Genomic DNA, 57671 nt, shown 5'->3' with positions numbered 1-57671 from the left:
ACAGTTAAAATTGAACGATTAATAAAAGCAAGGCTACCATCTGCATTAAAAATTCCGCTCCCTGATGCTCCAGGTCCGTTTGTTGCAAAAAAATTAGCGGCAACTAAACGAGGGTCATTAGCATCTCGGCGAAAATTTATACCTTTAAAAACATTTTTTGAAAATAAATTATCTGCCCAAAACATTCCTATTTTTGTTGTATAGTCAAAATCACCATCATCTCAAACCCGGTCTGAAATTTTCAAAGGTGGAAATTTTGAAATTTTTTGTCAATATTTTTTAAATTCAGTAAAATCTTTGACAAAATTTTGGAATTTACCATTTTGAAGCCAGTAAGTTGAATTTATAAAATTTTGTTGGTGTTCTTCAAAAAATTTTATAAGTTTATCAACATCGCTTATAAATTTTGAGTAATTAAAATAAAAAACTGCAATGTCAAAGCCGTAATTGTCTCATTCGGCCAGTTCAAAATAATTTTGATACAAATTTTCCATATATTCATTAATTTTTGCATTACTTTGGCGATTAAACGGGAAGTTAGGCAGCCCTTTTTTTATTTTTTCTTCTTGCTCAAAAAGTCGAAATAAAATGCGATTATCTAGTTCTTTTATCTTAAAGTCATCATGATATTGTAAAAACTTGATTAGTTTTGGATTTAGTTCGTTTTGGCCAACTTTTTTATTCATTAATTTTCAAAAAGGGATTTTGCTATTTCCTGGTGTGTGAATAACGTGAGCATTAGTTAGAAAAGCAGCTTTTTCGGAATTTGCATTTAATAAAACGGCTGTTCCGGTTGCAAAACGCATGTTTCTTGTAAAAATATTGGAAAATCTTTTTTGCTCAAGACTATCAGAATTAAACCCAAATCAAGGTAAATTATAATAATTTCCTAAAGCGGGTCGGTTAAAATAAGCAAAATGATTTTGTTTAGCATTAATATTACCAACTAAATTTGGATTCATTTTATCAAGCAAATAAACTTTTAAATTATTATTTTTCTGCCCAAGAAAGGTGTTTTGGTTTTCTTTTTTAACAACATTTTGCCAATTTCTAAGCAAATAGCGGCTATAATTTGAAACTTGATTGCTTGGTGCTTTAAAATCATCTTCTTTAAGATCTGACAATAAATCTATGCGGAAATTTCGGAATGATTTCCTATTTACTTGAACAAAATCAAAAACAGGTTGATTTTGTTCATCTGATTCAAAATCATTTTCGTCTTCAATTTTAACTTCCGTGTCAGTTGTTTTTTCAGAACCCGGTTTTAATGAATCAATTTTTTCTGGCTGTTTTTGGTCATCTTCATTAGTTTCAACTTTGGGTGGATTAGTTTGAATTTTTGGTAAATTATCTTCAACTTTTGGCGGATTAGTTTCAATTTTGGGTAAATTATCTTCAACTTTTGGCGGAGTAGTTTCAACTTTGGGCGGATTAGTTTGAATTTCGGGTGGTTCAGTTTCAACTTTGGGCGGAGTAGTTTCAACTTCTGGCGAATTCTTTCCAACTTTGGGCGGATTATTTTTTACGAACTGAATTTGCGAAGTGCAACTTATAACTGCAAAAGGACTTAGAAAACCTAAATAAAACAGATATTTTGATAAGTTTTTCATAATATATCTCTCTATTAGTTATAAATCAGCAATTTTTTAGATGTTAAATTGAAAAAATTGCTTTGATTTTCTAAATTATACAATATAATTTTTAAATATTTAAAATTTTATCAACTTACAATTAATCAAAAAAAGGAATCTCATGAAAATTCAAAGCGCCCGAAAACTTGGTTTTTTTGCAGCCTTATCAATGCTTGTTGGCTCAGTTGTCGGAATCGGAATTTTTTTCAAAAATGCTAGCATCGCTGCAACCACTAATAATAATGGTTATGCTTGACTTTTTGCTTGAATTGTTGGAGGAATAATTTCGCTTTTTGCAGCAATTAGTTTTTCTGAAATTAGCTTTTTAAAACAAACCAAACTGAATGGGCTAGCAAACTGGTCTTACCAAATTGGTGGCAAAAAAAGTGGTTATTTTGTCTTATTTAGTTACGGATTTTATTATTTAGGAATGCTAAGCCTAATTTTAGGAATATTTTCTTCTGAAATTACAATTTGGTTTTTTGAGACAGCTAGTGGCTCTAGTTTTTCATTTCCGTTTTGGGCGCACATATTATTAGGTGCTTTTTTTACTATTTTATTTGTAACAACAAATTACGTTTCTGTTAAATTTTCCGGATATGTTGCACTTGTTTCAACAGTTTTAAAATTTGTTCCATTAATTATTGCCGTCTTTGCTGGGATTTTTTTTCCAACAACTCATAATGCCGGTGGTTCTAGTGCTTTTGTAGTAACTGAAAAAAATAGTTTTGATTTTTCAAAATTAGTGCTTGCACTTCCAGCTGTTTTGTTTGCTTATGATTCATTTCTTTCAGTTGGTTCAATTCATAATAAAGTTCAAAAAGCAAGTAAAAGAGTCCCTTTGATTATTACAGTGGGGATGATTTTAATTGCTAGCGTTTATACTCTTATTGGTTTATCATCAGCACTGCATAATAAAGGAACAATTTCAGGTCTAATTAGTGACGTTTTCCCGGCTAATGCAGCCCGTGGTATTACTATTTTTGTGGCTATTTTCCTTTTGATTTCAACATACGGTGTAGCTAATTCTTTAAATGCTGCATTTGTAAATCAAGTTAGAGACCTTGTAAAATTAAATGCAATTGTTGGCGCTCATAGTCTAAAAAAGAAATATTCTAATGAAAAAGTTACAATTTTTTATCTTATTATTACATTAGTGTTTTGGGCGCTGGTTATTTATATCCCTTCGCTAGCTATTAAACTTCCAAAAAAAGATGGAACAGGAATTGGGTATGGTAGTGATGTTATTGTTGATTCGATGTCCAATTTCCCTTCACTAATTTTCTTTGGTGTATATATGGCAATTATTGTCGCCTATTCACGCAAAAAAATAAAGTATCCTAATTCAATTGAGCGTAAAATTAACCCAAAATTATATTGAATTTCGGCAATAATTTCTTCAAGTTTAATTCTAATTGCCGTTGCTGCCTTTATTTATTCACAAATTTATGCCGTTGCAACACAAGCTCATTCTTCTTCTGGTGCTGGAGTTTTTGCTGATAATGGTTTAATGCTTACAAATATTGGTAGTTTTCTAATTTTTATTACACAAATATTAATATTTGTTTCTTTCCCTTATATTAATTACTTCTTAATTTCTAAAGTTGATAAATTTGATTTGTTTGATAATTTTGACTCAGCTAAAATTGAAAAAGCTGAATAAAAATCAAATCTATTAAGAAATTTATTTAACCTGTTTTTCATTTTTATTTATTTAAAAATAGTAATTTTGTTAGTTAAATTTATGTTTGCTTACAAAAAACACCTCACAAGTTTCCCAGTTTGATGAGATAATCTTAAAAAAGTTCCTGGTTTATAGTTTGGACACTTTTTTAACTTTTTTGATCAGCTCAGAAAAAATAACTATCAAAGCAAACACTGAATTTTAAATCTAACACTCATGAATGCAAAATCTACTTATTAATAAAATAAGGAAAACTAAAAAAGCAAAGTTATAAAATATTTAAACTGCTTTTTTAGTTTAAAACACTGACAAAAATCAAAAAAATACAACTACTATTTAAACTCAATGCAAATAGAAAACTCATTTTATTTAAATTGAGCCTAAAAAAACATATGAAGTTTTGAAAGAACAATAACTAAAAGCCTTAAATTTGAAGATTTCTAAACGGTTAAATTTAAGGCATTCCATCATATTTAAAAATATAATGGATAATTCGCATTTTCTGATTTTTTTATGGCAAAAACATAACTAATTCCCCCTTAATTCTAATATCTGGATTTATTAATTTATTCTTAAGTGAAATTTATTATAACATAATTTTATTTTATACCAAACATTTTTTTCTTTTTTTGTAAAAGGTCAATTTTAAATTAATAAAAATTAAAATTTTGCGTCAAAAAACCCGGATTTACCGGTATTTTTGCATATTTGCATTCAATAAAAAGTGAATTTTTCCATCAAACTGGGAAACTCAGGAAAATATGCCTGAATTTAGTGCGGTTTATTTTTAGCGATTAATTAACATAATAACTTATTCTTTTAAAAAACAATTTTTTAGGTATTTTTTCCTAAAAAATTTTTAATATATAGTATAATTATAATAATAAAGAATTAATATTGTATATAAAAAAAGGAAAAAACATGAAGAATAAGTTAAAGTTTTTTAAGTTTATCGCTAATATTGTCACTTTTTCTTGATTAAACCTAAGTATTTTTGGGTCGCTTCGGCATTTTCGAAATAGAAAAAGCTATTTAGATTTATTAAAGTAAAAAATCACTAATTTTGATAATTTAGTGCAAATTTTTAGCCAAAAACCAACAAAATTAGCTTGTTACCAATCCAAATATTAAAAAAACCAAACACATCTAAATAGAACAAGTACTAATTTAACCCTAATTTAGAAGATATTAAAATTAATCCAGATACTTTCTAATTTTAAATAACTTTTTACTTGAATTTCTTAACAAAGAAAGTGAACTACATTCTGAAAAGGTGTACTAAAACTAAAATTTGAAGGCTATGTTGCTGAATTTAGAGGACCCCAAAACCAAATTTGTGTTAAAAATCTTCTTTTTTATAAATTACTATATTAATAATAAAAAATATTAACCATTGAAAAGGTGAGTGTTTCTTATGAAAAACCAAGTAAATTTTTTAGCATTTAAGGCAAAAAAACAGTTAGGAAAACTAAAATATTTAGAAATTAATATTAAATCTTTTTGTTCAACTTATAATATGTTCAATCACGATGATTTTCGGCGTGATAATTGCACCGACAACGACCGAGCAATACCAAATTTTTTATGAGTTTACCTTACAGATAATTGTTCTATTAGCGCTAACCCAATCGAAACAGTTATTGGCATAAATTATAAACAAAATGATTATGTTTATAATTTAAAGTTAGAAGATATACTAAAAACTACTTTTTTTTCTAAAGAACTCAAAAGTTTTCATTTTTACAACCAAATCAAACCCATAATCGATGAATGAGAAGATAGTATGCCTTGGCCATTTGCTGGAGGAGAGGATAATGATTCCACAAAGCAAGGCTATTTTTTTGATGGTTTGTATGACACTAAAGGTCGAAGAATGGTTGTTGTTGCATTTGAAAATTTTGGTGATAAGAAAAAATGTGAATTTTCAATTTCGTATCCTAGCCTTTTTGGGGCAATTTTTAAATCAAAAAATAAACTAAAAGAAATTGAAAATTTAATTATCAAAGAAATTCAGGAAAGTGTTCCTTATGCAAAGCCAAAAAATTTAGCAAATTATGGCGAAAAAATCTTTGATTTTTTATCAAATATATATGAATATAATTCAGAGTTTCTAGATATAAATAAAGCATATTTAGGACAAAATGTAGAAAATATCTACAATTTGCTATTAAAAGAGAATTATAATTTTAGTGAAAAAACCCAAATTCAACCAATTCAAAATGTATTTACTTTTGAAAGTTATGAAAATTTGCTTAAAAAATTTGAAAAATATGGGATTAAAAAACTCGATTTAAACATTGAAAATCGTGATAAATTTATTCTTAGTTGGTTTGATAAATTTGGACCGGAATATCGAAAGTATTGTAGCGAACTTTTTGGTAAAAAAGGCGAAAATTATTATGATAATTTGAATAGGTGGACAAATAAAATTGAATTTATCTATTTATTGCAAATTTTATTCGGACCTAGATATGATGTAGATACTGAGTATTTTCATAGTGAACCTGATTTTTTCATTTTACCAAGTTGAGCTAAGCTAAAATTGGAAAATTTCCAAATTTTCTACTTTGGCGGGGAAGAATATGGACTTTTTGATGAAATAATTGAACAATTTGACTCAAAAAAGCCAGTTTTTTGATTTCAGCCATATTATCGCTCAGCTTATAGAACAAGTGTTGGGTGAATTTCACCAATTTCCTTAAAAAATTTTATCTTATTGTATGTTGACGGTCAAAAAATTTATTGCTGAATTGGCCACTCAAATTTATATGATGATATTTATCAAGGTAAATACGAAATTTTAAAATATTATTTTAAACAAAAATTAGTCAAACTTGAACAAGATATTTTTCTGCGCGATAGTCAAGATCCACCGTTCTTTGTTTATTTTACAAAAAATCACGATTATCTAACTAAAAATGTGATGGGGTCTTCAATCGAAGAACTAATTTTATTTCGTGATGCAGTGAAAAAATATGAACAAGAAACGCTTGATGACTACCTATCTTTTCGACAATTTGTAAAAAATTCAAGTTTTTATAATGAGCAGGAAAAAGCATTAATTTTAGAACGACACTTTGATTTTTCTTGAGATTATGGTAGTAAAAATTGTTACTATGATGAAATAGAAAAAATAGATTTTCGTGGCTATAAAAGTAAAAAATATCTTGAGATGGAAGGAAAATCGTAGATATTTTTGTTAATTAATAAATTTTATGATAAAGATTTAAGTTTATTTTTAAAATTCTAACTTGCATTTTTTAAATTCTTATCTATTTAAAAGTAGGAATTTTGTTAGATGAATTTATGTTTATTTGCAAAAATGTGGGGTGGCTGTTGTTGATTTTAGAGAATTTCAAAACGAAATTTGTGTTGAAAAATCTTCTTTTTTATAAACTACAATATTAATAATAAAAAAATGTTAAATATCCAAAAGGTGAGTGTTTCTTATGAAAAACCAAGTAAATTTAGTATCTAAGGCAAAAAAACAATTAATTAAACTAAAATATATAGAAATTAATATTAAAAGTCGTTGTTCAATTCGAAACATGATTGTGAATGATGTTAATTTATCGCTTGATTGCAAATATGATGATGATGATTTTGCATTTCCAACTTTTCTAGCCAATTACCTTCACTACGGCTTCAATCCTAATCATATTGAAAGAATTATTAGTTTAAATTATAAACAAGAAGATTATGTTTATAATTTAAAACTAGAAGATATCCCAAAAAGTGTGTTTTTTTCCAAAAAACTCAATAAATTTCATTTTTATAATGATATTAGGTGTTTAATTGGCGGTTGAGCAAACAATGAATATTGTGATAAAAATGGAAAAGAAAATCTTGATCTTATCTCTGAACTTTATTCTTCATATTATTTATACGATGGTAAAGGTTTTGAAGAGGTTGTTGTTGTCTTTGAAAACTTTGATGATATTGAAAAATGCGAATTTTCAATCTCTTATCCGGTTATCTTTTCAAAAATATTTAAATCAAAAACCGAATTAAGAGAAATTGAAGCTTTAATTATTAAGGAAATTCAGGAAAGTGTTCCTTATGCAAAACCAAAAAATTTAGCAAATTACCACGAAAAAATCTTTGATTTTTTATCAAATAAATATGAATATAGCGCAAAGTTTGTAGATATAAATAAAGCATATTTAGGACAAAATGTAGAAAATACCTACAATTTGTTATTAAAAGAGAATTATAATTTTGACGAAGAAATGCAAATCGAACCAATTCAAAATGTATTTACTTTTGAAACTTATGAAAATTTGCTTAAAAAATTTGAAAAATACGGGGTTAAAAAGCTTAATTTAAACATTGAAAATCGCGATAAATTCATTCTTAGTTGATTTGATAAATTTGGCCCAGAATATCGAAAGTATTGTATCGAACTTTTTGGTAAAGTCGGCCAAACTTATTATGATCATGCGAATAATTGGACAAATAAAATCGAATTAATTTATTTGTTGCAAATTTTATTTGGTCCTAAATATTGAGTTGAAGATTGAGATTTTTATTATCCTACTGAACCTGATTTTTTTATTCTGCCAAGCTGAGCAAAATTAAAACTTGAAAATTTCGAAATTTTTTACCTTGGCGGACAAGAATATGGTCTTTTTGATGAAATAATTGAACAATTTGACTCAAAAAAGCCAGTTTTTTGATTTCAACCATATTACAACTCCGCCTATGGGGGCGGCGATGCATGAATTTTGCCAATTGCATTGAAAAATTTTATTTTATTGTATGTTGATGGTGAAAAAATTTATTACTGATTTGGCCATTCAAATTTATATGATGATATTTATGGAGGTAAATACGAAATTTTAAAATATTATTTCAAACAAAAATTAGTCAAACTTGAACAAGATATTTTTCTTCGTGATGGCAAGGATCCAGCCTTCTTTGTTTCTAGATCGCCAAGGCAAATCGATTTAGATAAAAACGTGATGGAATCATCTATGGAAGAATTAATTTTATATCGGGATGCGTTGAATAAATATCTAAAAGAAATAGACCATGAATTTCGGTTTTTTAGACGCTTTCTAGAAAATACTAATTTATATAGCCAACAAGAAAAGGAATTAATTTTACAACAACACCTTATCTATTCTTCAGATAACGATGATAAAACTAAATATTATAATGAAATTGCAAGAGTAGATTTTCGCGGTTATAAAAGCAAAAAATTTATTGAGATAGAAGGGGAATCGTAGATCTTTTTGTTAATTAATAAATTTAATGATAAAAGATTTAAGTTTATTTTTAAAATTCATAACTTGTTTTTCATTTTTGTCTATTTAAAAATAGCAATTTTGATAGTGAATTTATGTTTGGTTGCAAAAATGTTACGAGTTTGATATCAAAGAAAATCTAATCGACAATTGCTAACCATACATAAAAATATATTTTCCCAGTTATCATGTAAGGAGAGTAAGAATGATAGGGAAAAAACAAAAGGGCATAGAGAAGTAATTTATACCAAGAGAAGAAATGTTAAATGTTGAAAAGGTGCATTTTTTATATGGAGAAGCAATTAGATTTAGTAACCAAGTCAAAAAAACAATTAATTAAACTAAAATATATAGAAATTAATATTAATAGTCGCTGTTCAATTCCAAACATGATTGAGGACGATGTTGATTTATCGTTTGATTGTAAATATGATAATTTTCCATTTCCAATTTTTTTATACAATTACCTTAACAACGGCTTCAATCCTAATCCAATTGAAAGAATTATTAGTTTAAATTATAAACAAGAAGATTATGTTTATAATTTAAAACTAGAAGATATCCCAAAAAGTGCGTTTTTTTCCAAAAAACTCAATAATTTTCATTTTTATAATGATATTAGGTGTTTAATTGGCGGTTGAGCAAACATTGAATATTGTGATAAAAACGGGAAAGAAAATCACGGTCTTATCTCTGAGCTTTATTCTTCATGCGATTCATACGATGGTAAAGGTTTTGAAGAGGTTGTTGTTGTCTTTGAAAACTTTGATGATATTGGAAAATGCGAATTTTCAATCTCTTATCCGGTTATTTTTTGAAAAATATTTAAATCAAAAACTGAATTAAGAGAAATTGAAGCTTTAATTATTAAGGAAATTCTGGAAAGTGTTCCTTATGCAAAGCCAAAAAATTTAGCAAATTACCATGAAAAAATCTTTGATTTTTTATCAAATAGATATGAATATAGCGCAAAGTTTGTAGATATAAATAAAGCATATTTAGGACAAAATATAGAAAATATCTACAATTTGTTATTAAAAGAGAATTATAATTTTGACGAAGAAACCCAAATCGAACCAATTCAAAATGTATTTACTTTTGAAACTTATGAAAATTTGCTTAAAAAATTTGAAAAATACGGGGTTAAAAAGCTTAATTTAAACATTGAAAATCGCGATAAATTTATTCTTAGTTGATTTGATAAATTTGGTCCAGAATATCGAAAATATTGCATCGAACTTTTTGCTAAAGTCGGCCAAACTTATTATGATCATGCGAATAATTGGACAAATAAAATCGAATTAATCTACTTGTTGCAAATTTTATTTGGTCCAAAATATTGAATTGAAGATCTAGATTTTTATTATCCTGATGAACCTGATTTTCTTATTCTGCCAAGCTGAGCAAAATTAAAACCTGAAAATTTCGAAATTTTTTACCTTGGTGGACAAGAATATGGCCTTTTTGATGAAATAATTTCCCAATTTGACTCAAAAAAGCCAGTTTTTTGATTTCAACCATATTACAAGTCCGCCTATGGGGATGGTGATGCATGAATTTTGCCAATTGCATTGAAAAATTTCATTTTATTGTATGTTGATGGTCAAAAAATTTATTACTGATTTGGACATTCAAATTTATATGATGATATTTATCAAGGTAAATACGAAATTTTAAAATATTATTTCAAACAAAAATTGGTCAAACTTGAACAAGATATTTTTCTTCGTGACGGCATGGATCCGGCCTTCTTCGTTTCTAGATCGCCAAGGCAAATTGATTTAGATAAAAATGTGATTGAATCATCTATGGAAGAATTAATTTTATATCGGGATGCGTTGAATAAATATCTAAAAGAAATAGACCATGAATTTGGGTTTTTTAGACGCTTTCTAGAAAATACTAATTTATATAGCCGGCAAGAAAAAGAATTAATTTTACAACAACACCTTCTCTTTTCTTGAGATAATGATGATAGAACTGAATATTATAATGAAATTGCAAGAGTAGATTTTCGCGGTTATAAAAGTAAAAAATATCTTGAGATAGAAGGAGAATCCTAGATTTTTTGTTAATTAATAAATTTAAAGACAAATAATTTAAGTTTATTTTTAAAATTCTTAACTTGTTTTTTACATTCTTATTTATTTGAAATATATGTTCTTGAAATATATTTTTTTTACCAGACTAATAAGAAATTCAAATAACTAGTTATTTTCTAGTAATTTATTGATCTTTTTTTTAGTAAAATAAAAAAAATTTTGTAAAATTAAATCTAGTTGATCAAAACTGACCTTTGAAAGGAAAAAATGACATACCAAAATTATCTTGAATTACGACTAAAACAACAAAATGAAACTAAAAGTCTACGTTCAGTTTTAATTATTGACGGACATGATGAACGGGCAATTCAAGCCGCTCAGCAATTAAAAGCTAAAAATTTAGTTAGACCAATTTTACTTGTTGACGAATTGTATGAGAATCTTGAAATCGACCAATATTTAGTTGACGAAGAAGAAAAACAAACTTTTATACAGCAATTTTTAAAAATCCGTAAAAACAAAGAAACATTAGAATCAGCTGTTGCCCAATTTGATTCTAATGCATTTTACGGGACAATGCTCCTTCGAAACAAAAAAGTTGACGCTGTAATAGGCGGACTTAATTATCCAACTGCAGAAATTCTTCGAGCTGCATTCAAAATTATCGGACCAAAACCAGATATTAAAACAATTTCTTCCGTAATGATAATGCATCGAGGTGATGAAAAATACTTATTTAGTGATATTTCGGTAAATATTTTACCAAACGAAACTCAGTTAGCCGATATTGCTAAAAACGCACTTGACTTTGCAATTCAACTTGGATTTGACCCTAAACCGGCCTTTTTATCATTTTCAACAAAAGGATCAGCCAAATCACCTCAATCTGATGCCGTATCAAGAGCTGTAAAAATGTTCAATGCGACCTCACCAATTGAAGCTTATGGTGAAATTCAACTAGATGCAGCTCTTGACTATAAAGTACGTCGCCAAAAATACGGTGAAAATGTTGCTACAAATGCTAATGTTTTAATTTTTCCAAATCTTGATGCCGGAAATATTGGCTACAAAATCGCTCAAAGACTTGGTGGCTTTGGGGCAATAGGACCAATAATCACCGGAATTGCCGCTCCTATTAATGATTTATCACGTGGAGCAACGGTTGAAGATGTTTTTTACACCGCACTAATTAGCGCACTTCAAGTTGAAAAGGACAAATAATGAAGAGTAAAATTTTAGTTATAAACGCTGGTTCATCCTCAATTAAATGACAAATTTTTGAAAAAGATACATTAGATTTGCTCGGAGTTGGTCTAATCGAAAGAATTGGACTTCAAGAAGGCAAAATCAAAATGACATTTGACGAAAAAAGCTACAACTTGAGCAAAGATTTTCCAACTCATTCTGACGCATTAGAGAGTCAAATTCAACTTTGAAAAGAGAATAATTTAGTCCAAAACCTAGAAGAATTTGAACTTGTTGGATTTCGAATTGTTCACGGGGGCGCAAGTTTTAATGCTCCAGCTCGCCTTGATGATTCAGCAATAGCAAAAATTGAAGAAGCAGCAAAATTTGCACCTTTGCACAATCCAGGGGCGCTTGCAACTATTAGTGCTATTAAAAAATTACTTCCTTGAGCAAAATTATCAGCAAGTTTTGACACCGCTTTTCACGCAAGTATCCCTAAAGTTAATTACACATATCCAATTAATACCCAAATAGCAAACAAGTACGGAATAAGAAAATACGGATTTCACGGCATTTCTCACAAATATATAACAACACAAGTTGAAAAAATCTATAATTCTGATTCAGTTAATTTTGTAAACATGCACATTGGGAATGGGATTTCTTTGTGTGCTGTTAAAGATTCGGCTTCAGTTGATACTTCAATGGGAATGACACCACTTGCAGGTGTTGCCATGGGAACACGAAGTGGCGATGTAGACCCCTCAATTTTAACCTACCTAGGCACAACAGCTCATTTTTCCTTCACTGATTTAGACACACTTTTAAACAAACAATCAGGACTTTTAGGACTTTCAAACGTTTCTTCTGACCTTCGGGATGTGATTTCCGCCGCAGACAACGGTAATCAAGATGCAAGTTTTGCCCTTGAAGTTTATGTGCAAAAAATTGTCGACTATCTAATTAATTATATTAATAAGGTTGGTAAAAACATTAAAGCTTTAGTTTTTACCGGTGGAGTAGGCGAAAATTCAGCACTAATTCGCGCTTTGGTAATTGCAAAAATTCAATTACCAAAGTTGAATTTACTTCTTGATCAAGAACTAAATTCAAGACCAATTCCAGAATTTGGCGCTATTGAAAAAATTTCAGCACCAGAATCAGATCTTGACATTTTCGTAATCAAAACAAACGAAGAACTGTTAATAGCAAAAAACACGCTCAAAGTTTGAAACTAACCTTTATTAAGTTTTGAAAGAACCCATAATAAAACCAAAGTATTGATATTATACAATATTTTTATTTTGATCCAAGCATTTTTTTAAAAATTTTGTGCGGATTAATTTTGGCTAGTTTTCCAGTTTGATGAAATAATCTTAAAAAAGTGTCCTGGTTTATTATTTGGACACTTTTTAACTTTTTTAACAAACTCAGAAAAAATAACTGTCAAGAAAAAGCACTAAATTTTAAATCTAACACTCACGAATGCAAAATCTACTTATTAATAAAATAAGCAAAACTAAAAAAAGCTAAAATTTTACCTTAAAAAGCAAAATTATGAAATTTTTAAACTACTTTTTTAGCTAAAACACTGCAAAAAATCAATTTATGGATACACTGACAAAAACCATAAAAAATACAACTACTATTTAAACTCAATGCAAATAGAAAACTCGTTTTTATTTAAATTGAGCCTAAAAAAATATGTGAAGTTTTGAAAGAGCCATAATTAAAAGCCATAAATTTGTAGATTTCTAAACGGTTAAATTTATGGTATACCATCATATTTAAAAACATAATGGAAAATTCGCATTTTCTAATTTTTTATAACAAAAAACATAACTAATCCCTTTAATTCAAAACAAAATTTATTAATTATTCTTAGTGAGTCTTATTATAACAGAATTTTTTCTTAGACCAAGCATTTTTTTAAAATTTTTTTGCCTAGTAATTTTTGCCTAAAATCTTTGATTACTAAAAATATTTTTCTATTTTCTTTTGATCTTAAAGTATTTTGCTACAATTAGGTCATACCTATCGAGATATTACTAAAATGTTTGATTGCTAAAAATATTTTTTTTATTTTCTTTGGATTTTAAAAAATTTTATTATAATTAAGACATACTATTGAAATATCTAGTAAAGTCTAAAATTTATTTTACCTATCTATTTTTTATTTAAAGAAACAAAGTTGAAATAATTTCAAGCTTTGTTTTTTGTCATAAATAGACAAAAAAATGGTAAAATTAAAACAAAATCTGTATTATATAAAAAGAGGAGTAATTATGGCTGAAAATCTAACAAAAAAAGAGAAAAAATTAATGAAAGCAACTAAAAAACGTGCAATCATACTTTCATTGCTTGCCTTTGGTGGTCTTAGTATTGGTTCACTCAGTTTTCTTCCTTTCCTTTTAAAGTCTTGAAATACACTTCAATATAATATTGTTGATTTTAAACATATTAATCGTGATAATATTGGCTATGAACTTGAATTTGCCCTAAGTGATTTAGATTCATATAAACTAAATTATCAAGATTTAAATGTTGACTTTACAGCTGATGAGCAAGGAAAAGACGTAATTGTTTCACACAAAGCCATTTATGATGAATTTAGTCGAACTTGACGGCTATCTTCTAATTATAACGGTCTTAGTTTTGGAAAAAGATACTATCTAAAAGTTTATCTTGATGATAAAAAGCAAAAAAGATTTTCTGCCAAAAAAGTAATTGCCTTTGGTCAAAATGTTACTAATTTTGTCGATACTCCGCCTGCAGTTTCAACAATTAACTTTCAAACCAAAACTCCTTCTAGTGCTTCAGTTTCACTAAAATTTGCCGACGAGGCTGCTAATCTTGAGGGCAAAAAAGTTGCCTTAGAGTATTATTATGTCCTAAAAAATCAGTCAGCACCCACTGATGTGCTCAGCAATTCCCAGGAAATTCACACTTCTTATGTTGATTCAGCGACCGTTAAAAACGGAGTGGCTGAGTTTAGCCTCGAAAATCTTCATCCGGGAATGGATTATAAAATTAGTGCAATTCGTTATGTTGACAGTTCTGCCCCAGCTAGTGATATTCCGCTTGTGCCAATGCAAAAAATTGCCCTAGCTCCCCAGATTAACTACGAACAAGACGCCCAAAAAGAAAAACTTTTTGAAGCAACAACCGGCAAATATAATTATCGTGCTGAGTCTTTAATTGACCAAAATTTAAGTTTTGACTCAAAAAGACTTACAGTTAATTTTTCAACTCTGGATTCAAGCCCTAATTTGGAAAACAAGCCAATCAAGCTAAACTATACAAATATTCAAACAGGCCAAAAATTTAGTGTCAGTTCATTTTTTGCTGCTAATTTAGCGAGCTTTGACCTAAGTAATTTAGCTCCAGGTTCTTCTTATCAAATCGAGAGTTTTGAGCTCGAGTCTTCAAAGGTTGAATTTGGCCAAACTTTCATTAAAAACTTTCATACCCCAGCGGCAATTGTTGAGTCCAAAATTGCTACCGGAGCGACTTTTTCCAAAGTTGACTTATCTGTTGTCTCAGTTGATAATTTAGAAGGAACTAAGGCCCATCTATATTTAGATGACAGTTCAATTTTGCCAGTTAGTGGTGTTTTTAGAAAAACAGATCAGCCAAATTCTTACCAAATTAGTTTTGAGCCAAAAGGTCTAACAAATAAAACAAAGTACGGTCTTAGCAGAGTTGTTTTTGACGCTCTGAGTCCAAATTCTGTTTTTGCCAAAAACAGAGATGGTTATGATTATTTAAATTTAGCTTGAGATAACAGTCTCGAGACTGGCTCACCAAGTCGTAATTTTATTACTTCAATTTCAGACCTAAAGACCTTTATTAAATTAGAGCCAAAAATTCTTGCCTCAAAAGTTGAATACACTTTTGGCTTTGGCTTAGATTCATCTTTTTTGAACGACAAAGAGCTTTATTTATACTATCGCAAAAAAGATGAACCCCAAAAAGTCTATAAATCAAAAGCAAGTATTCCTCAGGGTTCTGAGATTAAATTTGAACTTGAAAACTTTGAGAGCTCAACAACTTATAAACTTGAAAAAATTGTAATTTCTGACTATCCAGAGGTTGCTGTTGCAATCAATTTTGATCCTAACAAAAAAACACAGCAAAACTTACCTCTAGACGAGTTTTTTGTCAAATATTATGTGTCTGACATCAGTTTTGAAAACGTTGACCAGACAAGTGCGCGTGCTAAGGTAACAATTGCTGGAGACTTTAAGAATATCCAAGACACCAATTTAGACTTAAATGCCAAAATAGTCTTTGGTCAGCCAGGCTTTACTAATTTAACAGAAACAATTAACTTAAATCTTGCTAACTTGAAAAATTCAGTTCCTGTTGGGACTAACCCAATCCAGCACGAGTTACAAGATGACAAGCTTGTTATGTATTTTGATCTTAAAGATCTTGATCCTAAGACTCAATACCAAGTTGCTGATGTTGAAATACTCGGAAAAACTGATTTTTTTAGCTCAGAAGGAATTCTTGACTTAAATGCAAGATTTACAACCACCTTCCAAAAAGTTAAAATAATCGGAGCAAACTTTGAGTCAATTAGCCTAATAAGTGCTAATGCTTCAATTTATATTAATCCAAATTTCAACAGATATTTAAATGGCAAAAAATTTAATGCAATTTTTAAATCTGAAGACGGCCAAGAAGTTAAATCTCTACCTTTAGATACAACTGCAACTCCTGGCTACTCAGTTCTTGTAAATAATATCCTTTCAGTTAAACTAGAAGGCCTTAGCCCTGGGAAAAAATATACTTTTTTCAAATTAGATCCAGCCCCAGGCCAAGATGAGGCTTTTAATAATTTAGAGTATAAATTTATTAATCTAAACCAACAAGAAACTGATGACTTACCTTATTTTTATACTCTCAGTGATATTGCCTCAATTTCAGCCGAGCCTACCCAAGACAGTGCAAAATTGACAGTTAGCTTTACCACAAAAGATCCAAATTATAATAAAAGAGCAAATTCTTCACTAAAAAAAGCCGTTATTTTCCTTAAAAATAACGCAACTGGAACAGTTGCCTCAGCTCAGGCTGATGAGATAAAATTTGAAAACGGACTTAACCAAGTTGAATTTAATGTTGAAAATCTTGACAAATTAAGCCACTATACAGTTAGTGAGATTTTGCTTGACGGCCAAAAAATTGAGTTCAGTGAGCAATTAAAAGAAGAATCTGCCGCGCAGCGTAATTTTGCCACCGTAGCAAGTACAGCAAAAATTATCAAAGTAGTCCAAACTGCCCAGAGCCACAACAAAATGGCAGTTGAATTATCATTTGACCCAGTTAGTGATACTTTTTTAAACGGTGACAAAATTAAAGTTGTTCTTCAAAACTCAAAAGACAAAAAAACTATTGAGGCAAGTGGGACTGTTGATCAAAATTTAGTACTAAAATTAAATTTCGACAAAGAAGTTGAGGCTGGTTCAGAGTATTCAATTTTAAGTATTACCAACGAGACAAAAAATAAAGATATTCAAACTTCTGTTGGCTTTTTATTCCAAAAAAGTGTTGATAATTACAACCCAAATCTTGAAAAAACAAGTATTGCGTCTGAAAAATTCTACTCATCTCCTGAGCTAAAGACTTTTAGCGTTGTTTCAAACCAAAACGAAACTGTTAAAGTAAAGCTACAATTTGCCGATGCCCAAAAGTTATTGTTACAAAATGTTGCCGGTCAGAAAAAACAGCTAACCCTTTTAATAAAAAATACCCAAACTAATGCAATTGTAGCCTCAAGTACTCAAGCAGAAGAAAAAACCGGCCAAATTGAAGCTGAATTTACTTTTTCAAATCTTGACCGAGCAGTAAAATATGAACTAGTTTCAGTAAATGACTATTCTCGTCCTGATTATTTAATTTTTAAAGATCAGAAAAATTTTGAGGATGATAGTAAAAAAAGTTTTGTTGTAAATGTTGATAGTATTGAAGTTAAAAATCTTGTCTATTCAGATATTAAACAAAACTCAGTTAAGGCCGAAATTTATTTTGACCCAATTAGAGATTCTTATTTAGCAAACAAACAAATCGAAGTTGAAATAACTCCTGACGGCGATCCTGTTGCCCAATTGGTTACCGTTGATGCTTTGGCCCAGAGTTCAACAGCTAACACTAAAAAAACAGTTGAAATTAAAAGACTAGACGACGGACGGCTAAGAGCTGAAATTACTTTTGACAATCTTGCTGAAGGTAAAGACTTTAAAATTGCCGCTTTAACTTTAGCCAACAAATCTGATGTAAAAACAAATGAAGTGAATAAAGTAAGCGGTCCTAAATTTAAAATAGTTAATGATTTTCTAGCAAGTGATGCTACAACTTCAAGGGCTGCCGAAATTACTGCTGAGTCAAACCAAAAAACTCTAAAATTTGCAACTGACGTTGTTGTCTCAAGTATTGTATTTAATCCAGTTGATTCTACAAACGGAATTGACAAACAACAGTCAGCAAAAATTAAAGTTGAATTTTCTAACTCAAATAATGAAATACTAAAACTAAAAAATGACCAACTTGCAACATTGACTTTAATTAACAAACTAACTGGAAAAATAGTACTGGCTTCGGCAAAAATTAAGGCTGAAGAGTCAGTTGCTGGCCAAACTCCTAAGACTTCCGCTTCAGTTGAATTTGAATTTAATAATAATTTAGAAAAACTAACAAAATACGAAGTTAGTTCAATTTCTGTTGTTCGCCCAAATGGTATTTATTCAATTCCTTTTGCGGCAAGTATAGTTGATCAACCCAAAACATTTGTAACTCAATTAACCACTGTTAGTGTTAAAAATATTTCTTATGTTGATGTCTCAGAGACAAGTGTTGAACTTACAGTCTTTTTTGACTCAGTTAATGATGATATTTTAAATGAGCAATTTGAAGCTGAACTTGAATATGTTCTAAAAACTAAAGACACTGAAGTCAAAAAATCAAGCAAAGTTATTGTTTCGAATAACCAGGCTGTATTTACAATTGAAAATCTTGATGAGGCAAGTACTTATGAAGTTAAAGGCTTAAAATTATCAAAAAAAACAGTCACTCGAACAACCCGTTCACTTGGGCGTCGTGTTCGGCGTCAAGCTCCTGAGGCAAGTCCAGTTGCAAATAATATTAATGTAGTATTTGACAAAACTGAAGTTGAAGACAAACACAAAAAACTCTTTTCAACAAAGTCTTTAATTTCTGAAATTAAAATTGACAAAACTTTATTGGAACAAGAATTAGCAACAAAAATGCCTGACTTAACCCTAGAGCAAACCAATTTAACCGATACTCAAGCTGGTATTGAGCTTAAAATTAAAGATCCAAAACAATTTTTCAAAGATTATGTTAGCGGACCTAAAGCTTCTAGTGCAGCTGCAGACATTAAATTAGTTGTAAAGTCAAATCGTACCGGTGCAATTTCTCAGGCCGGTGCCCAAATTAGTTTTGATGAACAAAACAACGTAGCTACTGTTAAATTTTTATTAGAAGATTTAGAAAAGTATACAGTTTATTCAATTGTTGATATTTTTGTCAACGGCGTTCGCCTTGGATTTTTAAATACTCTTACTGAAAGCCAAAAAGAATTTGCAACAACTGCCCGGGACGTTACTCCTAATTATATTGCCCAAACTGAATTTAAACGTCATGGAGCGGTTCTAAGAATGGTTTTTGATATTAATAAAAACTGATTTTTAGTTAACAATAAAGTTAGACTAACATTTAAAAAATTCCAAGCCGCTGGTGCCGATGATCCTGATCTTAGTGTTGAGACAACTGTTGACCAAGATGGTCTTGCTGTTTTTCGAATTAATAAAGATAATCTAGCTGCTAAGGTTCCGGTAGGAAGTCGTTTTGAAATTTCAAAGTTAGAATTTATTCCAGATGTTGATCAAAACCAAAAAGTAGTTAAATTCTTCCCGCTAAACACAGTAACTTCAACTGATTCAACCAAAACACACTCAGCAACTCAGTCTTCAAATCTTGTTCCTTTGGCTCGTTCTCGTCGTAGTCTTAGTGTTTTTGACAGTTCTTCTTCTGGGGTTAGTTCATTCCAAGATAATTCTCAAGCTGCAGGGCAAGCAGGTTCTGTAGCTTCCCCGACTGCTCCGGCTCCTGCAGGTTCTCCTGCTGATTCTCCAGCGGCAACTCTAGCTAATACTAACTTTTTGAATGTAAATATCTCAACAAGTCCGCTTCAAGATCCAACAACACCTGCTTCAGCCCCAGCTCCTGCAGTTAAGACTACTTTTGATACAGCTTCATTTATTAGTGCAGTTGAAAAAGTTAATCTTTCAGGAACTAATGCTGAATTAAGAATTACATTAAATTCAACTTTATTATTAGATGCTCAATCACCAACAATTAAATTAAAATATATTGACATTACCGATGGTCAAGAACATAAGGCAGGCCTAATTGGTCGTCCTGCAGCAGGTTCAAGTACTTCGCAATATACTTTTAGAGCAAATAATTTAAAAACACTAAATTATTACCAAATTGTTTCAGTTAATTATGCAGATAATAACAATGCTGAACAAGTAATTGCCTTTGATGATAAGTCAGTTAAATACGAAGACAAACTATTTCGAACAACCCCGACAAGTTTTAGTGTTAAAAAAATTGAATCAGCTTATAATTCAAGCAAAAAAACTGCTAATGTTAAAATTACCCTTGATGATCAAGTTGCCCAATATTTAGAAAATTATACCGTTAGAGTTTCATACCAACGGATTGATAAGACAAATAGAAATACAACAACTTCAACTGTTAACGGAATTATTAATTCTGACTCAACTGTTAGCGTTGAGCTTACAGATAATTATACTAATGCAAATCAAAAAACACTAATTATACCGGAAGCTCATACAAGGTTTAGTGTTGATACTCAAACAAATACACTTTTAACTAAGCCGAATAATGTTGAGGGAAGCGTTTCTACCGAAGTTAAGAGAATTAATCAAAACAAATTATTTGAAACTTATAATTATAAAATCACAAAAGTTGAACTAGTTCAAAAGCCAAGCTCAACTTCTGGTCGGGCAAAACGAAGTGTAGCAAGCCCAAATCAAAATCTTGTTGATTTTAACTCAAATTACAAGTCTTTAGCAACTTTTGATAATGATACTTCACAAAGAAACAAAAAAATTAATGAAACATCAATTATTCAAACAAGTCCAATTGCCTTGTATGATCAGTTAATTTATGTTGAAGAAAAAGATAAGTTTTCAGGAATTGATGCAACAATTTATGCATACTTTATTTCTTCAGAAGATCTATCTGACCAAGATAGTGATAAAAATAATTTTAGGGTACAACTATACAATGAGTCTCTTAAAAAATATGAACAAATAAGAAAAGCTAGTTCAATTAAAAAATTAAATGAATCAAGAACACAAGCAGGTGCTTCACATTTTTATGTTGCTACTTTTGAAACTAACTTAAATAAAGCTTCACTTTACAATATTGAGTTTTTTGCTTATAAAGATCAAAAAATTGAACTCTCTGAGTATAAAACTAACAGAGTTGACAAAACTCAGTTTACAACTCCAGGAAAAAAAGCCTGACTTACTAATTTTTCCCAAGTTGGAGCCTATCAAGATACTGCAGCAAATGTTATTTTCCAATTTGACGAAAAAGACGAATATCTTTGAAGAAACAAACACAAAGTTGAACTTGAAATTACTGAAAAACTCGACCAGCCGGCTCAAACTCCTCCACCACGTAGAGGGTCTAGAGCCGCAACTCCTCCAGTAACTAAATTTAGTTTTATTCCTGATGGACCAATTTCACGAGTAACAATTGATAATATTAGTTCAAAAGATACTAGAACCCGAACTACTTTAGCCCCAAATAAAACTTACGAAATTACTAAATTTACAATTAAAGAAGCTACCTTACCAGTTCCTAGGGGAGGCAGAGTATCAACATCAAATTCTAGTTTAAGAATTAAAACTGTTGATACCCGAAATACAGTTAGACCAACAACTTTAGGCGCAGGTCAAATGGAAGTTGCCAAATTTGACTCAGTTGAGGTCAAAAAGGCTCCTAATAATCAAAAAATTCCATTTTTTGAAACTAAGGCTCAATTTGCATATCAAGAAGCAACTAATTTCTCTCAAGACGATAATACAGATGCTGACGGAAGATCAGCAACATTAGTATTTAATTTTAATAAACACTTTTTACAAATTCCAAGAAGTTTTGCAACAATTACTATTGTTCGTTCAGATGCTTCTACAGCGGCTCCGGCGGCAGGTACTGCTCCCGGAACTACAGCGGATAGAAAAGAAATTAGCTTTATTTCCCAAGAACAATATGACCCAACAAAAGGGACAGTTACTTTTAAATTAAATAACCTTGATAGATTCCACACTTATGACATTAAAAACTTTCAAATTGGTGGAGTTAAAATTGATCATTTAGCTAGTTCAACAAATTTAAAATTTACACCAACAGTTCAACAAATTTTCCTTGCTGACTTAGAGGTTACTGACTTAAAAACTGGGACTACTGGAACTAATACAACTCCAGGAAATACCGGAAGTTCAGGTTCTGCTCAAGCCTCAGCGGGGCTTAATCCTACAAAAGAAGACGGATCAAAAGTTTTTGGAAATGTAAGTCTTTATTTTGACAATGACAATTCATTTTTAGACGGTGCAAGATTTGATGTTAAAATTAAAAATAAAAATGATAATAGAGATATAACTACAATTCGAGATCTACCAGTAACTAAAGATCTAGCTAAAAAAGCAACTCCTTATAAAGTTGATATTGATTTAGCTCAACGCGCTCCAAATCAAATCCAACCAGGAACCAAAATTGGTTTTGAATTTACACTCAAAGGAGTTTCATCAACTACCGACCTTAAAGGTAGAAGACCTGAAGATATTGTTGTTGCCGTTCCTGAAAGACAATATAATTTAGAGTATGCTCCTAAACTTGAGTCAGAAGTTATTATTCCAACTGTTATTGAATCTTTAGTTGTGTCTAACCTTACAGATACAAGTGCAAAATTAAAAATTAAATTAAAAGGTGATCCAACTAACTTTGATCGAGTTGTTAACAACCCAGTTGTTTTATCTATCCAACCTGATCCAAACGGTCAAACAACAAGCAAAATTCCAATTACATTAATTACCCAATCACAGGTTACAACTTTTAAAGATAAGACTAGATTTGAAATTGAATATGATTTAGATAATTTAATTCCAAATCTCGAGTACAAAATTTTAAAACTTCAAGGTCAAGATCTTGAAATCCCTTTTGGTGAAGATAATTATAGACTTAAATTAGAAGGTTCTGGTTCTGCTCAACGAGAGGCTAGCACTGATGCTAAAGTATTTAAAACCTCATTTACTGAACTCTCACCTGAAAGAATTATTTTAACCCAAACACCTAGAAATTATAATACTACTAGCAACCCTCCTACTCCTAAACCTGAATATGTGCCTGAAAATTTAACCCTAAATTTAGATCCAGTTTCAATGTGATCACTAAATGATAAACAAATTAAAGTTAAATTTAAGCCACTAGGCCCTAATGGTACAGAATTAAAACAAGGAGATACTAACAACCAGGAAAGAGAATATGACTTTAATGTCAAATTTGATAGTTCCAAAAACGCACTTGTTGCAAGTCTAGACAACCAACAAGTCACCGATGCTCAAGATACTAATTTCTATCCTTCAACAACCTATAAAGTTACTCAAATTAAAACGGTTGAAAAAAATGGTGCAACCCCACTTACTTTAAATCTTGATGATACCCAAGCCGCTACTCCTAGCACTAATAATCTTCAGTTTACAACTCAATTAGCTCAGCCACCTTTGGTAAAAGCTGGAATTACTAATTTTTACAATCACTCAGGGAAAGAAGACACTTTTGAGCAAACTATTTACTTTGCTTTTGATGATCCTTACTTTGCAATTGATGAGTCATCAATGAAAGATTGAAAATTAATTCTTGAGGGAGTAGAGGATAAAGACAAAGGGAACAACTCCCAAGACGCACGAAGCTGAATACAAGTGGCAAAATATGAGCCAAACAATACAGGTTCATTAGTTGAATTATATAATCCGCGTGAGCTAATCGGTCCACCGGTTGAATATACTGAAAACCCTGAGGTACAACGACTTTTAATTGAAAAAGATGTTCTTGAACAAAAAATTAAAACAATTCAGAACGATATCCAAAACTTTGAAACTCAAGATGAAAAACGTATTGATTTACTTACAAAACTAGCAACCCCTAGTTTCCAAGCAGAATATAAACGTGAATTGATCGGCGAAGGTGTTCAAATTAAGAGAGCAATCGAAAACCAAAAGGCTGAATTAGAAAGACAAAAAAATGCACTTGACAACATTAGGTCTTTGATAGAATATCACAGAGAGATAGAACAATTAAATAACAAAACCATCACCGATAATCCTTATCGACGTTATTTTGCTTTTAGCCTAAAAGGCGATGCATCTTGGTTATCATATTACAAGATGCGTGTTGCCATTCAGTATAAATATTTTAGAGATAATGATAATCGATCACAATCAGTATTTTCAAAAATTATAAGTAATATTAATACTAATCAGACAGACAACAGAAACCCAGACCGTGAAGCCTATACTTCTACAGGTTCGCAAACTAATCAAGTCTCAAGAATTCAAACAATCGAACTTGATGATTTTGCCAAATATACAAACAGAATTTTGCTCAAAAAATCCGAAATTAAGCCACTAAACCAAATTGGCGCTTACATCGAAATGGAATTTGAAGATCCAAAAGGATTGTTGACCCCTTTAAAGGATCGATTTAGTAATGCAAATTTCACATCTAATAGCGATATTAACAAATGAGTTGAATTATCATCAAATATTAGATTCGATAATCAGCGAGAAATAATAAAAAATCCCGGTTCGCCGAATAATCAATTAACATATAAAGTAGATGCGACAAATGATGTCGGAACACTTCTTAGTCGCCCTACAAATCAATGAACAGCAGATAATTCAAATTCTTATAACCTTGATTTTGACGTAAAGGTTTATGATTATGATCTTAGAAATCCTTTTGGATCACTTTTAAGAAATCCTAATCAAAAATATGTTGATTTAGTTAAGCAAATTCCTAAAATTGTATACCCAAAAACTAGATTAAATGAAAATCATATCCGTAATAAGTTTTATACCCTTAGGCTTGCAAAATTCGAAGTTGATGATTCAAGCCTTACTAAGACTGTCAAAGTAGGTTTAATAATTACATATCATTATACTTCTATTGATAATTTTTCTAAGAAAATTATTTCTATTTATCCAAAAATTTTAAGTAACCTCCTTAATAGGTCAACTAATGTTAATGATTTTGAACCATTAGTCCCTACCTTCTCAGACAAAATAAATCTAACCTTTATGACTTCGCCAATAATTCAAAAAGAAGACCCATATTGAGGTAACTTTTGAGCAAATCCATCCGGAAATGTTTGGCATGGATCAGAAGTTAGAAAATATGATAAAAACACTCAAACACACCTAGTAATTGATGCCTTTCAAACATCAATTTTTCAAAAAATGTATAATGATTTTCACGACCAAGCTGCTCACCAAGTAAACCATTCTAATACTTTTTTTATTGGCCCAACTGGACCTGTTAAAACTCTTATTTCTAAGAATGGTAATAATGATCCAGGTAGTGCTGATTTTAATATAGCTGGTCAAATTTATGGAACACAGTATGCAGGTGAAGATATGAGTAATTGACTTACTAAACTTTTTCAAAAACAAACCACTCACCCTTTTGGTATAAAAAATGTTAGATATGAAAAAGATGCAAAATGACTAAGAATTGAATTTAATAGTCCAAAAAACAAAATTACTAGCGGTGTCAGACTCCAGGAAATCATGCCGACAGTTTCTTATGCAACTTTTGTCGATCAATCAGGTAAAATCTATTTGTTCGGTAATAAAAATGGCCTTCCTATTAGATTACAAGACGATATTAACGTTAATGACAGAACTCTTTGAATAAATTTAGCTCCAGCTAATTGATCCGAACATGAACTTCCAAAAGCTGGGACAAATTTAAATTTCATGGGTCTACTAGTTTTCCCTTATCTGCCGCCAGATTTTACCCAAAATCGTTTTTTACAGGGCGATGTTGGTGGTAATATTTATAAAGCAAATCAACAGTATAAAATCCATAATCTTTCTAATGGAAAATCACATAACTACCTATTGCCAGTAAAAGGCTATGATGGGCTCGAAGTTGATGCTGAAAATCCTTATTTTGTCCCATGGGTATCAAATGATGACGCCTGACTTAGAATTACTTATTAATCTAAACAACAGTTTATTTTAACCAATTAAAAAGGAGATAATTATGAAAAAAGCAAATCAAGAATACCAAAACAATAAAACAATTAACAACCATCTTAGTAAAAAATTACTTGCAAGCAGCGGTTTTTTAACCGGTGCTATTGTTTCGCTCTCGCCTTATCTTGCCAAAGTAATTACTCCAAAAACAATCTATGTCCAAAATTTTGTTGCTGATAATGTAAGTCCTAATTCAGGTGATTTTAGTTTTAAACTCCAAGGTAAAACAAAACAAGATACTGACTGGGCAAAAAAAGCTGACTTAGAACTTGTTTATATTAGTCAAAAATCACGTTATAGTGTTAAAACTAAAGTCGAGTACGACCCAAAAACTGACACATTTCATACTTATGCCGATAATTTGCTTGGTGGTTCAATTTATGAATTACAACTTGTAGCCCCAAATAATCCGCGTTATTATTTTAGTTTTTCAAAAACATCGCAGTTTTTTTCAACAAAAAATCAAGTTGAAAAATTTAGTCATTATGATATTGAAAATGATACAATTTTAGATCTTGATTTATTTGACTCACAAAATTTACTTGATTCAGCTAATTTAATTTTGTACTACAAAGAAATTGGTTCAAATAAAATCCTTGAGGCAAAAGGACAACTTGTTGCCAAAAATGACCAAAAACAAGCTAGTTTTGTGCTCAGAAATTTAGATCGCAACCAAAAATACGAAATTGTTGGCATAAAATATTACTTTGATGATCCTGATCAGCTTTTTGATTTGGCAATTTCGCCTTTGGCTAATCGTTATTTTGCCCCAAGTCCAATTGCTGGTAAAATTTTAAATCTTAGCCAAAAAGCCTACGGTCTAAATTCAGCTTTACTCGAGATTTCTTTGGCTTTTGAAAACAAAAATATTAAAATTAATCCAAATGAAAAAATTAATTTAGAATATTATTACAAAGACGAACTAGACAATTTCCAATTTGGTGTTGCAAATGATGTTAGCTTAATAGTCCAAAACAATAAAGTTTTTGCTAATTTAGATTTAAAACAAATTCCTGGGGGAACCAAATTCTGAATTTCACGAATTTGGAATAATTCTGGCTCTTTGGCAATTTCAACAAATAATAATCTTTCATTTATTTCAGCACCTGAAATTGCCCGAATTAGAACTTTTGTTGATGCAAATAATACCTCAAGTTTTGATATTAAATTCAATGACCAATCATTAATGTTAAATGGCAAAGAAGTAAAAATTAATTTCTTTGCTGATGACCAGCCAACTAAAATGCTGACAAGTTCAGCCCAAGTGGTTGGAAACAAACTATTTTCTTTGGCAAAAAATTTACCAAAAGAAAAACACTTTACAATTTCATCACTTGAAATTGTTGAAAATGCCACAAATTTTGATGAAAATGGTCAACCCCAGACTAGTCAAATTTTCTTTGCTCAAAATTTTGACCAAAAACAGAAAAAGTTCTTTACTAATGCAACAAGTGCAATGGTTGAATCAGTTGTTGTTGACCGAATTAGCGAAGATCAAAGTCGCATTAGCATGATTCTTGATTCAGTTGATGATTTTATTAAAGATAAAATTGCAACTCTATACTTTAAAGTGGCTGGATCAAGTAATTTAATTAAATCTCAGGCACAAGCTTTTAGTATTAATGGTAATAAATTGGTTCTTAGTTGGGATTTAATTAACCTTGAACCCGGAACTAATTATTTAATTGACTCAGTCGGAATTGCTGATTCTGCAAACGAATTTGTTAATAAATTATTTTTAAATTTTGGTCCTAATATTAGTACAAATAAACTAACTTGAACTACCCGTCCGGCTGTTAGTTCAATTACTTATACAACCAAATCTGACACTGCAGTTGAACTTAATATTGCCTTTAAAAATATCCTAGAGTCACTAAAAAAAGCAAAAATAACTTATAAAGAACTAATACCTGGCGGGACTTCTAAGACTATTGATGCAATTATTGAAAATAATTCAATAATTGCCAATCTAGAAGTAAATTCGCTATCAAAAGGACAAAACTATTTAATTGAAAAAATTGAAGTTGAAGACTATAAGTCATCAAAAGGTGATTCGGATATTTTAGGCGTTTCAAAAACAATAACTCCGGCTCAAAAAATATTTGGTGTTCATGCTCCTTTGGTTTTAACTAAAATTGAAAATACTAGAGAAGAACAAACAACCGCTAAACTAAAAGTAACTTTTAGTCCTGAGACAATTAAGGCAATTGGTAATGACAAAGTAAAAATTTACTATTCTCTTGCAGGTTCATCAAAACTCTTATCCGCTTTTGCAAATCAGACTACTGGTCAAAATAATGATAATTCTTTAACTTTTGAGCTAAAAGATCTTGAAATTGGTTCAAAATACAATATTAATTCGATTGTTCTTACAAAAGAAGTTGAACTAAACAATCAAGATACAAACAGAGTACTTACTGAAAGAAATATTTTATTTGGCGATGCTGATCATAAATTTGACTCAAGTGAGTCTTCATTTTTCACCCAGAGTGCAATTATTGAAGTAGGTTATGATAATTCTTACGAGCAGCGTGTAATTGCTACTTTCATTTTAGCTGATGCAAAAGGTGTCTATAATGGTAAGACAGCAACACTAAAATACCGTCTAAAAGCAAAAAATGGTGATGAGGCACTAGCAACAACCGCTAACTTTAAAGAAGGAAAAATTAGTGCTAAAGTAAATAGTGCACGTATTTTATTTGATATTACCGACCTATACAAACAAGGTCTTTATGAAATAGATAAAAACTCTTTGGAACTTGAAGGTACAGCAACTTCTCCTGCTACTGCTCCTGCTCAGACCAGCGGGCGTGTTCGCCGTTCCCTTGCTCAATTTGCCGACACTAATACAACCGCAGTTTTAATTCCTTTTAAAGATAAACTACTTGACTCAGCAGAAAAAAGTCAATTTGAAACTATTCCAAAAACTGCTAATGTTACAAAAATTCAGCTAACAAATCGAACTAAAAACACCGCTCAATTTGAAATTGAATTTGGTAAAGATTTTATACCAAATCACCAAAATGCTCAAGCCGGAAACACCACCGAAAAGCTTGATGATTTTCTTAACAAAAACAAACTCAAAGTTCGCTTTAAAAAATACGGTGGTGAGCAACAGGAACAAATTGTTGAAGCAACAACAAATGTTGCCAGCCAAAAAACAACTTTTGAACTAACAAATCTAGAAAACGGTCAGCAATATGTAATTCTTGGCTTTGAACAAGTCCAAGATGATAATGCTCCACAAAGCACACCAAAAGTTGATATTTATTTAGATGATCTTGATTTTTATAAAGACCAAATAATAGCAACTGCAGCAGTAATTAAAAAAATTGAATTTGATACTGAAGTTGAAACCCAAGCCCGTCTTCGACTTGAACTCAAAGATGATGGAAGATATACTGCCGGTAAAAAATTAATTGTTGAGTTAGAAAAAATTGACGGAGCTGCTGGGACTCAGGGTCAAGCTCAAGGTCAAGCTCAAGGTCAAAATTTAATCTTAAGCAGAACAAGTCTTAATGGAATTTATGATTTTACCTTTTTAAATTTAGAAAAGGCAACAAAATATAAAATTAAATCAGTTAAATTTGAAAAAGAAGCTGCTCCTGCTACTAATTCTGGTGTTCAGACTTTTGCCTCAAGACGTTCTAAGCGTAGTTTAGATCCGGTTTTAGTTAATGTTGACTCTCAAACTGCTGCAATTCAAGAAGAAGAAATTGAACTACTTGAAACAGATACAAGTCTTGAGGACAAAAAATCATTTGTTACAACAGCTAAGACTGCAAAAATTGTCAAAATTGAAACTGAGTCAATTCAGACAACCTCTTTAAATGTTAAACTTACTCTTGATAATGTTGATGACTATTTAAGCCAAAAAACACTTCAATTAACCTACAGAAATTTATCAAATAACACAAGTACTTCTCAAGATGTTGAGGCAACTGTCGATACATCAGCCAAAACAATTACTTTCCAATTAAACAATTTATCTCCCGGAGATAAATACGAAATTGAAAATATTAAACTAAAAGAAGACTCTACCCAAGTACGAAATGAACTTGATCTAAAGAAACAAGAATTCAAATTTGAATTTGACAACTCACCAAATACTCAGGCTGGTTTTGAAAAACAATTTTTCTCACCAAGACCAAGTTTAGCCCAAATTAAGCCAATTTCAACTTCTGAGACTTCTGTTCAAATTAATGTTAAATTAAATGACAATGGTGCTAATTGAAATAATAAATTTTTACAAATTAAAATTAAATCAAAATCTGGACAACCAGTTCAGAGTCAAATTCCAACTGTTTATAGTGCTGAAATAATTAACGGAAATGCTGTTTTTGACATTAGCGGTCTAGAAAAAGCTGGTCAATACGAAATTGAAGAGCTAAAAGTTCTTGATAGCCTGCCAGCTCAGCCTCAACCTAACCAAATTCAAGGTGGAGAAAAAGTTGATGGCTTTGACGGTGCTGCTACTGCCGGCCAACCAGGTCAACCAAACCAAACAGTAACTAAAGAATTTGTACTTGATGCTGAATCAGCAACAATTACTGATATTAGTTATAAATCTGATAATACAAGTGCTGAAGTCAGAGTTAGTTTTGCCCAAAATGAGCAATTTTTATACCAAAGTAGTGCTAATACAAAAAGAAAACTTCAATTTACTTTCCAAGATGCCCAAAGCGGCCATCAAGTAACTACTCAAAAAGAATTTGAAAGCAGTCAAGGTCAAGGTACAAAGCCAACAATTGACCTTAGTCTTGATTCAGTTAGCCCTGGAAATTTATATGTTCTTACAAAAGTAGAAGATATTACCCCAGAAGTTGATGGCGGTCCAAAAAGACTAAAAACTTTCAAATTTAGTGATCCTCAGCAAGCCCAAGGAACCCAACAAACTACAACTCCTGAAGTTCTATCAAAACTTTATTTTGCAACTAAACCAGAAGTAATTGCTTATTCAATTGATAAAATTTCTGAGACAAAATATCTTGCTAGTTTTACAATCAAAGACCCACTTGCCGGAAGAAATATCACAAATGGTGGATTTGAAGGTCGTGATGTTGAAGCAACTTTACAAAAAGTTGTTGATGCAAAAGGAGAAGACCTTCAACAACAAACAGTTTATAATGTTACAAAAAAAGGAAAAATTAAAAACTCTAAATTTAGTTTTGAATTTGAAGACTTAGAAAAAAATGCTATTTATAAACTATTTAGTCTAACTTGAGCTGATACAGTAAAAACAGAACAAACAATTCCAGGTGGTTCTAAAGCAATTCGGATCGATGTTGATCCAACTACAAAAACTAATCCAAGTTCAAATCAAATTTTTTCAGATTTTGCAATTAAACTTAGTGATCCAGGGACAAAAACACAAATAGAAGGAAATGTTGCTGGAAATGGTCAAGTTGAATTTGGTGGTCAATTTACTATTAGACCTGAATCAGCAAAAATTGACCAAATTGATATTAATGACAAAAAAGTTGACAGTGCAACAATTACTTTAACTTTTGATAAAACTGATGAGTATTTAAAACATGTTGACTATAAAGATAAGTTAGAGTTAATTTATTATCAAACTGGTTCAACTATTGAAAAAACTGCTCCATTGACTCTTGATGCCGTTGACCAAGCTAATGTTAAATTTAAAGCTGAGCTAACAGACCTTGAAAAAGGTACCGGATTTCGTGTTTTAGGAATTAAACAAAAAGATTCTGGTGGCAGCACCAGACGTCGTCGTAGCACAAGTTCAGCTAAGCCATTAAATTTTGTTTTTGATACAAAAGTAACTGAAGAAACCAAAAAATTTGCAACTCTACCAATTGTTAATTCAATTTTACAGTTCCGTAATGATGCAAATCCTGAAAATTATGATTTTATTTTAAATCTTAAAGATACTGGTGATGTATTTAAACATATTCAAGCCGGTCAAAAATCAATAAAAGCAAAAATTCAGTTTAAAAAAGTTGTTGATGGTAATGAGGCAAAAGACACAATCCGGGATGTATTAGCAGAGCTACAAAAAACTTCTGCAACAAGTGGTCAAGCTAAACAATCACCAGACGAGCCAATTCAAGACAGTACAACATTCAAATTTACGCTAACCGGATTAGATCCCTTTGCTCAATATTACATAACAAAAATTGCTTATGATACAAATAATAAATTAGATAGAGTTTTAACTGCTAACACTGTAACTAATGGTCAAAATTCAGGACTCTTTAATTTCTCACCTCAAGCCGAACAAAAACGAGCATTTTTAACTTATCCAGCTAAAGTTGATGTAAAGTCAATTGACATTGAACCTGATTTTAGTCAAAATAATGCAAAACTAACAATTAAATTTGATCCAAAATTCAAAGCCTTTCTTGAAACACACCAAAAAATCAAAGTTAACTATAAAAGTCCAAAAGGTTTAGGTCAAAGTGTTGAAATTAACCCAAACAATTTTAACGATTTTAAATCAACAGTAAATACAAGCGCTCCAGAGCCAACTGTTGAAGTAACAATTAATAATATTAATGAACCAGGAAAATATGTTGTTGAGTCACTTGATTTTCTTAAACATGAAGATTTAAAAACTTCTCCTTTGTTATCAAATTTAGAAGTTCCACCAATTGCAATTAAAGAATCAGTTACTATTGCAAAACGTAGTTTTTATACAAATACAAAAATAATTGCAATCCGTAAAAAAGCAATTTCAGAAACAAGTGCAACAATTGAACTAGTAATCGAAGATCCAAATGGTTCATTTATTGGTAAAGCTGTAAAAGGAACCTTTACATATGGTATTAACCAAACAATGGAAGAAAATGGCACAATTATTGCTGATCAAATTGAGAAAACTTCAAAAGTTGTCTTCCAATTAAAAAATCTTGATAAAAATACTGACTATAGCATTACTTCATTAGTTTTTGATCAAGCCCAAAACCAAGACCCAACAACCCTTGGCGGTGCTCAGACTCAATTCCAAAATCAGCAAAATATTGAATTTGACGACCAAAAAATTCAAGAAAATGCACAGCAAGACTCAGGCCAACAAGCAACTGCCGCAGAAGAAAAACAATTTAAAACAACTTTTGAATCTGCTACCGCCTTAGGAATTACTTATCAATTAGATAAGGGGCAAACCGCTAAGCCTTGGCAAAAAGCAAAAGTTAGAGTATTTTTCGCAAGCCAAGACAAACCACTTGAAGAAAAATCAACAAGACTAAAATTAGTTTATAAATCTTCAAAACAAGGAATTTCTAATACAACATCAACTTCTGTTCAGGCTAGGTTAGTGACAACTCAAGGCAACGCTTCTCAGAGTTGACTAAATAATCAACCTGACCGAGCTCATTATTATTATGAATTTGATCTTGATAATTTAGATGCAGGAGCACAATATACAATAATTGGTCTTGAAGATGAAGCCCAACAAATTAAAATTATTGTTCCTGATCCTAATGCCCCAGTTGCGGTTAATTTCTCTTCTCAGCCAAGTCTTCAGTCTTCATTTAGTTTTAATACCGCCCCGCTAATTACAAAAATGACTTATGTTCCTAGTGAAACAAGTATTAAACTAAATTTAGCTGTTGAAAACTCACAAAAATTAGACTTTAGCAATCATAGAGCTATTATTAAATATAAAAAGCTTAATAGAAAAAATAATGACTACGGTTGGTGAGACCCAACAAAGGCTAGTGCTAGATCTACAAACAAAGATATTGATTCAGTCACAGTTAGAGTGCCTCAAAGACAACCAAGTCCAGCAGTTCAAGCTCAACAAGAAAGTGAAGAAAATTTTGGAATTACCTTTTTAGAATTTGAACTAGGAGGGCTCGACAAAGGTTCTTGATACTTAATTGAAGAAATTAGTCTTTCAGCTAGAGGCCAAGGTACTACACCATTAAGTCTTTATATTGACAAAGAAAAATTGCAACCTGAAGACAAAAAACTAGCAACTTCTGAGTCAGAAAAATGACAGACAATTGTTAATACAACAGTTGAAACAACAGCAATTAAAAATGTAACAAGTTCAACCACAGAACGTTCAAATATAAGAGTCAATGGACAGACAAAAAACAGTGCCGAACTTACAAGTGGTTACTTCCAAATTGAGCTTGAAAGAGACGATCTAATCTTTTTACAAGATAAGTATAATATTCAACTTGAGCTTGAATCTGTTGAAAGAAAAATCTTTTATAGTGAATCAAAACAAATAGAAGCTTCAAGCATAATTAATTCTGGTCAAAAAAGACAACTCGTTCTTGAAGCTAAGGATCTTATTCCTGGGGATAAATATAAAATTAAAAATTATATATTTAATCTAAAAGAAGGGGTTCAAGACAGATTTGGTGTTCGTTTGCCTCAAGAATTAAAAGTAACTCCACCAGCAAATAATTCAACTATTGACTTAAAAACAAAAAATGCAATTAAGGCAATTAAATATGAGGCTGTCTCAGAAGGTCAAACTAATGTTGATGTTGAATTTTACAACAACAATGGTGAACTAAATAATCAAAATTTAACACTATCAGCCGAAATTGACGAAGAATTTGGAAATAAATATATTCCAACTACTTGAGATTCAAGACAGAAAACCGTAAGTAGTTCAAAACGATTAGCCCCAACAGCCGGACAAATTACTTCAACATTACAATTTCAAATTAACTCTAACCTTAAAAAAGCAAAACAATATATTATTAAGTCAATTAAAAAAGGTAGAGAAGATATCACCTTCGACACCCCAATTAGTCAAGAAAGTGCCTTGCAACGTAAGTTTTACTCAATAGCAGAAAAAACTAAATTAATTAATACTACAATTAGTGAAGTTACAACTGATTCGGCAACAATTAAATTAGAATTTGACAAAGATGATGCTTTTTTAAAAGACGATCTTGTTACATTGTATTTAGAAAAAGGTGATCAGTCCCAATCAATTGGAGCTACAACTACTATTACTAATTCAAGTAGTGGTGGTGATAAATTAGAAGCTACTTTTAGATTCTTAAATATTCTTGAACCTGGAAGAAAATACAAAATTAATGCCTTGACATCAAAAACTGTTGATCTTAAAGTTGATGAGGCTTCAAAAGTTCAAAATCCTAATTTAACTCAAGGTTGAAAATTTACTTCTACAAGTTCAGGTGGCGCCGGTTCAAGTTCTACTAGTTCTGCTTCAGGTGGCTCAAATAACCAAGTTATTCTTGATTTTATTACTCAACCTTTAATAACAAATATTGTTAAAACAGAAATTAATGATAATGATGCTACAATTGAACTTGAAGGTTGAACTAAAGATATCCAAGATGCTGGCTTTAGCCCTAAATTTACTGTTACTGAGAAAAATCCTACACCAACTCAACCACCACAACCAGCTCAACCTCAACAACCAAAAGAGGGAACTATACAAGGTTCTACCCCTCCTGTTGATAACAATAATAAAATTACCTTTAAAGTTTCTTCTTTAGATCAATTTACCGAGTATAATAATATAACTCTAACATTAAAAGGAAATGGTGGTGCCGGAGGTACTGGAGGTTCAACCCAAAACCAACTTAGCCAAGATTTAACTGTTGCATTTGCTCCCGAAATTGCCTCAGGGGCAAAAAAGGATCTGCGAGAGTTTCGAACAACAGCTAAAAAATTAAATTTAGCTGATAGTGGTGCGGTAACCCTAAAGCCAATTTCAACCACAACTGTAAATCTTAGTGTTAAACTAAAAAATCAAAAACAAGCTGATTCAATTGCTGATGTTCCTTTTTCGGTATTATACAAAAAAGTCTTTCCTATATATCAAGGTGAAGATTTGGGTATTCAAGATATAAGTTCAAATCCAGTTTTAATTAATCCACAAACTCAAACTTTAACTTTTAATATTTCAAATCTTGAACCAGGAGCAATTTATGAAGTAACCCAAATTGCTCCTAGTGATTTTAGGATAAATGAAAATCATAAAATTGAAAGTCTTAATTATAATGGTGATCAACTATTGCAATACCTTAAAACAGTTGATGGCCTACCGGTTAAGCAGCATTCTAGAAGCGGAAGTAATCAAGACAAAATTTATTTTGCCCCACTTAATGTGCCAGTTAGTCTTGAGTCAGCTTGATCTCACCCGCTAAGATATGACTATTATGAAGGCGAGCAAATCTATGTCAAATTTAATAAAGAAGCTGGAACAGCGATAAATCTTGAATGATTAAAGCAAAATCTTAAAGTCAGATTAATACCTAATACTACGCACAGCGGTCGACAAACAGCAGCTCAACAACCGGTCGAAAAAGAGCTAACTAATACAGGAAGTTATTCTCAAAAACAAAGAGGTCAATTTAATGGTGATGTTGTCTTATCCGACCTACAGTGAGACCCCTTAAAGACAACGGCAACATTTAAGTTGCAGCCAAAATCTTTAAAATCAATTGTTGGTGCGCAAATTCAAATCACAATGAAAGATATAAATAATTATCATCTTGATCCTAGCAAGGATGTGAATAGTGCTCAAAGCACTCAGCCTGGTGTTATTACCACATCTACCCCCGCCCAACCCCAATCCATAACATTTAGAATCCAATCTAGTGCGGCTATTGTAACTCCAACTAATGTTGACTATATGAATCCAGGGCTAATTGGCTTTAGTTATGCAATTTATGATCCACTTGATTTAATTCAAAAAACTGGGAAAGATTACAATCCTTTTGGGGAATTCCCACATTTAACACCTTATGATGAACAGGATTGGCTGAAAGTTGTTATTAATAAAAGACCTAATAATTTGAATTTTAGTCGCACTCTTGGTGTGCCTAACAGAGGAATTTTCGACAACAGAAATTGAGGCCAAACTCAGCTTCGAGAACTTGATGTTCCCGAACCGCCTGTTGCAATTAGGACAAAAACTGATGTTGGGCTTGGAATAAAATATTTGACACTTTACTGAAGAGTTCAAACTAATTTAGGAACTTTCCAACTCCCTGAAAAGTTCAGAAATGCTAAACCACTTTGATATCCAGCCGGGGAAGTTGTTCATTTGCCAATATCGCTACAATTCAAAACGGACAGTATAAGTAGTTTGTCATCAACTTATTCATTTGTTTTAAATTCACCTTATGGACTCACAGGGCACGTGATGCCATATACAACTACCGCTACACCCCATGATGCTAAATCCATAGTAAATCAAGGACGAAATTATTGGGAAAGATGAAACCGAAGATGAGGCCAACAGTTTGATAGTGATAATTTAATTCCTCGAATTAACAAATTTCCAAAAAATATTTCAAAAGTGTTCTGATCTGCGCCCTCATTTGAATGGACAACAAATGATAGCGTTCTTAATGATGTCTTCTTTTTAAATAGAGCACTTCCTAGATCGCAAAATAATAACTACGACTTTTGAATACAAACAGGAATAGGCGGTCATGGTGGTACTCCTTATACTAGTGACGATTGAGATATCTTATATATAAAAAATAAGGAAGGATCGAATAATTTTCCAGAATTATCTAGAGCCACTCTTCATTGAAATTGGTGGGAACAAAGATGAGAATCCCAAGGTTTTGAAAATCAACAACACAAATCTTCTTGAATAATCTCCATTACCCACAAGGTTACTGGTCATCCACTATTATACGACCCACTTAATTACTATGCAATGTTAGGTCCATTCAGACCGCCTGAACTACCTGAATAATTTTAATAATATAAACACAAAGAAAAAAGAACAGCAGACATGCTGTTCTTTTAGTAATTTTAAAAATTATTTTCATTTTTATAAACTTCTAATAATACTTTTCAATCCCGAGTTTCCCAGTTTCATAAGGTAATTTTAAAAAAGCATCTGGTTTTAGGCAGTTTTTTAAATTTTTTGTTAAAAGTTAATTACAATTTTTTTTACCTATTTATTAAGATATTAAAGTAAAAATCGTACCTATTTCAAATATTCGGATCACTAGGGACACCATCGCGATTTTTAAATATCATTTGCTGATCTAAAGTGTTAAATTCAACCCTTTGTCTCAATTTTTGTAACATCGTTACTAAACCAACCTCAGTTAATTGATTGTTTTCAAATAACTTGTTATCGCTGATATGTTTGTTGATTTTAAAGATTATAGTTTTTAAAATAACTAGCGAGATAAAACACAAAAGTGTATGAGCTAGGATATGCTCGTCAATTCTTAAAAATACGGGCCGAATATTCAACAAACCTTTTAGACTTCTAAAATTAGCTTCAATATTCCACTGTTTTTGGTATTTTTCAACTATGTCTAAGACGTTCAAATTTAGCATATTTGTTTCATAAACATAGTAACCATCAAACTGTTTGTCTTTGTCAATTTTACTTTGATCTAATTCAAATTTCATGTTTGAAATTTCCTTAAAATATTTAGGTTTTTTACCAAACAATTTGTTTACCTCGATAAAACCGTCTTTATTTTGTTTTTTGATAAAACTTTGGATTTGCTCTTCGCGAGCTTTTCTGTCTTTTATCGCTCTTTTTGTACTGTAAGTAATAATTCTTCTTCTAATATTTTCGGTGTATCTTTTATTCTTATAAGATGAATAAAATTCTTCTTTTTTATACTTAAAATCCGCACTTACATTAACATAATCGCTAGGATCTAGTAAATAATTTTTAAATTTTTGAGTTCCTACCTTTGCACGATAAGAAATAATGAAATTATAGTTTCTTGATTCAAGAAATCGAATATTTGCAGCAGTTGACATGCCGCGATCAGCGATTATTGTCATATTTTTGATATTATATTTGGATTCAACATCTAATACAAAAGGGATTAATGTACTAGAATCGGCTGTATTTCCTTTAAAAACTTTAATATGAAAAGGAATACCATTTTTATCACACGCTAAGCCAATGACAATTTGGTCTTCTTTGAATTTAGCATCTTTAGAATAACCAGGAATTCTTAATCCATTTCTTTCAAATGTCTCAAAATAGACTGTTGATGAGTCAAAATAAAATTCATTGTCCCTTTTTCCAAGTTCACTTGTTACCATTTTGTTGACACTATTTAAAAGTTGATTTTGTGACTCAAAGACAAGATCTAAGAGTCTATAAAAGCTATTTTTGGAAGTATTTATTTGATTTGAGTAGTCATCTTTTTTATCAAAAGCATTAATAATGCTGCCAGGATCAGTGATCCGTTTTGAAATTAAGTAGTTAAAAATTTCTTTCATATTTTTATGTCTACTTTTAGGAAGTGATTCAAAAATATTGTGCTTTTCAATAAGTTTTTCAATTAATTCCCCACCAACAAAAACCGAACCTTCGATTATGGTGGAATTTTTAATAGAATCAAGCAAAGCAATCTTGACTTTATTCATGTCATCTAAATTTGAAAACAATTTCAACTTTTCTTTGATAATTTGAATAGCATTTGGATTAATTTTTTCCAAATTTTGCACATTTCCTAAACTAAATCACCGTTTTGGAGCTTTACCGTAACCTTGTGTTCAGCCAACATATTTATATAGTTTATCTTTCGAGTTTCCTCAAACATTAAATAAAACCAAATTTTGTTTTTTCATAATTTATAATTATACCATAAAAATTAATTTAAAAATGTAATTAAACGGAATTAATAAAAAATAAGGTTTTACGATAAAAAAATACCGATTTACCGGTATTTTTTTATATTTGTATTCACTAAAAAGTGAATTTTTGCCTTCAAACTGGGAAACTCAGGATAAACTTCTAATAATACTTTTCAATAGATTATCTTATCAAACCGGGAAATTCGGGAGTTTTAGTTTTCACAATTTTTCTCCTTTTGAATTTTAAGCATAGAAAAAGCGACTAAGATTTTTTTCTTAATCGCCTTTAGTATTATATTTTTTCTTTTGTTAATACATTCCAAGCTATTTTGTGTTCTGCATTTATTTCTGGATGAGTTTGTATGTTATGAATATACCTTTGTATAAATAAATCTGTATTATCTAACAATCTTAAATAATATTTTAAGGTCGGAAATACACCATTTATAATTACTTGACACCCATGTTCAGTTTTAATTTTTTCAACTAAATCATGAATTATTTCTAATTCATCATCTTTAGGAGCCAATGTACTTAATATATAATATCTTTGTATTGTTGTATTAGAAAACTTTTTATAGGCATCATCTAACATTATATAGTCTGGTGCTATATCAAACTTTACTTCTATAACTTCATATAAACTTCCATCGTTATTTATAACTACAATATCGCCAGCATTTCAACTACTTCTATCAGAACTATAATGAGATGATATTTGCTGTAAAAATTTATCGTCAAATCTTTTTAACTCTTTAGTTATACATTCATAGACACTGTATAGTGCAACTACTGGCAATATGGAAGCTCCTCTACTTTTATAATTATAATAAAAATGTTTTTCTAACAAATCTATTATCTCATTTATACTCAAACTCGATTCTCTTTCTACCGGGTTTATCACTCTAATAGATTTAAGTTCCCTTGCTTTTATGCTCAAATGAAAGATTCCCATTAAATAATTTTGTGGTTTAGCCCCATTCTCTTCTATATCATTTAAAATCTTTAAGAAAGCGTCTTTAACCACTTTATCATTTATCTTACCTGGAAAGTCTAAGTTGTATGGTATATTCTGTTCAAGACTTCTTGTTAGTCATCCTGACTCTTTCATTGCTCCTAAGAACTGCTTCTGTTTCATAAATGGAGTAATGTATTTAGTATCAAAACTTCTTCCGCTATAACCATTGTCCATATTTGCCTGATGTAATCTAATATCTTGTTCCATATGCAAACATTTATACACTAAACTTGTAATTAAGACAGTATATACACCTTTTAAGGTTTCCTCTTTTTTAACAATTGACTTAATATAATCTTTTTGAGTATCTGTTAAATCAATTTCATCTAAGGACTTAATTGACAAACTGTCATTATATGTTTTTTCTAAAAACTCACTCACATTCACTTCATTGCCCTCACTTTCATTCCAAAATTGATTTATTACTTCTTTAGCAACATTTCTTATCATTGGTACACAAACGCTATTCCCTATTCTTTCATACAATTTCGCTTTTGTCCCAACCTTTATAAAGTCATTTGGAAATCCCATAAACTTATAACATTCATTAAGTGTCAGTTTTCTAACTTTACCATCAACATAAATAAAATATCTTCCGCTTTGCTCTTGAGAAGTAATTGTTGGATGTATTCCCTCAGCAGAATAAATTCTGTTTGGTTGTTTATGAGTTCTTGATAAATATTCTGTTCCTTTTCTTACTCCAATTGTGCGAATTTTTTTATTTCGATGCCCACAAAAAATAAGCCCTGATTTTTGCGTCTTAATTCTTTCTGTTTTTATTAAGGTGTAGTCTGTTTCATCTAAGTATTCAAATTCACCCTGTTTATCAAGAAATTCATACATTGAACTTACTTTATTTTTCTGTATATCACTAAAATCAAATACCTTACCCTCTTTATTTCCAATTATTATTATCCTTTCTCTATTTTGAGGTACACCAAAATCTTTAGCATTCAAAACTTTATATGAAACAGAATATCCTAGTTCATTCAAAGTTTTTATCATTATAAATAGAGTATTTCCTTGATCGTGTTTTTCTAAATTTTGAACATTTTCTAAAATAAATGCTTTAGGTTCTTTTTCCTTTAATACTCTGCAAATATCGAAAAACAAAGTTCCTCTTACTTTGTCCTCAAAACCTTTTTGCTTTCCACTAATTGAAAAAGCTTGACAAGGAAATCCTGCACAAAGAATATCAAAATTAGGCAATATATCTGGATTTAATTGTGTAATATCACATTTAGAATTATCGCCAAAATTAGCTTTGTACATTTCTATTGCATGTTCGTCTATTTCACTACTAAATACACATTCTAATCCCAACTCTTCAAGCGCTAACCTAAATCCGCCTATTCCTGAAAATAAATCTATAAATTTAAGATTCTTACTCATTTTAAATCTTTGTATCCCTTATTATTTCAACCACTTCTTCAATTTTACAATCTAGTGCGGTACATATTTTTACTATCGTTTCTAAACTTACACTTTCATCTTTTCCCATTCTAGCTACAATATTACTACTAATACCAGAAGCTTTTTTCAAATCTTCTTTATTCATTTTTCGTTCAACTAACATATGCCATAATGGTTTATAGGAAATTTTCATCTTCTCTCTCCAAATTACTATATTTTGTGTATTATATCACATTATTGTAAGTTTTTCACTCTTTATCGGTATTTATGCAAATAAAAAAATCCGTTAAATTTACTTTAACAGATATATTTATAATTATATTCACTCTAACATTTGAGTCAACATATGATTCAAAAGACTACAAGGCCTATTTAAGTATAAGTTTTATATTTCATCTAATACTTTTTTCATGATCTATTCCCTTTTCTATATTGATTATCCTCTATATATAGTTTTCATAATCTTCTTTTCTAGTTCTTGTAATTTTTCTTATACTCTTACCATTTCATTTTCTTTTTTTTATTTCTTTTGTTCTGATAGTTTAATTTCACTTTACTTTAGTGTTTTATTTTTTTCCTGTTTTAGCTGTTCTTCTATATTTAATTTTATTTTTTTCTTGTTTTCTGTTTGCATATTTGGTCCTTTCTTGTATTAAAAAAGACGACTAGATTTTTATCTAATCGTCTTGACAATTTATATATCAAAAAGTTCTGTCGGATCTATCTTGAATTGTAACATATTTGCAGTCGGTCTTCCATTGTCCCCGCCTTTTCTTTGAAGCGTAACTTTACCAAGTTTTATCGACCCTCCAGGACTTACTTCAACTTTACCATCTGCAAAATAATGATTTATTACTTCATTTATATTTTTCAAAACCCATCTAGCATCTTCTTGTAATTTTTGTGCAACTAAAACCCATTCTGCTGAAAATTCTCCTCGTCCCTTTAATATATCAGATATTATTAACAACTTATTGTTATTTAACCAATCTAAAACTAAGTTTCTTTCTTCATCAGTTAATTCGTCCATAAACATTCTTCTATTATCTCTAACATTATCTTTATAAGGTTTTAATTCTCCAGTAAAATATCGCAAGATTTTATATACATTCAATGGAATATTCCATAATTCGTTATAACTTTTTAATCATCTTTTATCTATTTGATTAAACCCTTTCTTATTGCTTACAAGTTTTATTTGTATATTTTCAATATCAAGTGCATCCTTTAATTTAACTTGTACTTTTACATTCAAATCAGCTTTATATCCTCTAATAACAATTGCTCTTACATATTCAATTTTTTCTAAAGTATAGCCCATAATTGTCAACCATTCTTTAGCTTCATCATCATTTTGCCAATCATTAAATTTATCTGCTATATGTTGTTCATTTCTAAATCCGTCTTTTGCAGTTTTCGACCCTAGTTTTACTTTATCAATTTCACCCATATTCTTAACCTAACCTCTAATATTTTTAATCATTGCTTTAGCAATAGCATCTATAACATTTACCGTCATTGCATTTCCTGCTTGAGATAATACTTTATTATTATTTAATCCATTTTGTTTTACTTTTTCTGCAATATCTTTTGGAAAACCTTGTAATAACAATGCTTCATATCCACTAAGTTTTTTTATTTTCCCATTTCTTATATAAAGTAATCCGTGTCTTCCAGCTCTTAATGTTGGAAAGATTTTATCATATTTGCGCAAATCAGATTGTCGTCAATCAATGACATAATTTTCTAGACTTAACACTTGTTCATTAGCAATCTTGTTTTGATTATATTTATTTGATAAATACTTTTGAAATGTTTTATCTAAAATATCTAACTCCAAGTTATTATCTTCGTCGATAAACCAAGAAAAATCTTTATTTGATAAATTGTTGATAGGAAATTCAAACATACCATTATCATATCCTTTTTTAAAACCAACAATATATATTCTCTCTCTAATTTGAGGAACGCCAAAATCTAGACTATTTAAGACTTTATAGTAGATATTATACCCTATGTTTTCAAGTGCTTCCTTGATTGTTTTAAAAGTATTTCCTTTATCATGATTTATCAATCCTTTAACATTCTCTAAAATAAAATACTTTACTTTTTTTTGTTTCATAATTTCAATTAAGGAGTATATTATCTGTCCTCTTTCATCTTCAAACCCTGCCCTTTTACCTACAATTGAAAATGTTTGGCACGGAAATCCTGCAATCATAAAATCAAAATTAGGTAATTTGTCTATATTAACTTTGGTTAAATCTCCAAAATTTCTACCATCATCAAAAAATAATTTATAAGTTTCTGCAGTTTTTTCATCTATCTCACAATGACCAACACACTCTAGTCCATTGTTTTCTAATCCAATTCTTCCTCCGCCAATTCCTGAACAAAAATCAAAAAATTTTAACATATCATTACCCTCATATTTTTTAAAACTAATAACCTGTTCTACATTACATTGAAGTGCTTCGCATATCTTTTCAATATTTCTAAGTGATATATACTCATTCTTTCCCATATTAGCTATGCAATTTGTTGTTAAATTTGCTTTTTCTAATAAATCTTTTTTGTTCATATTTCTTGATTTCAAAAGATTCCATAATGGCTCATACGATATGTTCACACAATCCCCTATTGCCTTTTTATCCTGTTTAATTATAGCAAAAAACTTGAGTTTCCTCAAGTTCCTAAATTGTAAGTTCAAGCGCAACATATACACTTAACTTACAATTTAGGTCAAAATACCTTGATACTAAACCAGGACAAAAAAATTAACACTAAGGTTGATTTTTTTGGTTTATTTTGGGGATTTTTTAACTTTTTTGGCAAAGTCAAAAAAATAACTATCAAAGCAAAAACACTGAATTTTAAATCTAACACTCACGAACAAAAATCTGCTTATTAATCAAATAAAACAAACTAAAAAAGCTAAAATTTTAACTTAAGAAGCAAAATTATTGAATTTTTAAACTGCTTTTTTAGTTCAAAACACTAACAAAAATCATCAAAAAATACAACTACTATTTAAACTCAATGTAAATAGAAAACTCGTTTTTACTTACATTGAGCCTAAAAAACATATGAAGTTTTGAAAGAACAATAACTAAAAGCCATAAATTTATAGATTTCTAAACGGTTAAATTTAAGGCATTGCATCATATTTAAAAATATGACGAAAAATTCGCATTTTCTGATTTTTTTAACCAAAAAACATAACTAATTCCCCCTTAATTTAACATCAAAATTTATTAATTATTCTTAGTGTGTGTAATTATAACTTATTTTTATTTTTGACCAAGCATTTTTTTTAAAAATTTTTTTGCTGATTAATTTTTGCCTAAAATCTTTGATTACTAAAAATATTTTTTTATTTACTTTTTTCTTTTGATCTTAAAGTATTTTGGTATAATAAGGTCATACTTATCGAGATATTACTAAAATGTTTGATTGCTAAAAATATTTTAATATTTTCTTTGGATTTTAAAATATTTTAGTATAATTAAGACATACTATTGAAATATCTAGTAAAGTCTAAAATTTATTTTACCTATCTATTTTTTATTTAAAGAAACAAAGTTGAAATAATTTCAAGCTTTGTTTTTTGTCATTAATAGACAAAAAAATGGTAAAATTAAAACAAAATCTGTATTATATAAAAAGAGGAGTAATTATGGCTGAAAATCTAACAAAAAAAGAGAAAAAATTAATGAAAGCAACTAAAAAACGTGCAATCATACTTTCGCTGCTTGCCTTTGGTGGTCTTAGTATTGGTTCACTCAGTTTTCTTCCTTTCCTTTTAAAGTCTTGAAATACACTTCAATATAATATTGTTGATTTTAAACATATTAATCGTGATAATATTGGCTATGAACTTGAATTTGCCCTAAGTGATTTAGATTCATATAAACTAAATTATCAAGATTTAAATGTTGACTTTACAGCTGATGAGCAAGGAAAAGACGTAATTGTTTCACACAAAGCCATTTATGATGAATTTAGTCGAACTTGACGGCTATCTTCAAATTATAATGGTCTTAGTTTTGGAAAAAGATACTATCTAAAAGTTTATCTTGATGATAAAAAGCAAAAAAGATTTTCTGCCAAAAAAGTAATTGCCTTTGGTCAAAATGTTACCAATTTTGTCGATACTCCGCCTGCAGTTTCAACAATTAACTTTCAAACCAAAACTCCTTCTAGTGCCTCAGTTTCACTAAAATTTGCTGACGAGGCTGCTAATCTTGAGGGCAAAAAAGTTGCCTTAGAGTATTATTATGTCCTAAAAAATCAGTCAGCACCCACTGACCCACTAAGTAATTCCCAAGAAATTCACACTTCTTATGTTGATTCAGCGACCGTTAAAAACGGAGTGGCTGAATTTAGCCTCGAAAATCTTCACCCGGGAATGGATTATAAAATTAGTGCAATTCGTTATGTTGACAGTTCTGCCCCGGCTAGTGATATTCCACTTGTGCCAATGCAAAAAATTGCCCTAGCTCCCCAGATTAACTACGAACAAGATGCCCAAAAAGAAAAACTTTTTGAGGCAACAACCGGCAAATATAATTATCGTGCTGAGTCTTTAATTGACCAAAATTTAAGTTTTGACTCAAAAAGACTTACAGTTAATTTTTCAACACTGGACTCAAGCCCTAATTTGGAAAACAAGCCAATAAAACTAAACTATACAAACATTTTAACAGACCAAAAATTTAGTGTCAGTTCATTTTTTGCCGCTAATTTAGCAAGCTTTGACCTTAATAATTTAGCTCCAGGTTCTTCTTATCAAATCGAGAGTTTTGAGCTCGAGTCTTCCAAAGTTGAATTTGGCCAAACATTCATCAAAAACTTTCATACACCAGCGGCAATTGTTGAGTCCAAAATTGCTACCGGAGCGACTTTTTCTAAAGTTGACTTATCTGTTGTCTCAGTTGATAATTTAGAAGGAACTAAGGCCCATCTATATTTAGATGACAGTTCAATTTTGCCAGTTAGTGGTGTTTTTAGAAAAACAGATCAGACAAATTCTTACCAAATTAGCTTTGAACCAAAAGGACTTACAAATAAAACAAAATACGGTCTTAGCAAGGTTGTCTTTGATAGCCTAAGTCAAAATTCTGTTTTTGCTAAAAACAGAGATGGCTATGATTATTTAAATTTAGCTTGAGATAACAGTCTCGAGACTGGTTCACCAAGTCGTAATTTTATTACTTCAATTTCAGATCTTAAGACTTTTATTAAATTAGAGCCAAAAATTCTTGCCTCAAAAGTTGAATACACTTTTGGCTTTGGTCTTGATTCATCTTTTTTAAACGACAAAGAGCTTTATTTATACTATCACAAAAAAGATGAGCCCCAAAAAGTCTATAAATCAAAAGCAAGTATTCCTCAGGGTTCTGAGATTAAATTTGAACTTGAAAACTTTGAGAGCTCAACAACATACAAACTTGAAAAAATCGTAATTTCTGACTATCCCGAGGTTGCTGTTGCAATCAATTTTGATCCTAACAAAAAAACACAGCAAAATTTACCGCTAGACGAGTTTTTTGTCAAATATTATGTTTCCGACATCAGTTTTGAAAACGTTGACCAGACAAGTGCGCGTGCTAAGGTAACAATTAATGGTGATTTTAAAAATATCCAAGACGCCAATTTAGACTTAAATGCCAAAATAGTCTTTGGTCAGCCAGGCTTTACTAACCTAACCGAAACAATTAACTTAAATCTTGCTAACTTGAAAAATTCAGTTCCTATTGGGGCTAACCCAAGCTACCACGAGTTACAAGACGACAAGCTTGTTATGTATTTTGATCTTAAAAATCTTGATCCTAAAACTGAGTACCAAGTTGCTGATGTTGAAATACTCGGAAAAACTGACTTTTTCAGTTCAGAAGGAATTCTTGACTTAAATGCAAGATTTACAACCACCTTCCAAAAAGTTAAAATAATCGGGGCAAACTTTGAGTCAATTAGCTTAACAGACGCTAAGGCTTCAATTTATATTGATCCAAATTTCAACCGTTATTTAAATGGCAAAAAATTTAATGCAATTTTTAAATCTGAAGACGACCAAGAAGTTAAATCCCAACCTTTAGATTCAACAGCAACTCCTGAATATTCAGTTCTTACAAACAATATCCTTTCAGTTAAACTAGACAATCTTAATCCAGGGAAAAAATATACTTTTTTCAAATTAGATCCAGCTCCAGGCCAAGACGAGGCTTTTAATAATTTAGAGTATAAATTTATTGATCTAAACCAACAAGAAACTGATAATTTACCTTATTTTTATACTCTAAGTGATATTGCTTCAATTTCAGCTCAGCCTACCCAAGACAGTGCAAAATTGACTGTTAATTTTACCACAAAAGATCCAAACTACAATAAAAGAGCAAATTTATCACTAAAAAAAGCTGTTATTTTCTTAAAAAATAACGCAACTGGAACAGTTGCCTCAGCCCAAGCTGAAGAAATTAAATTCCAAGACGGACTTAACAAAGTTGAATTTAATGTTCAAAATCTTGACAAATTAAGCCACTATACAGTTAGTGAGATTTTGCTTGACGGTCAAAAAATTGAATTTAACGAGCAATTAAAAGAAGAATCTGCTCAGCAGCGTAATTTTGCTACCGTGGCAAGTACAGCAAAAATTATCAAAGTAGTCCAAACTGCCCAGTCTCACGATAAAATGGCAATTGAACTGTCATTTGACCCAGTTAGTGATACTTTTTTGACTGGCGACAGTATCAAAGTTGTTCTTCAAAACTCAAGAGAGAAAAAAACTATCGAGGCAAGCGGGACTGTTGATTCAAATTTAGTATTAAAATTAGACTTTAACCAAGCAGTTGAGGCTGGTTCAGAATATTCAATTTTAAGTATTACTAACGAGACAAAAAATAAAGATATTCAAACCTCAGTTGGCTTTTTATTCCAAAAAAGGCTTGATAATTACAGCCTAGATCTTGAAAAAACAAGTATTGCATCCGAAAAATTCTACTCATCTCCTGAGCTAAAAACTTTCCAAGTTACTTCAAATGAAAATGAAACTGTTAAAGTAAAGCTAACTTTTGCCGACGCCCAAAAGTTACTCTTGCAGCAAGTTGCTAGCCAGCGAAAACAGCTAACCCTTTTAATAAAAAACACTGAAACTAACGCAATTGTAGCCTCAAGTGCAACAGCGTCAGAAAAAGGTGATCAAATTGAAGCAGAATTTACTTTTTCAAATCTTGACCGAGCAGTAAAATATGAGTTAGTTTCAGTAAATGACTATTCTCGTCCTGATTATTTAATTTACAAAGATAACAATAACTTTACTGAAGACAGTACTAAAAGTTTTGTTGTAAATGTTGACAGTATTGAAGTTAAAAATCTTGTCTATTCAGATATTAAACAAAACTCAGTTAAGGCCGAAATTTATTTTGACCCAATTAGAGATTCTTATTTAGCTGGTAAACAAATTGACGTTGAAATTAAGCAAGACGGTGATCCGGTAGCCCAACTGGTTAATGTTGATGCCACTGCACAAAATTCAACTATTAAAAAAACAGTTCAAATTCAAAAACTAGACGACGGACGGCTAAAAGCTGAAATTACTTTTGAAGGTCTTGCTGAAGGTAAAGACTTTAAAATCGCCCTTTTAAGTTTGGCGAACAAATCTGATGTCCAAACTAATGAAGTAAATAAAACAAGTGGTCCTAAATTTAAAATAGTTAATGATTTTCTAGCCCAAACTGATTCAAAATCTGCTGAAATTACAGCTAGTTCAAACCAAAAAACTCTAAAATTTGCAACTGACGTTGTTGTCTCAAGTATTGTATTTAATCCAGCAGATTCTACAAACGGAATTGACAAACAACAGTCAGCAAAAATTAAGGTTGAATTTTCTAACTCAAATAATGAAATTCTAAAACTAAAAAATGACCAACTTGCAACATTAACATTAATTAACAAACTAACTGGAAAAATAGTACTGGCTTCAGCAAAAATTAAAGCCGAAAATTCAATTGCTGGCCAAACTCCTAAGACTTCTGCTTCAGTTGAATTTGAATTTAATAACAATCTAGAAAAACTAACAAAATACGAAGTTAGTTCAATTTCTGTTGTTAGGCCAAATGGTATTTATTCAATTCCTTTTGCAGCAAATATAGTTGATCAACCTAAAGAATTTGTAACTCAATTAACCACTGTTAGTGTTAAAAATATTTCTTATGTTGATGTCTCAGAGACAAGTGTTGAACTTACAGTCTTTTTTGACTCAGTTAATGATGATATTTTAAATGAACAATTTGATGCTGAACTTGAATATGTTCTAAAAACTAAAGACACTGAAATTAAAAAATCAAGCAAAGTTATTGTTTCAAATAACCAGGCTGTATTTGTAATTGATGGTCTTGATGAGGCAAGTACTTATGAAGTTAAAGATTTAAAACTATCTAAAAAAGTACTAACTCGCAGTACTCGTTCAATCGGTCGTCGTGTTCGGCGTTCAGCTCCTGAGGCAAGTCCAGTTGCAAACAATATTAATGTAGTTTTTGACAAAACCGAAGTTGAAGACAAACACAAAAAACTCTTTTCAACAAAGTCTTTAATTTCTGAAATTAAAATTGACAAAACTTTATTGGAACAAGAATTAGCAACAAAAATGCCTGGCTTAACCCTCGAGCAAACCAATTTAACCGATACTCAAGCTGGTATTGAACTTAAAATTAAAGACCCAAAACAATTTTTCAAAGATTATGTCAGTGGTCCTAAAGCTGCCAGTGCAGCTGCAGACATAAAATTAGTTGTAAAGTCAAATCGTACCGGTGCAATTTCGCAAGCAGGTGCCCAAATTAGTTTTGATGAGCAAAGCAACGTGGCTACTGTTAAATTTTTATTAGAAGATTTAGAAAAGTATACAGTTTATTCAATTGTTGATATTTTTGTCAACGGCGTTCGCCTTGGATTTTTAAATACTCTTACTGAAAGCCAAAAAGAATTTGCAACAACTGCTCGGGATGTTACTCCTAATTATATTGCCCAAACTGAATTTAAACGTCATGGTGCGGTTCTAAGAATGGTTTTTGATATTAATAAAAACTGATTTTTAGTTAACAATAAAGTTAGACTAACATTTAAAAAATTCCAAGCCGCAGGTGCCGATGATCCTGATCTTAGTGTTGAGACAACTGTTGACCAAGATGGTCTTGCTGTCTTTCGAATTAATAAGGATAATCTAGCAAATAAGGTTCCGGTAGGAAGCCGTTTTGAAATTTCAAAGCTTGAGTTTATTCCAGATGTTGATGCAAACCAAAAAGTAGTTAAATATTTCCCGCTAAATACAGTAACTTCAACTGATTCAACCAAAATACACTCAGCAAGTCAGTCTTCAAATCTTGTTCCTTTGGTTCGTTCTCGTCGTAGTCTTAGTGTTTTTGACAGTTCTTCTTCTTCTGGTGCTAGTCAGTTCCAAGATAATGCTCAAGCCCCAGCTCCTGCGGGTGCCGCGACTTCTCCGGCTCCTGCTCCTGCAGGTTCTCCCGCTGATTCTCCGGCAACCTTAGCTAATACTAACTTTTTGGATGTAAATATCTCAACAAGTCCGCTTCAAGATCCAACAGCACCTGCTTCAGCCCCAGCTCCTGCAGTTAAGACTACTTTTGATACAGCTTCATTTATTAGTGCAGTTGAAAAAGTTAATCTTTCAGGAACTAATGCTGAATTAAGAATTACATTAAATTCAACTTTATTATTAGATGCTCAGTCACCAACAATTAAATTAAAATATATTGACATTACCGATGGTCAAGAACATAAGGCAGACCTAATTGGTCGTCCTGCAGCAGGTCAAAGTACTTCGCAATATACTTTTAGAGCAAATAATTTAAAAACACTAAATTATTACCAAATTGTTTCAGTTAATTATGCAGATAATAACAACGCAGAACAAGTAATTGCCTTTGATGATAAGTCAGTTAAATACGAAGACAAACTATTTCGAACAACCCCGACAAGCTTTAGTGTTAAAAAAATTGAATCAGCCTATAATTCAAGCAAAAAAACAGCTAATGTTAAAATTACCCTTGATGATCAAGTTGCCCAATATTTAGAAAATTATACCGTTAGAGTTTCATACCAACGGATTGATAAGACAAATAGAAATGTAACAACTTCAACTGTTAACGGAATTATTAATTCTGACTCAACTGTTAGCGTTGAGCTTACAGATAATTACACTACTGGTCAAAAAACACTTATTATACCTGAGGCTAAAACAACACTAAGAGTTGCTGCTGACACAAATACACTTAACGCTAAAGTTAATGATCCCGAAAGTAATAGAAATATTTCTACTGATGTCAAGACAATTAATCCAAACAAATTATTTGAAACTTATAATTATAAAATCACAAAAGTTGAACTAGTTCAAAAGCCAAGCTCAACTTCTGGTCGGGCAAAACGAAGTGTGGCAAGCCCAAATCAAAATCTTGTTGATTTTAACTCAGGTTACAATTCTTTAGCGACTTTTGATAGATCAGGTAACACAACAATTAATGAAACATCAATTATTCAAACAAGTCCAATTGCTTTGTATGATCAGTTAATTTATGTTGAAGAAAAAGATAAGTTTTCAGGAATTGATGCAACAATTTATGCATACTTTATTTCTTCAGAAGATCTATCAGACCAAGATAGTGATAAAAATAATTTTAGAGTACAACTATACAATGAGTCTCTTAAAAAATATGAACAAATAAGAAAAGCTAGTTCAATTAAAAAATTAAATGAATCAAGAACACAAACAGGTGCTTCACATTTTTATGTTGCTACCTTTGAAACTAACTTAAATAAAGCTTCACTTTATAATATTGAATTTTTTGCTTATAAAGATCAAAAAATTGAACTTTCTGAGTATAAAACTACAAGAGTTGACAAAACTCAGTTTACAACTCCAGGAAAAAAAGCTTGACTTACTAATTTTTCCCAAGTTGGAGCCTATCAAGATACTGCAGCAAATGTAATTTTCCAATTTGACGAAAAAGACGAATATCTTTGAAGAAACAAACACAAAGTTGAACTGGAAATTACCGAAAAACTTGACCAACCGACTGTAACTACTCCTCCAGGTAGAAGAACTACTACTCCTCGTCCTCAAGTAACTAAATTTAGTTTTATTCCTGACGGTCCAATTTCACGAGTAACAATTGATAATATTAGTTCACAAGCTACAAGTCAAGCTAGATTAGCCCCGAATAAAACTTACGAAATTACTAAATTTACAATTAAAGAAGCTACCTCACCACCCCCAGGGGCGGGTAGACTATCAACTTCAAATCGTAATTTAATAATTAAAACTGTTGATGCCCGAAGAAATACAGTTACACCAACAGTATTAGGTCCAAATAGAATGGAAGTAGCCAAATTTGACTCAGTTGAGGTCGAAAATGCACCTGTAGATCAAAAAATTCCATTTTTTGAAACTAAAGCTCAATTTGCATATCAAGAAGCAACTAATTTTTCTCAAGATGACAATACAGATGCCGATGGTAGATCAGCAACTTTAGAATTTACTTTTAATAAACATTTTTTACAAATTCCAAGAAGTTTTGCAACAATTACTATTATTCGTTCAGATGCTAATACAGCGGCCTCTCCAGCAGGCTCAGCTCCTGGAACTGCAGCGGATCAATCAGAAATTAGTTTTATTTCCGAATCTCAATATGACCCAGCAACTGGAAGAGTTACTTTTAAATTAAACAACCTTGATAGATTCCATACCTATGACATTAAAAATTTCGAAATTGGTGGAGTTAAAATTGATCATTTATCTAGCTCAAGAAATTTGAAATTTACACCAACAGTCCAAAAAATCTTCCTCGCTGACTTAGAGGTTAAAGACTTAAAAACAGGGACTACTGGTGGTAATATAGTTACCACCCAGCCTTCAGGCCAAAATTCTGGAGGGCTTAACCCTACAAAAGAGGACGGATCAAAAGTTTTTGGAAATGTAAGTCTTTACTTTGATAGTGATAATTCATTTTTAAATGGTGCAAAATTTGATGTTAAAATTAAAAATAAAAACAATAATACTGATATAACCACAATTACTAATCTACCAGTAACCCAAGATCCAGCTAAACAAGCAACACCTTATAAAGTTGATATTGATTTAGCTGCAAGGGCTCCACAAATCGAACCAGGAACCAAAATTGGTTTTGAATTTGTACTCAAAGAAGTCTCAAGAGATACTGATCTTAAAGGCACAAGGCCGCAAGATATTGTAGTTGCCGTTCCTGAAAGACAATATAATTTAGATTATGCTCCTATATTGGAATCAGAAGTTATTATCCCAACTGTTATTGAATCTCTGGTTGTGTCTGAACTTAAAGACACAAGTGCAAAACTAAAAATTAAATTAAAAGGTGATCCTGCTAACTTTGATCGAGTTGTTAACAACCCAATTGTTTTATCTATCCAACCTGATCCAAACCAACAAACAGCAAGTAAAATTCCAATTACTTTAATTACTCAATCACAAGTTACAAGATTTCAAGATAAATCAAGATTTGAAATCGAATATGATTTAGATAATTTAGTTCCAAATGTTGAGTACAAAATTTTGAAACTTCAAGGTCAAGATCTTGAAATCCCTTTTGGTGAACAAGACTATAGACTTAAATTAGAACAACCTGGATCAGCTCAACAAAATGCTAGTTCAAGTCCAAAAATATTCAAAACTCCTTTTACTGAGCTTTCACCTGAGAGAATTATTTTAACCCAAGCGCCTAGAAATTATAATAGCACAGGTACTACTCCTAAACCTGAATATGCACCTGAAAATTTAACTCTAAATTTAGATCCAGTTTCAATGTGATCACTAAATAATAAAAGAATTAAAGTTAAATTTAAAGCACTTGACCCTGCAGGTAAAGAACTAACAACAGGCGATAATGCAGCCGAAAAAGAATACGAATTTAATGTTACATACGATAGCAGCAAAAAAGCGCTTGTTGCAAGTCTAAATAATAAAGAAGTTACTGATGCTAATGATCAAAATCTTTATCCTTCAACAACTTATAAAATTAGTCAAATTAAAACAGTTGATGCTGATGTTTCAAGTCAAATTACTTTAAATCTTGATGATGCCCAAACTACTACCCTCCCTAATACTAATAATCTTGAGTTTACAACTCAGTTAGCTCAACCTCCATTAGTAAAGGCCGGAATTACTAATTTCTATAATCATTCAGGAAAAGAAGACACTTTTGAACAAACTATTTACTTTGCTTTTGATGATCCTTATCGGGCAATTGATGAGGCATCAATTAAAGATTGGAAATTAATTCTTGAGGGGAGTGAGGATAAAGATAAAGGGAATAATCCTACTGATGCCTCAAGTTGAATACAAGTGGCAAAATATGAACCAAATTTTACAGATTCCTTTATTGAATTATATAATCCACGTGAACTAGCTGGTCCACCAACTGAGTATGAAGAAGGTCCTGAACTACAACGACTTTTAATTCAGCAAGCTGAAGTTGACAAACAAATTCAAACAATAGAAAACGAAATAAAAAACTTTGACCAACAAGATCAAATTCGGATTGATTTGATAAAAGAACTTGCAACTAGTGGTAATAAGAGAAATTATGAAGCTGAGCTTCAAAGACAAGGTGCCGAAATAAAAGAAGCTATTGCCCAACGTTTAGAAAGATTAAGACAACACAGGGCACAACTCGATAGAATTCAAGTTTTAACAAAATATAAATCAGATGTATTTAAATCCAGTCCACACTTAACAAACCCAAACCCTCATCGTCGTTATTTTGCTTTTACTCTTAAAGGTGATGCATCTTGGCTAATATATTACAAGATGCGTGTTGCTATTCAGTATAAATACTTCAAAGACAATGAAACCCGTGAAGCATCAGAGTTTTCAAAACTTATAACTAATATTAATACTAATCAGACAACAAACCGTAATAGAAATAGACCAGCTTATGTTGGTTCTGGTGGTACTTTTTCTGCTCAAAATAGTATTGTGTCAAGAATTCAAACAATCGAACTTGATGATTTTGCCAAATATACAAACAGAATATTATTGAAAAAATCTGAAATTAAGCCACTGAACCAAATTGGTGCTTACATTGAAATGGAATTTGAAGATCCAAAAAATCTTTTGGCACCATTAAGGAATAAATTTAGTAAAGCTCAAATTACAGGTGTAAATGGTTTAGGTAATTGAGTTGATTTATCAAGTAATATTTTTTTCAATCTTCAATCAACCTTAATTCGAGATCAATCAACACCACAACGACAAGCTTTATATGGAGTTGATGGATCGAATGATGCTGGAGTAAGCCGTACCACCAATTATAATAGTTTTAGGCAAGATTCAGGTATTATTTATAGTCTTGATTTTGATGTAAAAGGTTATGACTACGATCTTTCCAATCCATTTGCTAGTCTCTTAACTACTCCAAATAAAGAATATATTGAGCTAACCCAAAAGATCCCTAAAACTTTAGAACCAAGGCAACAACCAAAAATAAACACCGTTAATGATAAATTTTATGCTATTAGACTAGCGAAAGTTGAAGTTAAAGATAAAATAACAAAAATTGGTTTAATAATCACTTATCATTGGACAAATCCTCAAGCCTTTGCTAAAAAAATTATTAGTATTTATCCAAAATTATTAAACCCAAATGATCTATGAAAACCAGAAAATCAACACAATGATTACGAACCATTAATACCTGTTTTCTCGCCCAATGTAAATCTTACATTTATGACTTCGCCAATAATCCAAAAAGAAGACCCATACTGAGGTAATTTTTGGGCAAATCCATCCGGAAATGTTTGGCATGGTTCAGAAGTTAGACAATTTGATAAAAATACACAACAAGGACTAATTATTGACGCCTTCACTAGATCGCTTTTTGAAAAAATACATAGGGATTTTGGAACCTTAAACCATGATAAAACTTTTTTTATCGGCCCAACTGGACCTGTAAGAACTCTTGTTACTGGACAAGGCAATAATCCAGGTATGGCTAATCAAAATATAGCCGATCAAATTTACGGAATACCTTATGCTCATCGTAACATAGAAAATTATTTAGATGATCTTTTTAAAAAACAAACTCGTCATCCTTTTGGTATAAAATCTGCTACATACGACCCAGCCGCAAAATTTCTAAGAATTCAATTTAACAACCCAGAGAACAGAATCGGCTTTGGTGTCAAACTCCAGGAAATCTTACCAACAGTTTCTTATGCGGCTTTTGTCGATCAAGCAGGTAAAATCTATTTGTTTGGAAATAAAAACGGGGTTCCTATCAAATTACAAGATGATATTAACGTTAATGACCAGACTCTTTATATAAATTTAGCTCCACCTAATTGATCCGAAGAAGAACTTCCAAAAGCCGGGGCAAATTTAAATTTCATGGGTCTACTAGTTTTCCCTTATTTACCACCAAACTTTACCCTCAATCCCGCGTTAAGGCAAGATGTTGGTCAGAATCAATATGTTGAAAATCAACAGTAT

The 57671-nt window shown here is 30.9% G+C and carries 15 protein-coding genes (2 of these 15 running past the window's edge); 9 read left to right on the top strand and 6 right to left on the bottom strand.

The window, feature by feature from the left end:
* Positions 1–1610, bottom strand: partial view of an Mhp366/Mhp367 family surface (lipo)protein gene (locus QJQ40_RS02140; RefSeq protein WP_282860997.1) — the 5' portion only. 127 nt of this gene lie to the left of the window's left edge; the window shows 1610 of its 1737 coding nt (coding positions 1–1610); it begins with the start codon at positions 1608–1610; the stop codon falls past the left edge of the window.
* A 142-nt stretch (positions 1611–1752) separates the two neighbouring features.
* Between QJQ40_RS02140 and QJQ40_RS02135 the strand changes: the two genes are divergently transcribed.
* The 8 genes from QJQ40_RS02135 to QJQ40_RS02100 all read left to right on the top strand — a co-directional run bounded on the left by QJQ40_RS02135 (position 1753) and on the right by QJQ40_RS02100 (position 37840).
* Positions 1753–3294, top strand: a complete 1542-nt coding sequence (locus tag QJQ40_RS02135) for an APC family permease (protein ID WP_282860996.1) — start codon at positions 1753–1755, stop codon at positions 3292–3294.
* A gap of 1435 nt (positions 3295–4729) precedes the next feature.
* Entirely contained in the window at positions 4730–6505 is a 1776-nt protein-coding gene (locus tag QJQ40_RS02130; RefSeq protein WP_282860995.1) for a hypothetical protein, read from the top strand.
* A gap of 259 nt (positions 6506–6764) precedes the next feature.
* A complete protein-coding gene (locus QJQ40_RS02125; RefSeq protein ID WP_282860994.1) occupies positions 6765–8543 on the top strand; it encodes a hypothetical protein in 1779 nt (592 codons plus the stop codon).
* Between the two features lie 308 nt (positions 8544–8851).
* Positions 8852–10624: a hypothetical protein gene (locus tag QJQ40_RS02120; RefSeq protein WP_282860993.1), complete on the top strand. Its 1773-nt coding sequence runs from the start codon at positions 8852–8854 to the stop codon at positions 10622–10624.
* A gap of 246 nt (positions 10625–10870) precedes the next feature.
* Positions 10871–11824 (top strand): phosphate acetyltransferase, encoded by a 954-nt coding sequence (locus QJQ40_RS02115; RefSeq protein WP_010321441.1) that lies wholly within the window; start codon positions 10871–10873, stop codon positions 11822–11824.
* Positions 11824–13029, top strand: a complete 1206-nt coding sequence (locus QJQ40_RS02110) for an acetate/propionate family kinase (RefSeq protein WP_282860992.1) — start codon at positions 11824–11826, stop codon at positions 13027–13029. Before QJQ40_RS02115 ends, QJQ40_RS02110 begins: the two co-directional genes overlap by 1 nt.
* Positions 13030–14076: 1047 nt before the next feature.
* Positions 14077–26133, top strand: coding sequence for a hypothetical protein (locus QJQ40_RS02105; RefSeq protein ID WP_282860991.1), 12057 nt, complete (start codon positions 14077–14079; stop codon positions 26131–26133).
* 43 nt (positions 26134–26176) lie between these two features.
* Entirely contained in the window at positions 26177–37840 is an 11664-nt protein-coding gene (locus QJQ40_RS02100) for a DUF1410 domain-containing protein (protein WP_282860990.1), read from the top strand.
* A 200-nt stretch (positions 37841–38040) separates the two neighbouring features.
* Here the strand turns inward: QJQ40_RS02100 and QJQ40_RS02095 are convergent, their stop codons facing one another.
* From QJQ40_RS02095 to dcm (QJQ40_RS02075), 5 genes are all read right to left on the bottom strand, one after another.
* Positions 38041–39699 carry an IS1634 family transposase gene (locus tag QJQ40_RS02095; RefSeq protein ID WP_282860989.1) on the bottom strand — a complete coding sequence of 553 codons (1659 nt, stop codon included), beginning with the start codon at positions 39697–39699 and terminating at the stop codon, positions 38041–38043.
* Positions 39700–39997: 298 nt separating this feature from the next.
* Positions 39998–42115 carry a DNA cytosine methyltransferase gene (dcm, locus tag QJQ40_RS02090; RefSeq protein ID WP_282860988.1) on the bottom strand — a complete coding sequence of 706 codons (2118 nt, stop codon included), beginning with the start codon at positions 42113–42115 and terminating at the stop codon, positions 39998–40000.
* A 1-nt stretch (position 42116) separates the two neighbouring features.
* Positions 42117–42281 (bottom strand): helix-turn-helix domain-containing protein, encoded by a 165-nt coding sequence (locus QJQ40_RS02085; RefSeq protein ID WP_230577090.1) that lies wholly within the window; start codon positions 42279–42281, stop codon positions 42117–42119.
* Positions 42282–42830: 549 nt separating this feature from the next.
* Positions 42831–43586, bottom strand: coding sequence for a hypothetical protein (locus QJQ40_RS02080; RefSeq protein WP_282860987.1), 756 nt, complete (start codon positions 43584–43586; stop codon positions 42831–42833).
* 9 nt (positions 43587–43595) lie between these two features.
* Positions 43596–44717 carry a DNA (cytosine-5-)-methyltransferase gene (gene dcm, locus QJQ40_RS02075; RefSeq protein WP_196243086.1) on the bottom strand — a complete coding sequence of 374 codons (1122 nt, stop codon included), beginning with the start codon at positions 44715–44717 and terminating at the stop codon, positions 43596–43598.
* Positions 44718–45812: 1095 nt separating this feature from the next.
* Here dcm (QJQ40_RS02075) and QJQ40_RS02070 point away from each other — a divergent pair.
* Positions 45813–57671, top strand: partial view of a hypothetical protein gene (locus QJQ40_RS02070; protein WP_282860986.1) — the 5' portion only. 147 nt of this gene lie beyond the right edge of the window; only the first 11859 of its 12006 coding nucleotides appear in the window; the start codon lies at positions 45813–45815; the stop codon falls past the right edge of the window.

The sequence above is a fragment of the Mesomycoplasma ovipneumoniae genome (assembly GCF_030012565.1).
GTDB classification, from domain to species: Bacteria; Bacillota_I; Bacilli_A; order Mycoplasmatales; family Metamycoplasmataceae; genus Mesomycoplasma; species Mesomycoplasma ovipneumoniae_D.
Note: the sequence above shows the minus strand (reverse complement) of the source record. Positions and strands in the feature narration are given on the sequence as shown.